Below are 57,671 nucleotides of genomic sequence, written 5' to 3'. Positions count from 1 at the left end.
GCGCGAAGGCGCGACGGTGATCCAGATGTACGTGCAGGACGTTACGGCCTCCATGAGCCGTCCGGTGAAACAGCTGCGCGGCTTCGAGAAGGTCAACCTGAAGCCCGGTGAAACCAAAACGGTCAGCTTCCCGATTGACGTGAATGCGCTGAAGTTCTGGAATCAGCAGATGAAATACGATGCCGAGCCGGGCAAATTTAACGTCTTCATCGGCGTGGATTCCGCCCGCGTGAACAAAGCCGAATTCGAACTGCAATAATCCTACCTTCCTTCCCATCCCCCGACCGGCGGGGGATGCCTCTCATCTTCTACTAAAAACGGTTAAATTCCCTGTTTTAAGCTACGCTTTTCTCTCAAGCCTATGAAAAAGGCCGCAAAATAATGAGGAAAGCAGAATGACGATGATTAAGGGGATAACAGGATCGGCGTTGCTTCTGGCGGCGCTGAGCCTGCCGCTACAGGCCGCAGAGCCGGTAAAAGTGGGTTCCAAAATTGATACCGAAGGCGCGTTGCTCGGCAATATCATTTTGCAGGTGCTCGACAGTCACGGCGTAAAAACGATCAATAAAGTTCAGCTTGGCACCACCCCGGTGGTGCGCGGTGCCATCACTTCCGGCGAGCTGGATATCTATCCGGAATACACCGGCAATGGGGCATTCTTCTTCAAGGATGAAAACGATCCGGCCTGGAAAAATGCCAAAGCCGGGTACGAAAAAGTCAAAAAGCTGGATGCGGAAAAAAACAGGCTGGTCTGGCTCACGCCGGCACCCGCTAACAACACCTGGACCATCGCGGTGCGCAAAGATATCGCCGAGAAAGGCAAGCTCACCTCGCTTGACGATCTCAGCCGCTACCTGAAAGAGAAGGGCGAGTTTAAGCTCGCGGCCTCGGCCGAGTTTATCGAGCGCGCGGATGCCCTGCCGGCGTTTGAAAAAGCCTATGATTTCAAGCTCGATCAGGCGCAGCTGCTCTCTCTGGCGGGTGGCGACACGGCGGTGACCATTAAGGCCGCGGCGCAGCAAACCTCCGGCGTCAACGCGGCGATGGCCTACGGCACCGACGGCCCGGTCGCGGCGCTTGGCCTGCAAACCTTAACCGACCCGAAAGGCGTTCAGCCGATTTACGCCCCAACCCCGGTTGTGCGTGAGGCGGTCCTGCAAGCCTACCCGGATATCGACAAATGGCTGAAACCGGTGTTTGAAAAACTGGATGCGAAAACGCTGCAACAGCTGAATGCCAGCATTGCCGTTGAGGGGCTGGATGCCAAAAAAGTGGCCGCCGACTTCCTGAAACAACAAGGGCTTGTGAAGTAACGGGATAAGGCTGTGCCAATAAAATGTCATAACCGCGTTCTGCTGCTGTTGGCCTGTGTGGCCATCGCGGCGGTCGCGTTACCTTTTGTCAATGTCGCACCAAACCGCCTGGTATCGGGCGAACCTCACGCGCTCTGGCAGATGTGGTCGTTTACGCCGCTGCTGCTGGGCGCGGCGCTGGCGAGCGCGCTGGTATTATCGTTCTCGCCAGGACGTGCCGCACTCTGGCTGACGCTGCTTCTCTGTGAAGCGTTGTTTATCGTGCTGTTCTGGAGCGCAGGGCAGGCGGCAACGCTGATGGCCTCGGTTGAAAGCCCGCTTTCGCGCACGTCGATTGGCAGCGGCCTGTGGCTGTGGCTGGCGCTCTGCCTGCTGGCCTGTAGCGATGCCATTCGCCGTCTGACGCCGCAGCCCGTCTGGCGCTGGCTGCTGAATGCGCAATTCTGGATTATTCCTCTGCTGATCCTCTTCAGCGGCGATCTGAATCAGCTCTCGCTGTTAAAAGAGTACGTCAACCGCCAGGAGGTGTTTGACAACGCGCTGGTGCAACATCTGACGATCCTGTTTGGGACGCTGATCCCGGCGCTGCTGCTGGGCGTGCCGTTGGGCATGTGGTGCTACCGGCATCCCAGCCGTCAGGGCGCTGTCTTTACCGTCCTCAACGTGATTCAGACCATCCCCTCCGTTGCCCTGTTTGGCCTGCTGATTGCTCCCCTTGCCGGTCTGGTGAAATCCTTCCCCGGGTTGTCCGCGGCGGGCATTGCCGGAACCGGGCTGACGCCGGCGCTCATCGCCCTTGTGCTGTATGCGCTATTGCCGCTGGTGCGCGGGGTGGTGGCGGGGTTAAGCCAGGTCCCGCCCGACGTGCTGGAAAGCGCGCATGCAATGGGGATGAGTGCGCGCCAGTGTTTCTGGAAAATTCAGCTGCCACTTGCGCTTCCGCTGCTGGTGCGCAGCCTGCGGGTAGTGACGGTGCAAACCGTGGGGATGGCGGTGATTGCCGCGCTGATCGGTGCGGGCGGATTTGGGGCACTGGTCTTCCAGGGGCTGCTCAGCAGCGCGCTGGATCTGGTGTTGCTGGGCGTCGTACCCACGATTGCGCTTGCGGTCGTGCTGGATGCCTTATTTGCCCTGTGGCTCGCGCTGCTCGGGAGAAGAGCCAATGATTGAATTTCATGATGTCAGTAAAACCTTTGCGGGCCGTCCGGCGGCAAGCCACCTTAATCTGCACTTTGCCGAAGGGGCGTTCTCGGTACTGATCGGGACGTCGGGGTCAGGAAAATCCACGACGTTGAAGATGATCAACCGGCTGGTGGAACACGACAGCGGGACGATTCGCTTTGCCGGAGAGGAGATCCGCAGCCTGCCGGTGCTGGAGCTGCGGCGTCGTATGGGCTACGCCATTCAGTCCATCGGCCTGTTTCCCCACTGGACGGTGGCGCAGAACATTGCCACCGTGCTACAGCTGGAAAAATGGTCCCGGGCGAAGATCAACGCGCGCGTCGACGAACTGATGGCGCTGCTGGGCCTGGACACGTCGCTTCGCGACCGTTATCCGCACCAGCTTTCCGGCGGGCAGCAGCAGCGGGTCGGGGTGGCGCGCGCGCTGGCCGCTAACCCGCAGGTGCTGCTGATGGATGAGCCCTTCGGCGCGCTGGATCCGGTCACCCGCGGCGCGCTTCAGGCCGAGATGAGCCGCATCCACCGTATACTTGGGCGCACGATCGTGCTGGTGACGCATGATATCGACGAGGCACTGCGGCTGGCCGATCGCCTGGTGCTGATGGATCATGGCGAAGTCGTCCAGCAGGGTACGCCCCTCGAACTGTTAACGTCGCCGGCAAACGATTTTGTGCGTGAGTTTTTTGGCCGCAGCGAGCTGGGCGTCAGGCTGCTCTCTCTGCGCACCGTCAGAGACTATATGCGCCCGCAGGATGGGCCGGTCAACGGCGACCCCCTGCACGATGGTATGAGCCTGCGCGATGCCCTGTCAGCGTTTGTCGCCCGGCAGTGCGAAGTATTACCCGTTGCGGACGGGCAGGGAACGCCATGCGGGACGATCCATTTTCGCGATCTGCTGGCGGGGGAGGTGACGCGTGAAGTGGGTTCGTGATCCGTTACTCTGGCTGACAGGGCTGTTTATCGCCTTACTCTACCTGATGCCGCACAGCGCGGCGCTGTTTAATACGCTCTTCCCCGGGTTACCGCGTCCGGTGTACCAGCAGGAGAGCTTTGTTAATCTCACCCTGGCACACTTCTGGCTGGTGGCGGTGTCAAGCGTGATTGCCATTGTGCTGGGTGTTGGCGCCGGTATTGCGGTTACGCGGCCAGCGGGCAGGGAGTTTCGCCCGCTGGTGGAGACCATCGCCGCAACGGGGCAGACCTTCCCGCCGGTGGCCGTGCTGGCGATTGCCGTGCCGGCGATCGGTTTTGGGCAGGAGCCTGCCATCATTGCGCTGATTTTGTACGGCGTGTTGCCCATTCTGCAAGGGACGCTGGCGGGCATTGCGGCGGTGCCGGCATCGGTGCTGAGCGTAGCGGAAGGGATGGGGATGAGTGCCTGGCAGCGGCTGGTTAAGGTAGAACTGCCGCTGGCCGCACCGGTGATTATCGCTGGCGTACGCACGTCCGTGATTATCAACATTGGTACGGCAACCATCGCCTCGACGGTTGGCGCGAATACGCTGGGGACGCCGATCATCATCGGATTAAGCGGGTTTAATACGGCTTACATTATTCAGGGGGCGGTGCTGGTTGCGCTGGCGGCGATTGTGGTGGATCGCCTGTTTGAACGCCTGGCTGGATACCTCAGCCAACACCGCCGCGAACAATAAAGGAATAACCTGCCAGCATAACGCCACCGATACCGCTGATGGCCATCAGTGCAAAAAGGGTAATTACGGCCAGTTTCGTTGCCTTCATCATGTGCTCCTCTTGTTAACGGAACAATTATACGGTGAAGCGCAGCTGTTAATGAACCATTAAATGCCTTTACGACGCATTTGGCCCCAGCGGGTAAACGGGATAACCGTGTTCGCGCCACTCCGTCAGGAGCTGCTGCTGCGAAGCGGAGGGAACTTCGCCGCACCAGACCAGCAGCGTCTGTCCCTCAAACAGCTCCGGCCTGAGCTGGGCCAGCGAGTGGGCAAGGACGTCAACCCGCCAGCCCTGCTGGGTGGCAATCCAGGCTTCGAGCCACAGCCGGGTGGTATCGTGCACGTTCCAGCCGATCACCAGCGCGTCTTTACCGTTTTTATTCCGCGCCGAGGAAAGACAGACGGAAATATAGTTAATCAGCACGCCGTCAAGCATGCTGAGCAGCGCCTGTAAGGTGGTTTGCTGACACTGGAGCCGACGCCGTAAGGGGATAAAAAGATGGGCGATCAGGGTTTGCGCGGGGTAGTCGCGACCCTGTTCTTTGATCCAGCCGCGCAGACGCTGCACATTGCCCGTCTGCAACAGCCTCAGCAGTGTTTCCTGCCGCTCGCGCCAGATATGCTGGGTGTCAGGATCGTCCTCGCACAGAAGCGATTTTACCTTGCCGACCTGCACGCCGTTGTCGATCCAGCTTTTGATCTCGCGGATCCGGTCAATGTCCGCATCGTTAAACAGGCGGTGCCCGCCGTCCGTTCTTTGCGGTTTAAGCAATCCGTACCGTCGCTGCCACGCCCGTAGCGTAACGGGATTGACATCACACAGGAGTGCCACTTCACCTATCGTGTAAAGCGCCATTTTCGCCCCCAGGCTTGCGCGTGCCCAGCTTAACTGTAGACCCACTTTGCTGAACCGGGAAAATTTGATTCTTTTTCGTACAGATTATGCGAGGAACAGCTTATCTCCGGCAAAAGGTGTGATGGCGGGCACGAATTATCGCTTTTATGGCACGTTTCAAAGAAAGTTAAACGCCATCAGTGTATGTTACGCGTTTTTAGAATATGCGGTTTGTGAGTATGTACGAGTTTAATCTGGTGCTGCTGTTGCTTCAGCAGATGTGCGTGTTCCTGGTCATCGCCTGGCTGATGAGCAAAACGCGCCTGTTTATTCCGCTGATGCAGGTCACCGTACGTTTACCGCACAAGCTGCTCTGCTACGTCACCTTCTCTATTTTCTGCATTATGGGCACCTATTTTGGTCTCCATATCGAAGACTCTATCGCCAATACCCGCGCCATCGGCGCGGTCATGGGCGGGCTGCTCGGTGGCCCGGTCGTGGGCGGTCTGGTGGGGTTAACTGGCGGCCTGCATCGCTATTCCATGGGCGGTATGACGGCGCTGAGCTGCATGATCTCCACCATCGTCGAAGGGCTGCTGGGTGGCCTTGTCCACAGCTATATGATTAAGCGCGGTCGCCCGGATAAAGTGTTCAGCCCCTTTACCGCCGGGGCGATCACCTTCGTGGCGGAAATGGCGCAGATGGCGATAATCCTGCTGATTGCGCGCCCGTTTGACGATGCGTTACACCTCGTCAGCAACATTGCCGCACCGATGATGGTCACCAATACCGTAGGCGCGGCGCTGTTTATGCGCATTCTGCTCGACAAGCGCGCCATGTTCGAAAAATACACCTCGGCTTTTTCTGCCACCGCCTTAAAAGTTGCGGCGTCGACGGAAGGGATCCTGCGCCAGGGATTCAACGAAGAGAACAGTATGAAGGTGGCGCAGGTGCTGTATAAAGAGCTGGATATCGGGGCCGTGGCGATTACCGATCGCGAAAAGCTGCTGGCGTTTACCGGCACCGGCGACGACCACCATCTGCCGGGTAAACCCATCTCCTCGGCCTATACCCTGCGCGCCATTGAAACGGGTGAAGTGGTGTATGCCGACGGGAATGAAGTGCCGTACCGCTGTTCCCTGCATCCGCAGTGTAAACTTGGCTCGACGCTGGTCATTCCCCTGCGGGGCGAAAACCAGCGCGTGATGGGCACCATTAAGCTTTACGAAGCCAAAAATCGCCTGTTCAGCTCCATCAACCGCACGCTGGGGGAGGGGATCGCCCAGCTGCTTTCGGCGCAAATCCTCGCGGGGCAGTATGAACGGCAAAAAGCGCTGCTGACGCAGTCAGAAATTAAGCTCCTGCACGCCCAGGTGAATCCGCATTTCCTGTTTAACGCGCTCAACACGCTGAAGGCGGTGATCCGCCGCGACAGCGATCAGGCCGCGCAGCTGGTGCAGTTTTTGTCGACGTTTTTCCGCAAAAACCTGAAGCGGCCGTCGGAGATCGTGACCCTTGCGGACGAGATTGAACACGTAAACGCCTATCTGCAAATTGAGAAAGCGCGCTTCCAGTCACGTTTGCAGGTGTCGTTATCCGTCCCGGACGAGCTGGCGTATCAGCATCTTCCCGCCTTTACCCTGCAACCGATTGTAGAGAACGCCATTAAGCATGGAACATCGCAGCTGCTGGGCACGGGAGAGATTGTGATTTCCGCGTCCCGTTTTAACCACCATCTGGTGCTGGATATTGAAGATAACGCGGGGCTGTATGAAGCCTCTGCGTCAGGCGGTCTGGGCATGAGCCTGGTGGATAAACGCCTGCGCGCGCATTTCGGGGACGACTGCGGAATAACCGTTGCCTGTGAGCCAGACCGCTTTACCCGAATTACCTTACGATTGCCGCTGGAGGAGAACGCATGTTAAGAGTGCTGATTGTTGACGATGAGCCGTTAGCACGGGAAAACCTGCGTGTCCTGTTGCAGGAGCAGAGTGACATTGAGGTCGTGGGTGAATGTGCCAATGCGATTGAAGGCATCGGCGCGGTGCATAAGCTGCGTCCGGACGTCGTATTTCTCGATATTCAGATGCCGCGCATCAGCGGGCTGGAGATGGTCGGCATGCTTGACCCGGAGCACCGCCCCTATATCGTCTTTCTGACCGCCTTTGACGAGTACGCCGTAAAGGCGTTTGAAGAGCACGCGTTCGATTATCTGCTGAAACCGATTGAGGAGAAACGGCTCGAAAAGACCCTGCTCCGTTTGCGGCAGGAACGTACCGTACAGGATGTGTCGCTCCTGCCGGACCATCAGCAGCCCCTGAAGTTTATCCCCTGCACCGGACACAGCCGGATTTACCTCCTGCAAATGGACGACGTTGCCTTTGTCAGCAGCCGTCTGAGCGGGGTGTACGTTACCAGTGCCGAAGGCAACGAAGGTTTTACCGAGCTGACGCTGCGCACGCTGGAAAGCCGCACGCCGCTGATCCGCTGCCACCGTCAGTATCTGGTGAACATGGCGCACCTGAAGGAGATCCGTCTGGAAGATAACGGCCAGGCCGAGCTGGTGCTGCGCGCCGGACAGACCGTGCCCGTCAGCCGTCGCTACCTGAAAAGTTTGAAAGAGGCGATTGGCCTGTAAAACTGGTACACTGCGCGCCATTGCATCATCGACATTCGAAGGCTCTATGCTAAGTAACGATATTCTTCGTAGCCTGCGCTACACCCTGAAGGCGAACAACAATGACATGGTGCGCATTCTTGCGCTTTCCGATATGGAATCCACGTCCGCCAGTTTCGACACCTGGATGACCAAAGAAGATGAAGAGGGCTTTGTTCGCTGCCCGGACATTATTCTGTCGGGCTTTCTGAATGGCCTGATCTACGACAGACGCGGCAAAGATGCGTCTGCGCCCGAGCTGGCGCTGGAGCGTCGGGTGAACAACAACACGGTGCTCAAAAAGCTGCGTATTGCGTTCTCCCTGAAAACTGACGACATCCTGGCGATCGTGACCGAGCAGAAATTTCGCGTGTCGATGCCGGAAATCACCGCCATGATGCGCGCGCCGGATCATAAGAATTACCGCGAGTGTGGGGATCAGTTTCTGCGCTATTTCCTGCGTGGGTTGACGCAGCGGATGCACAGCACGAAGGCGTGATTTTAGCCGGGTGGCGGCTTCGCCTTACCCGGCCTACATAACCCGTAGGCCTGAGCAAGCGTAGCGCCGCCGGGCAAAAAAAAGCCGGATTCTCATCCGGCTTTTTTATTATTTCACCTGCTGACCCGGCTTCGCGCCTTCGTCAGGGCTTAGCAGGAAGATGTCTTTCCCGCCCGGGCCTGCGGCCATCACCATCCCCTCAGAGATGCCGAAGCGCATTTTACGCGGCGCCAGGTTTGCCACCATCACGGTCTGACGACCAATCAGCACCTGCGGGTCAGGATAGGCGGAGCGAATGCCGGAGAAGACGTTACGCTTCTCGCCGCCCAGATCCAGCGTCAGACGCAGCAGTTTGTCAGAACCTTCCACGAACTCCGCGTTTTCGATCAGCGCCACGCGCAGGTCGACCTTGGCGAAATCATCAAAGGTGATGGTCTCCTGAATCGGATCGTCAGCCAGCGGGCCGGTCACCGGTGCGGCGGCCGCTTTCACCTCTTCCTTAGAGGCTTCCACCAGGGCGTCAACCTGCTTCATCTCGATGCGGTTGTACAGCGCCTTAAAGGTGTTCACCTTGTGGCCGAGCAGCGGCTGCTGGATGGCATCCCAGGTTAATTCGGTATTCAGGAACACTTCCGCGCGGGCTGCCAGCTGCGGCAGAACCGGCTTCAGCCAGGTCATCAGCACGCGGAACATGTTCAGACCCATGGTGCAGATTGCCTGCAAGTCCGCGTCACGGCCTTCCTGTTTCGCCACCACCCACGGTGCCTGCTCGTCCACATAGCGGTTGGCCACGTCTGCCAGCGCCATGATTTCGCGAATGGCTTTACCGAATTCACGGCTTTCCCAGGCTTCGCCAACCGCAGCGGCGGCGTCGGTGAAGGTTTTGTACAGTTCAGGATCGGCCAGTTCGGCAGAGAGCACGCCGTCAAAGCGTTTGGCAATAAAGCCCGCGTTACGTGACGCCAGGTTCACCACCTTGTTGACGATGTCCGCGTTCACGCGCTGGACGAAATCTTCCAGGTTCAGGTCGATATCGTCGATGCGGGAAGAGAGCTTCGCGGTGTAATAGTAGCGCAGGCTGTCCGCGTCAAAGTGGTTCAGCCAGGTGCTGGCCTTAATAAACGTCCCGCGAGATTTAGACATCTTCGCGCCGTTCACCGTGACGTAGCCATGTACGAACAGGTTAGTCGGCTTGCGGAAGTTGCTGCCTTCCAGCATCGCTGGCCAGAACAGGCTGTGGAAGTAAACGATGTCTTTGCCGATAAAGTGGTACAGTTCGGCATCGGAATCTTTCTTCCAGTATTCGTCGAAGCTTACGGTGTCGCCGCGCTTGTCACACAGGTTCTTGAACGAACCCATGTAGCCGATTGGCGCATCCAGCCAGACGTAGAAATATTTGCCCGGCGCGTTCGGGATTTCAAAGCCAAAGTAGGGCGCATCGCGGGAGATATCCCACTGTTGCAGACCGGACTCGAACCACTCCTGCATTTTGTTTGCAACCTGCTCCTGCAACGCACCGCTGCGGGTCCACGCCTTCAGCATTTCGCTGAAGGACGGCAGGTCGAAGAAGAAGTGCTCGGAGTCACGCATCACCGGCGTCGCGCCGGAAACCACGGATTTCGGTTCGATAAGCTCGGTCGGGCTGTAGGTCGCGCCGCATACTTCGCAGTTATCGCCGTACTGGTCCGGGGATTTACATTTCGGGCAGGTGCCTTTGACGAAACGGTCCGGCAGGAACATGCCTTTTTCCGGATCGTACAGCTGAGAAATGGTGCGGTTTTTAATGAAACCATTCTCTTTCAGACGGGTGTAGATCAGCTCCGACAGCTCGCGGTTTTCGTCGCTGTGCGTGGAGTGATAGTTGTCATAGCTGATGTCAAAGCCAGCAAAATCGGTCTGATGCTCCTGACTCATTTCGGCGATCATCTGTTCCGGGGAGATCCCCAGCTGCTGCGCTTTCAGCATGATCGGCGTGCCGTGGGCATCGTCCGCACAGATGAAGTTCACCTCGTGGCCGCGCATTCGCTGGTAACGGACCCAGACATCAGCCTGGATATGCTCCAGCATGTGGCCGAGGTGGATTGAGCCGTTGGCGTACGGCAGGGCGCACGTTACCAGAATTTTCTTCGCGACTTGAGTCATAGTAGGCATTACTTCTTTTAACTGTGAAAAGGGTTTTCGATATTACCAAAAGGGGCATTATTAAGTAAGCACAAACCACGGCCTTTCAGGTAAACTTGTTTACCTAAGGTCTTATTCACAAGAACAAAGGAGTCGGGATGAGTTCTCAATCCCAGGCCAAATCACCGGAAGCCTTACGAGCAATGGTCGCCGGGACGCTGGCTAATTTTCAGCACCCAACCCTGAAGCACAATCTCACGACGCTGAAAGCGCTTCACCACGTCGCATGGCTGGACGATACGCTGCACATCGAGCTACAGATGCCGTTCGTCTGGACCAGCGCTTTTGATGCCCTGAAAGAGCAAACCAGCTCTGAGCTGCTGCGCATTACCGGGGCAAAAGCGATTGACTGGAAGCTGAGCCACAGCATCGCCACGCTCAAGCGCGTGAAAAATCAGCCGGGCGTTAACGGGGTGAAGAACATCATCGCCGTCAGCTCTGGCAAGGGTGGGGTGGGTAAATCCTCAACCGCCGTTAACCTGGCGCTTGCGCTGGCGGCAGAGGGGGCGAAGGTCGGCATTCTGGATGCGGATATCTACGGTCCGTCCATTCCAAACATGCTGGGGGCGGAAAACCAGCGTCCAACCTCGCCGGACGGCACCCACATGGCGCCGATCGTGGCGCACGGGCTGGCGACCAACTCCATTGGTTACCTGGTGACGGACGATAACGCGATGGTCTGGCGTGGCCCGATGGCCAGCAAAGCGCTGCTGCAAATGTTGCAGGAGACAATGTGGCCTGACCTTGATTATCTGGTGCTGGACATGCCGCCGGGCACCGGGGATATCCAGCTGACGCTGGCGCAGAGCATTCCGGTCACCGGCGCCGTGGTGGTAACCACGCCGCAGGACATCGCCCTGATCGACGCCAAAAAAGGCATTGTCATGTTCGAGAAAGTGGAGGTGCCGGTCCTGGGCATCGTCGAGAACATGAGCATGCACATTTGCAGCAACTGCGGTCATCACGAGCCCATCTTTGGCACCGGCGGTGCGGAAAAGCTGGCGGCGCAGTACCATACGCAGCTGCTTGGGCAACTGCCGCTGCACATCACGCTGCGTGAAGATCTCGATAGCGGGAAACCGACGGTGGTCAGCCGTCCGGACAGCGAATTTACGGAAATCTATCGCCAGCTGGCAGGGCGCGTTGCGGCGCAGCTGTACTGGCAGGGTGAAGTGATCCCAAGCGAGATCGCCTTCCGCGCGGTGTAAATCCTTCGCGTCGAATTGCCGGGTGGCGCTTCGCTTACCCGGCCTACAAATGGCACCATCACGCAGGTCGGGTCCGGTGAAGCCGCCACCCGACGTTAACCCAACCGATAGTGCATCAAATAATACTCTCCATCCGGAGAATCCCCCGTCGCCTCAATGTGCCAGCCGTGGCGTTGGTAAAACGCAACCGCCCGCGCATTCTTCACCAGACACTTCAGCGCGCCTGTACTGGTAAACGTCTTCTGAACCTGTTCAAGGAGCCGGCTCCCGACCCCGAGATGTTGATACTGCGGGTCGACAAACAGGTTGTGCAAAAAATTATCGTTTACCCAGACGGAGGCGAAACCCACTCTGTGACCGTCGTGGATCGCAACCCAGATCTGCTCGTCACGCGTTGCGGCGTCAAAATCCTCAAGCTGCCATTCAGAACCGTCCAGCCATGGCCAGGCAGCGCGTCGTGCATGCAGGTACAGCGTGCGCAGAAACGGCCGATCGTCTTCCTGCCAGGGCCGGATCATCGTATCAGCGGTGATAGAAGATATCTCCGTTATAGGCTTTGTGGATTTTGCCATCCGCATCGCCAATCAGAACGTAGTTCTCGCCCATGTAGGTCCAGTGCGTACCGGCATCCGGCGCGGGAAGGTTACGCAACTGGTACTGTTTGATGGTGTACTCAGGCGTCTGATACTGCGCGGGTGCCGTATCGCCAATCTTAAATTTGGTGAAGTCGGCGATGAACTCCTGCTCTTCATAAGCCTTAATACCGGAAGGCGCGGCGGCCGTTTGCGGGGCTGCGAATGCGGAGCCCGCCAGAGACAGTAATACACCCAGAAGCACCAATTTACGCTTAGCCATTTTTTCTCCAGTGATATCGTTACGGATACGCTTGTCTGCGGGGAACAGTGCGGCAGACAGCCCATTTTAAGTATCAAAACAGGGTGTGTTTGAAAAAAAATGTAACAAAAGTGAACGGTTTTGTGTAGTGCCAGCAGTAGTGAGTATTATTGATATGAATGCATGCTGGTGGGAATAATTCATTGTAATTATCGTTTTGCTGAATTAATTCTGAAAATACATTGTTGCCGTAATTTTATAAACTGTAGATCGTGCATTTTTTTACAGCAGGCTTTAAGATTTTCAGGAAGATTATATTTTAATTAATTGCCCGTCACGGATCGGACAATTCGTTACTTCACTTTTAGATTACGTTTAAGTATTCCCTTGAAAAGACAGTTATTTCAAGCGTGGGTTAGCGCAGGGCTGCGCCCCGTCGGGCGTTCGCCACGAGCAGGGATGATAAGTATATATAAATGAAAAACACAACAGCATTATCTGTAATATTCTTAGCAATAAGTCAGTTGGCGGGATGCGTAATTTCTCCTGGCCAAACGTTAAGTTCCGCAGGCAAAAAAATAATCGCGCCGGCCGATCTTAATAATAGCTTAGATAAACAAATCGAAATTTATCCACTTACGCCCGGATTAATTGAGAAACTACGTCCAGCAGCGGCAAAATCTCAGGCAAATCCTAATCTTGATGAGCAGGTCAAAAATTGGGAATACCGTATTGGTATTGGAGACATCCTGACGGTCACCGTCTGGGATCACCCGGAGCTGACTACGCCCGCGGGACAGTATCGCAGCGCAAGCGATACGGGAAACTGGGTCAATGCCGACGGCACGCTCTTTTATCCTTACGTGGGTAAACTGCACGTGGCGGGAAAAACGGTTTCCGAAGTGCGCGAGGAGATCACCGCGCGGCTGGATAACGTCATTGAAAGCCCTCAGGTGGACGTCAGCGTTGCCGCTTTCCGCTCGCAAAAAGCCTACGTTACGGGAGAAGTGGCGAAATCTGGCCAGCAGGCCATCACCAACATTCCGCTGACGGTAATGGACGCCGTTAATGCCGCCGGTGGGCTTACTGCCGATGCGGACTGGCGGAACGTGGTGCTGACTCACAACGGTCAGGATTCCCGAATTTCCCTGTACGCCCTGATGCAGCATGGCGATTTAACCCAGAATAAGCTGCTCAACCCTGGCGACATCCTGTTTATTCCCCGCAACGATGCGCTGAAAGTATTCGTGATGGGCGAGGTTGTTAAACAGAGCACGCTGAAGATGGATCGCAGCGGCATGACGCTGGCCGAAGCGCTCGGCAATGCCGGTGGCCTGGACCAGAATATGGCCGATGCAACGGGTATTTTTGTTATTCGCTCGGTACGCGAGTCCGGGAAAATTGCGAATATCTATCAGCTGAATGCAAAAGACGCGTCGGCCATGGTGCTGGGCACAGAGTTTCAGCTTGAGCCTTATGACATTGTGTATGTCACCACCGCACCACTGTCCCGCTGGAATCGCGTGATAACGCAGCTTGTACCAACGATTAGCGGGGTGCATGACCTCACCGAAACGGTTCGTTACATCAGATCGTGGCCGCAATAATGTTCAAATCAATATTGGTGGTTTGCACCGGAAATATCTGCCGTTCCCCAATTGGAGAACGGCTTTTACGCCAGTACTTGCCTGACAGAGACATCACCTCGGCGGGAATATTTGGCCTTGAGGGTTGCCCGGCGGATGACTGTGCTCAGGACGTAGCCTGGCGACACGGAATTTCCCTGGACGGCCATGTGGCACGCAGGTTGACGCCCGGTCTGATGCAGGGATCCGATCTCATTCTGGTTATGGAGCCGAAACACCTTCACTTTATTTCCGCCATGGCTCCGGAGATCAGGGGCAAGTCGCTGTTATTCGGGCAATGGCTAGAGCCGCAGGATATCCCCGATCCCTACCGTAAAAGCCGTGAAGCGTTTGAATATGTGTTCGGACTCTTGGGTAAAGCCAGCCAGGAATGGGCACGTCGATTGGGTCAGAAAGGAATGAAGCATTAATGTCGTCTTACACAACAGACAATTATGGTGCAGCGGCACCGCAACAAAGTGAAATCGATCTTGTCCGGTTGCTCGGCGAAATGATCGACCACCGCGCGATGATTATGTGCGTGACTTTCATTTCTGTCTTATGCGCGGGCCTCTATGCCTGGGTTACGCCGCCTGTTTATCAGGCGGATGCCATGGTGCAAATAGAAAGCAAACAGGATAACAGCCTGCTCAAAGGGTTAAGCCAGCTGGGCTCCACAGTTTCAACGGATGTAGCCCCTGAGATTTTATTGCTGAAATCACGCATGATCCTCGGCGAGACCGTCGACGACTTAGGTTTGACGTTTCAGGCGAAGCAGCGCGTTTTGCCTGTGGTGGGGCGTCTCTGGCAACGCCTGCAAGGGCGAGGGCAGGGCAAAATAACCCTAGGCGAACTCCAGATCCCGCAGGTGGAGGGCAATGCGCAGGAACTTATACTGACCGTACAGGAAGCGGGAAGGTATCACCTGACGGGCGAAAACATTGAGGCTGACGGTTCGGTCGGGAAAATGCTTGTTACGCAAGGGATCGCTTTGCTGGTGACCTCGATTGACGCTGAGCCAGGCACGCAGTTTTCGCTTAAGACGCTGACGCGCCTGGAGACAATCAACGCTCTGAAGAAGAGCCTCACGGTTGCGGAGTCGGTGAAACAGAGCGGTATCGTGACCTTGACCCTGACGGGCGAAGATCCTGACAAAATTGCCAGGGTGCTGAATACGATTGCCGAGAATTATCTCCAACAGAATATCGCGCGTCAGGAGGCTCAGGATTCTCGTAGTCTGGCTTTTTTACAAAAGCAGTTGCCCAAGATCAGAACGGAACTGGATCAGGCTGAAGCGCGGCTGAATGCCTACCGGGCGCAGCGCGACTCGGTGGACCTCTCTTTAGAGGCAAAATCCATACTGGATCAGGTTGTTAACGTCGAGAATCAGCTAAATGAGCTGACGTTCCGTGAGGCAGAGATCTCTCAGCTCTTCAAAAAGAATCACCCCACCTACCGTGCATTGCGTGAAAAGAGACAAACCCTTGAGCGGGAACGCGAGCGTCTGAATCAGCGGGTATCAGCAATGCCCTCCACGCAGCAGGAGATTTTACGCCTGAGCCGGGACGTTGAGTCAGGCCGCACGATCTATTTACAGCTACTGACGCGTCAGCAGGAGCTGAATATTTCCCGCTCCAGCGCTATCGGGAACGTGAGGATTATTGATAAGGCGGTTACGCTCCCGGATCCAATAAAGCCGCGAAAAGCGTTAATCATCGTCCTTGGCGCGCTGTTCGGGCTCATGCTCTCAATGGGCGGCGTGCTGGTACACATGGCGTTTAAACGTGGGATTATGCTCTCCGAACAGCTGGAAATGCATGGAATTCCGGTTCTGGCTACGCTGCCTCGTTCCCAGTGGCTGTGGAAAAAAACGCATCTGCGCAGAAAAATTCCGTTTACCCGTCACTGGAAGCACAAAACGCTGGACGTGCCGTTCCTGCCTGTCGATCGGCCTGCTGATATGTTTGTCGAAGCGGTTCGGGGGCTGCGCACCAGCCTGCATTTCTCCATGATGGAGGCTGAGAATCGTATCGTGATGATTTCTGGCCCTACTCAGGACTGCGGAAAAACGCTGGTGGGGACGAACCTGGCGGCCATTGCCGGACAGAGCGGCCAGCGGGTGCTGTTTATCGATGCGGATATGCGTCAGGGCTATGTTCATAACATTTTTGGCCTGGATAACCGCCATGGGCTGTCCAGCGTGCTTGAAGGTAAATGCGACTGTACAGAGGTAATTCAGCGCTTCGAGAAGGGGGGAATCGACGTCATTACCTGCGGCCCGGAACCGCTGCGACCGCTGGAGATGTTGTTAAGCGAAAGATTCCAGGCCGTTATGTCATGGGTTAACGAGCATTATGACATCGTCATCATCGATACCCCGCCAGTGCTGGCCGTCACCGATGCGGCGCTGGTTGCCAGAGCAGCCGGAACGACGCTGATGGTGGCCCGTTTCGATAAAACCAGCGTGAAAGAGATGGAGAATACCATTAAACGTTTGCACCGCGTTGGCGTAAAGGTTAGCGGAACCATTCTTAACGATATCGTTAAGTCCGCAGCGCTGTTATACGGTTCTGAGTGTAGCCAGTATGAATATGGTTATGGTTCGAAGAAAAAGCGGGGCGAGCACTAAGGCGGGGAAAATAATCCCTCTCCCGGGCGGGAGAGGGATAGGCATTACTTCGCCAGGACTTCCTCTGCGGTACGCTCAACCAGAGACAGCAGGACTTTGATGTCCTCCAGCGTCACGGTTGGGTTCAGCAGGGTCAGCTTCAGGCAGGTGACGCCGTTATGCTCGGTCACACCGACGTTTGCACGGCCAGACTCCAGCAGCGCGTCACCAATTTTCTGGTTCAGCAGGGCGATACCCGCGTCGTCCATCTGCACCTGTCCACGGAAGCGGAACAGCACGCTTGCCAGCTGAGGCTGCATCACCAGTTCCAGAGCAGACTGCTCTTTCACATAAGCCGCAACCTGCTGTGCCAGCGTCACGCCGTGGTCGATGATGGCTGCGTATTGCTCCTGACCCAGCGCTTCCAGGCTCATCCACAGTTTCAGTGCGTCGAAACGGCGCGTGGTTTGCAGAGACTTGGAGACCAGGTTAGGCACGCCCGCTTCTTCATCGAACTCAGAGTTCAGATAAGCCGCCTGATAGCGCATCAGCTCATAATGACGCGCTTCTTTCAGCAGGAACGCGCCGCAGCTGATGGTCTGGAAGAACTGCTTGTGGAAGTCCAGGGTTACGGAATCCACCAGTTCAATGCCGTCCAGGTAGTGGCGATACTGCTCAGACATCAGCAGCGCGCCGCCCCAGGCCGCATCAACGTGCACCCAGATATTCTGCTTCGCAGCCAGCTCAGCAATGGCGCGCAGCGGATCGATAGCACCCGCATCGGTCGTGCCGGCGGTGGCTACAATCGCCAGGATCTGCTCGCCGTTCGCGTTGCACTGCTCAATTTTCGCCGCCAGATCGGTGAGATCCATGCGGGAGAATTCGTCCGTTTTCACCTGCACCACGGACTGGTAGCCCAGCCCCATCAGCGCCATGTTTTTCTGCACGGAGAAGTGTGCGTTTTCCGAGCACAGCACGCGAATTTTACGCAGGTCGCCTACCAGACCGTCCTGCTGAACCGAGTGGCCCTGACGGGCGAAGAACGCGTCGCGCGCCAGCATCAGGCCCATCAGGTTGCTCTGGGTGCCGCCGCTGGTGAAGACGCCCGCATCACCAGCCTGATAACCCACGCGGGTACGCAGCCATTCGATCAGTTTGATCTCAATAATGGTTGCGGACGGGCTTTGATCCCAGGAGTCCATACTCTGGTTGGTGGCGTTAATCAGCACTTCCGCCGCCTGGCTAACCACCAGGCTTGGGCAGTGCAGGTGCGCCACGCATTGCGGGTGATGAACGGACAAACTGTCTTTCAGGAAGAACTCCACGGCGCGTTCAATCGCCGCTTCGTTGCCCAGCCCTTTCGGGTTGAAATCCAGCTTAATACGGTCGCGCAGCTCCGCGACCGTTTTGCCCTGATACATCTCAGGCTGTTTCAGCCACTGCATCACAGCCTGAGTGCTTTGTTCAATCGCCTGCTGGTAAGCTTCAATGCTCTGCGCAGAGGAGAACAAAATTGGGTTTGAATCAGACATCGTATTCAACAACTCCGGTTACGCCGTGCGAACGCCCGCAGCAAGCAGCGCCTGCTCGAATTTATCCAGGAAGATTTTCAGCTCTTCGTCGCTGATCAGCAGAGAAGGCAGCAGACGCAGAACGATACCGTTACGGCCACCACGCTCCAGAATCAGACCGGCTTCGAAGCACTTCTTCTGGATCAGCGCAGACAGCTCGCCGTCGCCAGGGAAGCAGCCCATGTGGTCAGCGGCTTCGTGCGGCTTAACGATCTCGATACCGATCATCATGCCCAGACCGCGAACGTGGCCGATGACCGGATAACGTTTCGCCATCTCTTTCAGCTGGCCCTTCAGCCATTCGCCCTGTGCGGCCACTTTGCCCGCGATGTTCTGGTCTTTCAGGATCTTCAGCGTCGTCAGGCCAGTTGCCATTGCCAGCTGGTTACCGCGGAAGGTGCCGGTGTGGTGACCAGGCGCCCATGCATCGAACTGCTTCTTGATGCCGAGTACAGCCAGTGGCAGACCGCCGCCAACCGCTTTAGACATCACGATGATGTCTGGCTCGATGCCTGCGTGTTCGAAGGCGAAGAATTTACCGGTACGGGCAAAGCCAGCCTGAACTTCGTCGAGGATCAGCAGAATGCCGTGTTCCTGAGTCACTTTACGAATGCGCTGCAACCACTCAGCCGGAGCCGGGTTCACGCCGCCTTCACCCTGAACGGCTTCCAGGATCACCGCAGCAGGTTTACGCACGCCGCTTTCGACGTCGTTAATCAGGTTATCGAAGTAGTAGGTCAGCGCCTTCACGCCCGCTTCACCACCGATACCCAGCGGGCAGCGGTACTCGTGCGGGTAAGGCATGAATTGCACTTCAGGCATCATGCCGTCAACCGCTTCCTTCGGAGACAGGTTACCGGTGACGGACAGTGCGCCGTGGGTCATACCGTGGTAACCACCAGAGAAACTGATAATACCGCTACGACCGGTCACTTTTTTCGCCAGCTTCAGCGCCGCTTCAACGGCGTCAGCGCCGGATGGGCCAGTGAATTGCAGGCAGTACTCTTTGCCCTGACCAGGCAACAGAGAGAGAAGATATTCTGAAAACGCGTCTTTCAACGGCGTGGTCAGATCCAGGGTATGTAACGGCAAGCCGCTGGTAATGACATTTTGGATGCTTTTCAGCACATCAGGATGATTGTGGCCAAGCGCGAGGGTGCCTGCGCCTGCTAAACAGTCAAGGTATTCTTTATTATCTGCATCGGTGATCCACACGCCTTCTGCTTTCGTGATGGCTAAAGGCAGTTTGCGCGGATAACTCCTGACGTTAGATTCAAACTCGGCCTGACGGGCCAGATAGGTTTCGTTGCTTTTGTGGGCATCTACGGTGTCAATACGGACTTTATCCGTCATCATATCACTCCTACAACCGCCGCTTCGTTATGAGCAACGATTGAATAAAAAGTTAAAAAACAGATGGGGCCTGAAAAAAACGCCGCCAATATAGAGCCTTTTGTCACCAGGCTCAATGGTTAATTTGTTTACTGTTTTGTGACACAGGGCACAGGGGAGGGGGTAACCTCATTTTCTGGCAAAAACTTGCAGTTTATGGCGAGTAAAAACAGTGACTTAGATATGAATTGTCAGCATTGTAAAATCAGACAAAAGAGTGTGGCAAATTGTGCGACTGGCAGGCTAAAAGGAGGCGGGGAGCCTCCTTACGCTGTTTATTTCTGGGTAATGCTTAAAATGCCGTGTTCGCGTCCGTTCGTTTTATTCCACGACGCGTCCGTAATGCCGTTCTCATCCAGGCTTAGCGATATCACAAAACCATTACCGTGAATCTCATAAAAATTGGCGTTCAGGCGTTTAACGCTGGCTTTTGTGCCGCATTTTCCGCTTTGGTTTGCTGATATCACACGAGCCATTGCCAGCGCTCATTTGCGTGCACCCCGAGCGCTCTAACTGAGCGCGATAGTGTGCGTTAATGGCGTATGTAGGCGAAACTGCTTTAAAGACTTATGCATAGTTAGGAAGTTGTTATATGAAGTATAGAGTTTAGAAGAGGGGCCATGATAGCCCCTAAGACTTAGAATTGTCGTGAGAGAATGATGTAACCGTTAAATCTAATGCTACATTCATCCTTGTTCATTAAACTGGATGCAATGAATACATCCTTTTTAGCATCCTTATTGATATATGTGTATTTTGCTGTAATTGTTTTCACGTCGTTTTCAAAATAACTGGATAAGTAAATTTTTTATATATAGCTAATGTTTTATCCTTGCTCTGATCTTTAGCATAATCAATTTTTGCTAAAGATTCTGCATAAATTTTTGAGACTGGGGAAACGTCTATCAGTTCTACCTTTGCTTTGGTTTCATCTATAGTACTCGTATCAATTTTTAACTCATTTGATAGAGCATCAAACAAGGTTGATTCCATAAACAAGCCAATTGCAGCACAACCAGGAGATTTGGCATGGACTAAAATAGGTAGTAACATTAATAAAAATATTAACTGTTTTTTGAACATAGTTAATCTTCCACTACTAATATTTTATATTTGCTTGCTGCAATAATTTTTCTGTACGGAAGATTTAAAACGATACAACCATCTGAGGCTTCTCCCGGATGCGCTGAGCTATCGCCGTGTATCATGAACCCATCACGCCCACACATCTGATTTTCTACATAGGGTGTAAGTCTCATTGTCCAGCCTTTGGTTTTGCGGTGATAGAAAGCCGATCCGAATGCATAAGTTCTATGATTTCAATCGAACCCTCCCGACCTTTTACATCAACAGAGCCTTTAATCTTATTTCCAGCATCGTCTGTTAACCACAGATAAACAGGTACAGCCATTTAAAATCCCTCTTGTTATTTATTGATATTGAACGCCAATCGTACAGCGCGTGACAGAAGGGAGGAAGTAATTTATTCAGAAAAGCATTTATAGTCAAAAGAATGGCTAAATATATCAAGCTTCGATTTAGAACATAAATTGAATAGGCCGAGAAGTAAGGTTAAGTGAATAAGTGAACGATAAAGTACATGCATTAAATACTTTCAACAATATTTTAGTACATTGTTATATGTTTTATTTATCTATCGCATCCTAACTGCCTTGCGTAAATCATTTCAAAAAATCTTGCACCCTACCTGCGGCCCCGGTTACACTAAACACCTAAAATTATTTATGATTAAATAATTGTTTTATAAGTAATTTGACTCGGGGTGCCCTTCTTTGTGAAGGCTGAGAAATACCCGTATTACCTGATCTGGATAATGCCAGCGTAGGGAAGTCAGATGCCTACCCGGTCATCGCTTCTTCACGTACGGCAGGAGCGAAACCATGCAGCCTGACCTGCTCGATTCACACGTTTTATATCAATTCCGAACCCGTTCCCCGCTCACGCACTGTATGACTAACGATGTCGTGCAGGCCTTCACCGCCAACGTTCTGCTTGCGCTCGGTGCTTCCCCGGCAATGGTGATCGAAGCCGAGGAAGCGGAACAGTTCGCCGCCCTTGCCGATGCTCTGCTCATCAACGTTGGCACGCTCACCACGCCGCGCGCCCAGTCGATGCGTCGGGCCATTGAGAGTGCGGTTGCCGCGGGCACCCCCTGGGTTCTGGACCCGGTCGCGGCTGGCGCGCTGGCGTTCCGCACCCGTTTTTGCCAGCAAATCATATCGCTTAAACCTGCTGCCATTCGCGGCAATGCCTCCGAAATCCTGGCCCTTGCCGGGATGAGTGCGGGCGGTCGCGGGGTAGACACCACCGATACGGCTGTAAGCGCCTTGCCCGCCGCGCAGGCGCTCGCCCGCCAGACCCACGCCGTTGTGGTGGTCACAGGGGAAGTGGATTACATCACCGACGGGCAGCGAACCCGTACGGTCGCGGGCGGCGACCCGCTGATGACCCGCGTGGTCGGAACAGGCTGCGCGCTCTCGGCGGTCGTCGCCGCCTGCTGCTCATTGCCTGGCGACAGGCTTGATAACGTGACGGCAGCCTGCGGTTTTATGAAGCGTGCAGGAGCGGCTGCTCTGTCTCAAAGCCAGGGGCCCGGCAGCTTTGCCTCTGCGTTTCTGGATGCGCTTTACGCGCTGGAGGCACAGGCATGAAACGCATCAATGCCCTGACTATTGCGGGAACCGATCCAAGCGGCGGAGCGGGGATCCAGGCAGACCTGAAAACTTTCTCTGCGCTCGGCGCTTACGGCTGCTCGGTTATCACCGCGCTGGTGGCGCAAAACACGCGCGGCGTACAGTCGGTGTATCGCATTGAGCCGGATTTTGTCGGCGCGCAGCTGGATTCGGTATTCAGCGACGTACGTATCGACACCACCAAAATCGGCATGCTGGCAGAAGCAGACATTGTTGAAGCGGTTGCTGAACGTCTTAAACATTACCGGATAAAAAACGTAGTGCTCGATACCGTAATGTTAGCCAAAAGCGGCGATCCGCTGCTCTCCGCCTCTGCTGTCGACACGCTGCGTAAAAAGCTGCTGCCGCAGGTGGCGCTGATCACGCCAAACCTGCCTGAAGCCGCCGCGCTTCTGGAAGCGCCGCACGCGCAAAACGAACGTGAAATGAAAGAGCAGGGGAATGCGCTGCTGGCGATGGGGTGTAGCGCGGTGCTGATGAAAGGCGGTCATCTTGATGATGCAGAAAGCCCGGACTGGCTCTTCACCCGCGATGGCGCGCAACGTTTCACCGCGCCGCGCGTACAGACTAAAAACACACACGGCACGGGCTGTACGCTCTCTGCCGCGCTGGCGGCGCTGCGTCCCCGTCACGCGAACTGGGCGGATACGGTGCAGGAAGCGAAGGTCTGGCTCTCGGGCGCGCTGGCAAAAGCCGATTCTCTGGAAGTGGGTCACGGTATTGGGCCGGTTCACCATTTTCATGCATGGTGGTAAGCCGTATACTGGCATGAAACCTCATGCCAGAGAAAAACAGAGATGGAACAAGCGCATACCCGGTTAATTGCCCAGCTCAAGGAACGAATTGCCGCACCGGACAACACGCCGCTGTATCTGAAATTCGCCGAAACGGTCAAAAACGCGGTGCGCAGCGGCGTGCTCGCTCACGGGAATATTTTGCCCGGCGAACGTGACCTGAGCCAGCTTGCCGGCGTATCGCGCATTACGGTGCGTAAAGCGATGCAGGCGCTGGAGGAGGCCGGGGTCGTCACCCGGGCGCGCGGCTACGGCACGCAAATCAACAATATCTTTGAATATTCGCTGAAAGAGGCTCGGGGGTTTTCCCAGCAGGTGGTGCTGCGGGGCAAAACGCCCAACACGCTGTGGGTGAATAAACGCGTGGTGAAGTGCCCGGAAGAGATCGCCCGCCATCTTTCCCTTGCGCCGGAAAGCGACGTGTTTCTGCTTAAGCGCATCCGCTATGTGGACGACGATGCGGTATCCATTGAGGAGTCCTGGGTACCGGTAGGGTTAATTCCCAACCCGGACGATATTGGCGTCTCGCTTTATGATTACTTTCGCAGCCAGAATATCTTTCCGCAGCGCACCCGTTCCCGCGTCAGCGCCCGGATGCCGGACAGCGAGTTTCAGACGCATATAAAGATGGACGATAAGATACCGGTGCTGGTGATCAAGCAGGTCGCGCTCGATCAACAGCACCGTCCCATTGAGTACAGCATCAGCTATTGCCGCAGCGACCTATACGTCTTTGTGTGCGAGGAGTAGTGCGTCGCGCGTGGGGGCGCAGTCTCCACCGCGATGGCTGACGACCCAGGCGGCTACGGCATTGCCAAGCTGCACCGACTCCGGCAGTGACCATCCCGCTGCCAGCCCGGCAAGGGTGCCTCCCGCATGGCTGTCACCCGCGCCGATGGTATCGACCACGTCAGCAGGAAACGCCGGAACGTGTCCGGAGGCGTCACCGTCATACCAGATCGCCCCGTCTTTATCCTGGCGCACGATCAGCGCAGCGCTAAAACGCTGCTGCCACTGTTTGCCGAGCTGCTCCACGTTCACGCCAAGCCATTCGGCGGCAAGCTCTGCCTCCTGACGATTAAGCGAGACAATCGGTTTGCAGGCCATCATCCGCGCCATCAGTGGGTCGGGGATATCCGCAATACGCGGACCGAAATCAATAAAGAGCGTCACATCCTGAAGACTTTCCACCCAGGCCGTCAGCAGCTCGCCGCTGGGCGACGCCAGCTGGTAGCCGGACAAATAGATCAGGCTTTTCTCCGGCACGCTTAACCCGTCCAGCCAGCGCTGCTGCCACTGATTCTCCACGCCGCTGAACGACATAAAGGTGCGTTCACCGTCAGGCTCCACCAGCGCCAGACACCAGCCGTTATCGCCCGCTTCCGCTTCCACGGTGCTGTGCAGATCCTGCTTCGCCATGGCGTTACGGATAATATCGGCCCACACGCCGTGGCCCACGGGAAGCGCGTTTTGCGCAGCAATGCCGAGCCGCTTGAGGGCGATGGCGATATTCAGCGCGCAGCCGCCAATATTCACGCCCTGTTGCTTCAGCTCGATATCACACCCGCGCCAGGGCAGGGCGTAGGCGTCGGCAATCACGTCGATCACCGCCGCGCCCAGCACCGTTACCGGACGCGTGGCGTGAAGCGTTTCGAGACGGCGGGCAAAAGCACTCATACACCCTCCCTTTGCTCCCGGAAGTGCAGCAGCTTGTCGCAGTAGTGGCCGAAATCAAGCCGGTTGACGGCATCCAGTTCGCGCCTGAGCGCCGGATCAATGGCCTGTATACCGTGCAGCGCGCCGCAGATGGCGGTTGCCATCGCGCCGATAGTGTCGGTGTCACCCCCCAGGTTGGCGCATAAAAACGCGCAGCGGTTCGGGTCGGTTCCCGCCAGTTCGACCATCGCAATGGCCGCCGGAACGGACTCCAGGGTACTCGTGCCCGCGCCAATAAGCTGATAGATCTGCTCGCTGGCGGATTCCGTACCGTTGGCTTCGCGCACGGTTTTCAGGGCCAGCTCAATGCGTGCCGAAAGCGATGCGCTGAAGGTGGTCGTGTTGGCCTCCTGGGCCGCGCGAGCAATACCCGGCAGGGCATCAGCGATGTTCTGCCAGCACTCGCCGTCGATAGCGCGCGAAACCGCCCACGCGATGACCACCGCACCAGCGATGGCGAGATCCGATTTATGGGTCGGGCTGGAGGCTAACGCAACCTGTTCCACAAAATGCGTCAGACGCGTGGCCGGCAGCAGGCAGCCCAGCGGGGAGGCGCGCATCGCGGCCCCGTTGGTGACGCCGTTATTTTCCAGCTCGCTCACCGGCCTGCCGTCGCGTATGGCGTTCAGGGCAATTTTGGAGGTCGGGCCAAGCACATTCTTATTGAACGCGTCGAAATCCAGCGCCCAGTTCAGAATATACTTACCGATAACGTCAGGATTAATGTCCCCGTCGCATTCGATAATCGCATCGGCCAGGCACAGCGCCATGGATGTATCATCGGTAAACTCCGCCTGCCTGAAGTAGCAGGCGGCATTATTCTCGGCCGGGCCGGGTAAGAAACGGTCGATCCAGCCGAAGTGTGCTTTTACCCGCTTGCGCGGCCACAGCTCCGACGGCATTCCCATCGCATCCCCTAACGCCTGCCCGTAAAGGGCACCGAGAATACGGTCTTGTTTCATTTAACTTCCCCTCGTGTCAGCGCGGTATCGCCATCAACCACCTCAATTGCGGTGATCTCTTTATCCGATTCGCGGAAAAACAGCATAAACAGCACGGCAATCACCACAATCATGATTGCCCCAAACGTCCACATTCCGGCCCAGTTGAAGGTCAGCCCATTCACCGGCTCTTTATATGCGAACATTTTTTCCATCATCACGCCGCCGAGACGGTAACCCAGCAGGCTACCAAAGCCCTGACAGCACAGCGTGATCAAGCCCTGCGCCGCATTGCGCATATGCACGGGCGCTTTTTTATCCACGTAGATGTACGCGGTGACGTAATAGAAGTCATAGCTCACGCCGTGCAGCAGAATGCCGAGGAACAGCAGGGCGTAGGTGAAGTACTGCTCGGCGCCACCGTAAACAAAGAAGCCGTAGCGAATGGCGGCGGTGATCAGGCCCAGCAGCAAGACCTTCTTAATACCAAAGCGTTTGGTAAAGAACGGCAGGGCGAGCATGAAGAAGATTTCAGAGAACTGGCCGAGGGTCATCCAGCCGGTGGCGTTTTTCATCCCCACTTCGGTGAGATAGCCGTTGGCAAAGATGTAGTAGAAGGCCAGCGGCATGGCGAACAGGAACGAGCAGAAGAAGAACACCAGGAAGTTTTTGTCGCGCAGCAGGATCAGCGCGTCCAGCCCCAGCATGACTTTGAAGTCCAGCTTGCCGGTGCTCTTCGGCGGGGTATTCGGCAGGAACAGCGCGAAGACGCCGAGCAGAAGGGAGCTGGCTGCGGTCATCAGCAGGGGAATATTGGTGTCGGAGATGTCGCTATAGCCCATCATCTGCGGCAGGAAGCCGCACGCCAGGCCCGAGGCAATCCAGCCGATGGTGCCCATCACGCGGATGCGCGGGAAATCGGCCTCCACGTCATCGACGTTCGCAAAGGCGATACTGTTGGTCAGCGCGATGGTCGGCATATAGGTCAGGGAGTAGGCCAGCAGCAGCGGGAAGAAGGTGCTGAACTGGGTTTGCTGTGCGGCGAAGTACATCAGGATCGCGCCGGCGAACATCAGCACCGCCAGCACCTTCTGGGCGGCGAAGAAGCGGTCCGTCAGCGAGCCGACCAGGATGGGGGAGAGGATCGCGGCGATGGCGGTACAGGCATACGACCAGCCGATTTCGCCGGCAGTAAACCCGCTCTTGCTCAACCACAGCCACAATGGCACAAACCACGCGCCCCAGATAAACCATTCAACGAACATCATGAATGACAGTTGGACTTTCGTTTTCATTTTTTAATCCTGCATGTCAGAGGTACGCGGTTAACATACCATGTGATAATACCTTTTAAATACCTTTAAGGCGATTGTTTGATCAGTGTAACAAAAATGTTGTACACGAAACGAGCCAGCAGATTGTGCTTAAAAAAGTTGCAAATGGTGGAAAATAGAGTAAGTCGGTACCAGGCTTAGTCTGCCTGCAAAAACGTGGGTTTGGATCACACGCTCCGACATCACGTCGGACTTACGGGAGCATCACTATGACTGATATTGCGCAGTTGCTTGGCAAAGACGCCGACAGCCTTTTACAGCATCGTTGTATGACCATTCCAGCCGACCAGCTTTACCTGCCTGGCCATGACTACGTTGACCGCGTCATGGTCGACAACAACCGTCCGCCTGCCGTACTGCGAAACATGCAGACGCTTTATAATACCGGACGCCTGGGCGGAACCGGGTACCTCTCTATTCTGCCCGTTGACCAGGGCGTTGAACACTCTGCGGGGGCGTCGTTTGCCGCGAACCCGCTCTACTTCGATCCGAAAAACATCGTCGAGCTGGCGATTGAGGCGGGCTGTAACTGCGTGGCCTCCACCTATGGCGTACTGGCCTCCGTGTCGCGTCGCTATGCCCACCGCATTCCGTTCCTCGTCAAGCTGAACCATAACGAAACCCTGAGCTACCCAACCGAATACGACCAGACGCTGTACGCCAGCGTCGAGCAGGCGTTCAATATGGGCGCGGTGGCGGTCGGGGCGACGATCTATTTCGGCTCTGAACAGTCGCGTCGTCAGATAGAGGAGATCTCCGCTGCGTTCGAGCGCGCCCACGGGCTGGGCATGGTGACCGTGCTGTGGGCCTATCTGCGCAACGGGTCGTTCAAGAAAGACGGCGTGGATTACCACGTGTCTGCGGATCTGACCGGTCAGGCAAACCACCTGGCGGCGACCATCGGCGCGGACATCGTGAAGCAGAAAATGGCCGAGAATAACGGCGGCTATAAGGCGGTGAATTTTGGCTATACCGACGACCGGGTCTACAGCAAGCTGACCAGCGACAACCCGATCGATCTGGTGCGTTACCAGCTGGCGAACTGCTACATGGGCCGCGCCGGGCTGATTAACTCCGGCGGTGCGGCAGGCGGTGAAACCGACCTGACCGATGCGGTGCGTACGGCGGTGATAAACAAACGCGCGGGCGGCATGGGGCTGATCCTCGGCCGTAAGGCGTTCAAAAAATCCATGGCCGACGGTGTGAAGCTGATCAACGCGGTTCAGGACGTCTATCTGGACAGTAAGGTCACAATCGCTTAAGTCTTTTTCCTCTCACCCTAACCCTCTCCCCAACGGGGAGAGGGGACTGTTCCGCGCATACGGGAAGAGGGCCGCCACCCGGCAACACATCAGCGCAAAAGCTGACAGTCCGGCGGCAATCGGCACTGCAACGCGCCGGGCAAAACTTCGATGCGGAATCGCTCACCGCTGAGCGGCTCTCCGTCAAGGTTAAAGGTCATGCCGTGGGGGGCGATCACCTCAAACCACGCGGATGTGCCGTCGATGATGTTGGGGCTCTCCTCCGGCTGCGTCAGCGTCGTAAACAGCGCGGGCAGCAGTCCGTCGCCGGTAAAAATGCGCAGCTGTAGCTGACCATCATTAATCAATGCTTCCGGGCAAAGCTGCTGTCCGCCGCCCGCCTGCCGCCCGTTGCCGATGCCAATCACCAGCGCGTTGCCCTGCCAGTGGAAGTTCTCACCGTGGATTTCACAGCTGTCCGGCTTGAGCGTGTCCATGCGCATCAGGCCGTGAATGAGATACGAGACGCCGCCCAGCGCGGCCTTCAGCTTTTCCGGCGTTTCGCTGGTGATTCGCGTGCCGAAACCGCCTGTGGCCATATTGATAAAGCAGGTTTTTTCATTTACCTGAGCGATATCGACGGGGGTCGCTTTACCGAGGATGGCCAGTTGCAGCGCTTTTCCTAAATCCTCAGGTATGCCGGCGCTGGTGGCAAAATCATTGGCGGTACCGAGCGGTAAAATGCCCATCACCGGGCGATCTGCTGTGTTGAGATCAATCAGCGCGCCGGCGATTTCGTTGATCGTTCCGTCGCCGCCGCCGGAAATAATGGTTTCAGCGCCTAATCTGATGCCCTCGTCGATATAGCGTGCCGCATCGCCTTTTTCAAAGGTCACCCGCACGTGAATGCGCGCGCCATCTTCACGCAATTCGGTAATCGTCTGGCGCAACAGATCGTTGCCTGCACTTTTGCCGTTGAGAATTAATAAACTGTCTGGATAGGTTGCCATCCGGTTTGCTCCCTTTTTTAACTATAGAAAGAGTGTATCCCAGAGAAGAACAAAGCGGGTAAGAACAGGATGAAAGGCAAAAAATAAGCCCGCGTAAGGGAGATTACGCAGGCTAAGGAGGTGGTTCCTGGTACAGCTAGCATTTATGGGTTATGTTTTTCAGCGGGGGGATAATACCCGTATTGAACGAAGCGGTATGTGATCCGATTCTAAGAATTATCCCAGCGTGAAAAAATCCCGTTGATTGACTATTTGCCGTGTGGATTTCGGGTATTTTCACCTTCAAAATTACGCATCAGCAGCGCAAACTCCAGCTCTACCTCTTCGGGAACCGGCAGCCAGACCACATGGCCATCGCCCGGTGCGACCTCAATCGCCTCACCTTTTTTGTTTTCCAGGTGCTCCAGGCGGAAGTTCATGTTGCCCTGCGGCGTCATCAGCTCCAGGCTGTCGCCTTTGGTGAATTTGTTTTTTACGGCGACGGCAGCCAGCGGGCCTTTACGCTCGCCGGTGAAGTCACCGACAAACTGCTGGCGTTCAGAAATCGAGTAGCCATGCTCGTAGTTCTGGTAGTCGTCGTGGGTGTGACGACGCAGGAAACCTTCGGTATAGCCGCGATGCGCCAGACCTTCCAGCGTTTCCAGCAGGCTGGTGTCGAACGGTTTACCGGCGGCGGCATCGTCGATGGCTTTGCGATATACCTGCGCGGTGCGGGCGCAGTAGTAGTAGGACTTGGTGCGGCCTTCGATTTTCAGGGAGTGCACGCCCATCTGGGTTAAACGCTCCACGTGTGCGATGGCGCGCAGATCCTTCGAGTTCATGATGTAGGTGCCGTGCTCGTCTTCAAAGGCGGTCATGTACTCGCCCGGACGTTTGGCTTCTTCAATCATAAACACGCTGTCGGTCGGCGCGCCGATACCCAGCGTTGGCTCAACGTTGGTGACCGGGATCGGCTCGTGTTTATGCACGATGTTCCCGATCTCATCCTCTTTGCCTTCCTGAACGTTATATTCCCAGCGGCAGGCGTTGGTGCAGGTGCCCTGGTTCGGGTCACGCTTGTTGATATAGCCAGAGAGCAGGCAGCGGCCGGAGTAGGCCATGCACAGCGCGCCGTGAACGAAGATTTCGATCTCCATATCCGGCACCTGGGTGCGGATCTCTTCGATCTCTTCGAGAGACAGCTCGCGAGACAGAATGACGCGGGTCAGCCCCATCTGCTTCCAGAATTTCACCGTCGCCCAGTTGACGGCGTTAGCCTGCACCGAAAGGTGAATGTCCATCTCCGGGAAGTTCTCCCGAACCAGCATGATTAAACCCGGGTCCGACATGATCAGCGCGTCCGGCCCCATCTCCACGACCGGCTTCAGGTCGCGAATGAACGTTTTCAGCTTGGCGTTGTGCGGCGCGATGTTCACCACCACGTAGAATTTTTTGCCCAAGGCATGCGCTTCGTTAATGCCGAGCTGAAGATTCTCGTGGTTGAATTCGTTGTTACGCACGCGCAGCGAGTAGCGCGGCTGGCCCGCGTAGACGGCGTCGGCACCATAGGCGAAAGCGTAACGCATATTTTGCAGCGTTCCCGCCGGGGAAAGGAGTTCCGGTTTAAACATGTTTGTTCTCGTTCTGATGACAGGTCAGATCCGCATACACCTGGTGCAGCGGTAAGGGGAGATCCCCCACTTTAAGGGCGGGCATTGTAGCGCTGCGGGGCGGGGAGGTAAAGTTCTTGTGCCGGGTGACGGCTTCGCCTTACCCGGCCTGGATTGTCCCGCAGCTGACTAGGCAATCCTGCACGCGTCCGCTTCCCATCGATACCCCACGCCGTACACCGCACGAATAAACGACTGGTCGGCATCCAGCGACTCCAGCTTGCGGCGCAGGTTTTTGATGTGGCTGTCGATGGTGCGGTCCGTCACCACGCGGTAATCGTCATACAGATGATTAAGCAGCTGTTCGCGGGAAAACACTTTCCCCGGCTCGTGGGAGAGCGTTTTCAGCAGGCGGAACTCCGCAGGGGTGAGGTCCAGCAGCTTGTTGCGCCAGCTCGCCTGGAAGCGGCTTTCGTCGACAATCAGCGGGCTTTGCGCATCCAGCACCTGCAATTCACGCTGCGGCTTGCAGCGACGAAGGATCGTTTTCACGCGAGCAACCACTTCGCGCGGGCTGTAAGGCTTGCAGATATAATCGTCGGCGCCGATTTCAAGCCCCAGCAGGCGGTCGATCTCTTCGATTTTGGCCGTCACCATCACGATGGGTACGTCGGAGAAACGACGAATTTCACGGCACAGGGTCAGGCCGTCAGTACCCGGGAGCATCAGATCCAGCAGGATCAGATCCGGCGGCGTCTGGCGCACGTAGGGCAGCACCTGGTCGCCGTGGCTGATAAGCGTTGGCGCGTAGCTGGCGGTACGCAAATAGTCGATCAGCAGTTGCCCCAGTTTAGGCTCGTCTTCCACGATCAAAATGCGCGGTGTGTTGTCGTCAATCGGTAACTCGGTCATGCTTCCCTCGATAAATCCCGTTCCAGAGGTAACTCTACTGTAATGCTAACCCCGCCAAAAGGCGAATGGGCGGCGCGGATGGTGCCGCCGTGGGCTTCTACAATGTTAACGCAAATCGCCAGCCCAAGGCCGGAACCGCCGCTGGCGCGGTTGCGGGAACCTTCGGTGCGATAGAAGCGCTCGAACAGTTTTTCCAGCTGCGCATCCTTTACGCCAGGGGCGGAGTCCGCGAAGGTCAGGGCAAAGCGCCCGTTTTCCTGCTTGCCGGAGATATGCAGCGCGCCGCCGCCGTCGGTATAGCGAAGGCTGTTCTCCAGCAGATTATTGAATAATTGCATCAGGCGATCTTTGTCGCCAAACACCACCGCGCTGTCCGGCAGCGAGAGGTTGATTTTCAGGTCACGGCTGGCGAAGCGTTCGCGGAACGCGCCGGTCACGACTTCAAGAATATTGATCACGTCGATTGCGGCTTTCTGGTAGGCCAGGGCGCCTTCGTCGGACATGGAAAGCTGATGCAGATCGTCCACCAGTTTGGTCAGCGTACCGACTTCCGCCTGTAGCGAGGCCACGGACTCGGGAGTGAACTGCCGCACGCCGTCCTGAATCGCCTCCAGCTCGCCGCGCAGCACCGCCAGCGGGGTGCGCAGCTCGTGCGAAATGTCGGCCATAAAGTCGCGGCGCATCTGCTGGTTTTTCTCCAGCGTGCTGGCGAGCTGGTTAAAGTCCTGCGCCAGCTTGCCCAGCTCGTCCTGGCTGCGGGTGTCCACGCGGGTCGAGAAATCACCCGCCGCCAGCTTGTGTGTACCCTCCACCAGACGCTTAACCGGCGCCAGCAGGCCGCGCGCCAGCGGGAAGGTGGCGAGCGCGGCAAGCAGGGTTGAGAGCGCGACAATCAGCCAGCTGGTCTGACGCTGCTGGCGGTCAAAGTTGATGTCGGTGTTGCGCGTCAGCCGCTCGACCGGCGAGGCGATGACCCAGCCCACCGTGGCACCGTTCGAGGTGATGGCGCGCTTTGTGCCGTCTGGCGGTACCGGCGAGCGCGGGCCAACGAGCACGCGCATCTCCTGATCAATCACCCAGAACTGGGTGCGCCAGCCGTGCGGCGGCATACCCGGCCCCGGGCGGTCGTCGTCATTATCGTGCTCCAGCGAGCGCAGAATTTGAAATATAAAGCGGTCATTATTGCGCAGAAAACGCCAGTTACCGTGCAGGCTGTACTGTTCGCCCAGCGCGTCGCTTAAGCCCTGTAAGCGCTGTTCGTTACCGTGCTTGATGTAGTCAATAAAACCGCGCTCAAAACTGACCCGCACCGCCCAGTGCATGGTAATCAGCAGGACAATACAGGTGGCGAAAATCGCCACAAAAAGCTTACCGGTGATCCCCGGACGCCAGAATTTCATGGTGCACTCCTTTTGCCGCGTCGGAGCACGACATTTTTGGTCGTGTCATTCGGTACTCTGGCAAAGATAAAAGCGGGCAGGGCGACGATCGCCGCCATGCTGAGGTAGGTGTATAAAAAGACCTGATGCGCGACGGGGGTGTCGACGCTGAGGTGGTGCTGGCCGTACATGCCGAGCAGCAAGCCGGCCACCGTGACCCCCACGCTCATGGAGAGCTGCATGATCATCGACAGCAGGCTGTTACCGCTGCTCGCCAGCTCGTCCGGCAGATCTTTCAGCGTGAGGGTGTTCATGGACGAGAAGCGCATGGAGTTGACGATCCCCTGGCAGAACAGCACCAGCGGCAGGACGTAGTACCAGCCCATCAGCGCCACGGCCATAAACAGCAGGGTGACCAGCGCCAGCCCGAGCGTGGCGGCCACCAGCACGCGGCGGTAGCCAAAGCGGTTTACCACCTGCACCACTATACGCTTCATCCCCATGCTGCCGAGTACCATCGGGATCATCATCAACCCCGCGTGGAACGGCGAAAAGCCCATCCCAATCTGTAAAAATACCGGCGTCATAAACGGCAGCATGCCGCTGCCGATACGTCCGGCGAAGCTGCCCAAAAGCCCCAGGCGGTAGGTTGGGGTGTTAAACAAGTTCAGGCTGAACAGCGCCCTGTCGTTGCCTCTGGCATGCCACAGATACCAGAGAATAGCGGTGACACCCAGCGCCACCAGCAGGGCGAGCGACAGGGACGAAATCCCCAGCCCTTTTTGCCCGTCCAGCGCCAGGGTGAGCGTCGCCATGCCGGCGGCCAGCAGGATGAAGCCAAAGAAATCAAAGCGCCGGGTCTGCATTTTATAGTTCGGCATCAGCGTCAGGGTGGCAATCGCGCCGATGATACCGACCGGCAGGTTAATCAGGAAGATCCAGTGCCAGGAAGCGTACTCCACCAGAATACCACCCAGCGCCGGGCCAAGCAGCGGGCCGACCTGACCGGGCAGGGTGACAAAGGTCATCGCCGCCATATACTGCGCGCGCGGAACAATTTTCATCACCGTTAGCCGCCCGACGGGCACCATCATTGCGCCGCCGACGCCCTGTAGTACGCGCGCCATCACCAGCTGATCGAGGGTATTGGCCTGAGCGCAAAACAGAGACCCGGTGGTAAACAGCACGATGGCGGTGAAGAAGATGTTCCGCACGCCGACCTTATCCGCCAGCCAGCCGCTGGCGGGCAGCATCACGGCGACCGTCAGCACGTAGGCGACAATCACCATATGCATGTGCAATGGGCTCTCCCCCAGGCTTTTTGCCATCGAGGGGAGGGCGGTGTTCACGATAGTCGTGTCCAGCGACTGCATAAAGAAGCCGAACGCGACTATCCACAACTGCCAGCGAACGTTACCGGGAAGGTCGGTCATTTACTCGGTCACCGTGGTTCTCTTTTTACGCGAAAAACGCAGCCGCAGCCGGTCGAAGAACAGATAGACCACCGGCGTGGTGTAGAGCGTCAGGAGCTGGCTCATTACCAGACCACCGACAATCGTGATCCCCAGCGGCTGACGCAGTTCAGAGCCGTCGCCGCCGGAAATGACCAGCGGCAGCGCGCCGAAGAGTGCCGCCAGCGTGGTCATCATGATCGGGCGAAAACGCAGCAGACAGGCCTGGAATATCGCCTCGTCCGGCGTCAGGTTGCCGTTGCGCTGGGCGTCCAGCGCAAAGTCGACCATCATTATCGCGTTTTTCTTGACGATGCCAATCAATAGCATGATCCCGATGAGCGCGATAAGACTGAATGGGGCACCGAACAGCTCCAGCGCCAGCAGCGCCCCCACGCCCGCAGAGGGAAGCGTGGAGAGAATGGTCAACGGATGCACGTAGCTTTCATACAGCACGCCCAGCACGATATACACCGTGGCAATGGCCGCCAGAATCAAAATGACCTGCGAATTCATGGTGTCCTGGAACACCTGTGCCGTACCGGCAAAACTGCCGCGCACGGAGGAGGGTACCCCGAGCTGGGTCATAGCGCGATTAATGGCATCGCTGGCCTCAGACAGCGACGAGCCGGTTGGCAGGTTAAACGAGACGGTCGAGGCGGCGGAAAGCCCCTGGTGGTTCACCGACAGCGGCGCGTTCGAGGGCTGCCAGCTGGCGAAGTACGACAGCGGAATCGCCTTACCGTCATCATTGATCACAAACATCTTGTCCAGCGCGCTGATGTCCTGGGTGTAGCGTGGATCCACCTCCATCACCACCTTGTACTGGTTCATCGGCTGGTAGATGGTGGAGACTTCACGCTGCCCGAAGGCGTTGTTCAGCAGGCTGTTGGCCGCCTCCACGTTAATGCCCAGGCGGGCCATGGTTTCACGATCGTAGGTGAGCGCCATCTCCGCGCCGTTGTTCTGGCTGTCGGAGTTCACGTCCGCCAGCTGCGGCAGAGCGGCCAGCGCTTTTCGGATCTTCGGCTCCCACTCGCGAAGGGCAGCTAAATCGTCCGAGAGCAGGGTGTACTGATAGCTGGCATTGGCCTGTCGTCCGCCGACGCGGATATCCTGAACGGCCATCAAAAACAGGTTTGCCCCCGGCTCTTTGGCGAGCTTCACCCGCAGGCGGTCAATGATCTGCTGCGCCGTTTCTTGACGTTCACCGCGCGGCTTAAGGGTAATAAACATCATCCCGCTGTTAACGCGCGAGCCGCCGGTAAAGCCGGTGACGTTGTCTACGGCCGGATCCTCACGGATGATCTTCATAAAGTCCTGAAGCTTGCCTCGCATCGCCTGGAACGAAATGCTCTGGTCTGCCTGAATACCGCCCATCAGCACGCCGGTATCCTGCTCCGGGAAAAAGGTTTTCGGGATGGTAATGTACATCCAGACGTTGAGCACGATGGTGCCCATCAGCACCAGCCCGACAATACGCGTGTGGTTCAGCACCCATTTCAGCGATTTGCCATAGCCTGACTGCATTGCCATCAGGACGCGGCCAAAGCCTTTCCGGCGCGGCTGCGAGTGCGGTTGGCTGCGCTTGAGCATCCAGCCGCACATCATTGGCGTCAGCGTTAGCGAAATCACCAGTGAGATACCGATGGCGACGGAAAGCGTGACGGCAAATTCGCGCAGCAGTCGTCCCGGCAGGCCGCCCATCAGCAGCAGCGGCAGGAACACCGCCACCAGCGACAGGCTCATGGACAGTACCGTAAAGCCCACTTCACGCGTACCCTGAAGCGCCGCCTGGAGCGGCTTCATGCCCGCTTCCAGATGACGCGAGATATTTTCCAGCACCACGATGGCGTCATCCACCACAAACCCGGTGGCAATCGTCAGCGCCATCAGCGACAGGTTGTTAAGGCTGAAGCCGCACAGGTACATGGCGGCAAAGGTGCCAATCAGCGACACCGGAACCGCCACCGCCGGGATCAGCGTGGCGCGACCCGATCGCAGGAACAGGAACACCACCAGGATCACCAGCGCGACGGAAATAATCAGCGTCTGCTCCACCTCTTCGAGCGAGGCGCGGATGGTAGGGGAGCGGTCCTGCGCAATCTGGAGATCGATCGCCGCCGGAATGGTTTCCTGAAGCTCCGGCAGCCGCTCGCGGATGCTGTTCACCGTCTGGATGATGTTGGCTTCCGGCAGCTTGCGGATCATCAGCAAAATGGCCGGTTTGGCGTTAGTCATCCCGGCGTTGCGCACGTCCTGCACCGAATCGGTAACGCTGGCGACGTCGCTCAGGCGCACCGCCGCGCCGTTGTTGTAATGAATAATCAGCGGCTGATACTCGGCGGCGGTTTTCAGCTCGTCGTTGGTCTGGATCTGCCAGCGGTGGCTGCTGTCCTCAATCGCCCCCTGCGGTTTACGCACGTTGGCGTTGCTGATGGCGGAACGCACGTCGTCCAGCGACACGCCCTGGTTAAACAGCGCCTGCGGATTCAGGCCCACGCGCACGGCGGGCAGGGAGCTGCCGCCGACGTCCACGTCGCCCACGCCGTCAATCTGGGCGATGGTCTGCGCCAGCTGCGTGGAGGCAAAATCGTACAGCTCGCCCTGGGAGTAGGTCTCCGACGTGAGCGTCAGGATCATGATCGGCGCATCGGACGGGTTGGCCTTGCGGTAGGTCGGACGGCTCGGCATGCCGCTCGGCAGCAGGCTTTGGGCGGCGTTAATCGCGGCCTGCACGTCACGCGCCGCGCCGTTGATGTCCCGGTCGAAGTTAAATTCCAGAATGATGCGCGTGCTGCCCAGCGAACTGCTGGAGGTCATCTCGTTAACCCCGGCAATTCGCCCAAGCGATCGCTCAAGCGGCGTCGCCACGGATGAGGCCATGGTTTCCGGCGATGCGCCCGGCAGCGAGGCGCTGACCATGATCACCGGGAAATCCACCTGCGGCAGCGGCGCCACCGGCAGCAGGCGGAAGCCCAGCACGCCGCACAGGGTGATGGCGACGGAGAGTAAAATCGTCGCCACCGGACGGTAAATGAAGAGGGCGAAAAACTTCACTTACGCCTCCTCTTCACGTTTCGGGAAGCGGCTTTTCGTCCACAGCGCCAGACGGTCGAACAGCAGGTAGATGACCGGCGTGGTAAACAGCGTCAGCACCTGGCTGACCAGCAGGCCGCCCACCATGCCGATACCCAGCGGACGGCGCAGCTCTGCCCCCACGCCGGTGCTCAGCATCAGCGGCAGGGCGCCCAACAGGGCCGCCAGGGTGGTCATCAGGATCGGACGAAAACGCAGCAGACAGGCCTGGTAAATGGCCTCGCGCGGCGCCATACCCTGCTCGCGCTCGGCGGCCAGCGCAAAGTCGATCATCATGATGGCGTTTTTCTTCACGATCCCGATAAGCAGGATGATGCCAATGATCGCAATCACGTCCAGCTCGCTTCCCGCCAGCATCAGCGCCAGCAGCGCCCCCACGCCCGCCGTCGGCAGGGTGGAGAGGATGGTGATCGGGTGGATAAAGCTTTCATACAGCACGCCAAGCACGATATACATCGCCACCACCGCCGCGACGATCAGCCAGACGGTGCTGCCCAGCGCGGCCTGGAACGCCAGCGTACTGCCCTGGAACTGGGTCTGAATATCGGACGGGAAGCTCAGTTCCTTCTCCGCGCCCAGAATGGCCTCCACCGCTTCGCCCAGGGAATAGCCGTCCGGCACGTTGAACGAAATGGTGGTAGACGGAAACTGATCGAGATGGTTAATCGACAGCGGGGCGTGACGCTCTTCCACCGTGGCAATCGCGCTGAGTGGCACAATACCGCCATCTTTGCTGGTCAGGCGCACCGAGTCCAGGGCGGCCAGCCCCGGCGTGTTCTCGGTGTTGTGTTCCAGCACCACGCGATACTGATTCGCCTGGGTGTAAATGGTGGAGATCAGACGCTGGCCAAAAGCGTTATACAGCGCGTTATCCACGTCGGACATGGTAATGCCCAGACGGCTGGCGGTGTCGCGGTTGACGTTCACGTACGCCGCCAGCCCTTTGTCCTGCCAGTCGCTGCTGACGTCAGAAACCTGCGGCAGCGCTTTCAGCTTGTCCACCAGCTGCGGCACCCAGGTGCTGAGCGCATCAAGCGAGGTGGCCTGAAGCGTGAACTGGTACTGCGTGCGGCTCACCTGCGTATCAATGGTTAAATCCTGAATCGGTTGCAGGTACAGCTGAATGCCCGGCACGCGCGCCACGGCGCGTTGCAGGCGCTCGATCACCGCGTTGACGCGATCGTCGCGGTCATCAAGCGGTTTGAGGTTAATTTGCAGGCGGGCGCTGTTAAGTGATGGGTTGGTGCCGTCCACGCCCACGTAGGCGGTCAGGCTTTCCACCGCCGGATCTTTCATGATGATTTCCGACACCTGCTGCTGGCGCTGCGCCATATTCGCGAAGGAGACCGACTGCGGGGCCTGGAGCGTGCCCTGAATAATGCCGTTGTCCTGAATCGGGAAGAAGCCTTTCGGAATGAAAATCCACAGCATGACGCTGAGCGCCAGCGTGCCGAGGGCCACGCCGAGCGTCGCCCACGGATGGTTCAGCACTTTTGCCAGCACGCGACCGTAGGCGGCAATGATGCGCTCGAACATCCGCTCGGAGGCGCGGGAGAAGCGGTTTTGCTTGCGCAAAGAGTCATGGCTCAGCATGCGGGCGCACATCATCGGCGTCAGCGTCAGCGACACCACGGCAGAGATCAGAATGGCGACGGCCAGCGTCACGGCAAACTCGCGGAACAGGCGCCCGACGATATCCCCCATAAACAGCAGCGGGATCAGCACTGCAATCAGCGAGAAGGTCAGCGAGATGATGGTAAAGCCAATTTCTCCCGCGCCCTTCAGCGCGGCGGCTAACGGCTTTTCACCTTTTTCGATATAGCGCGAGATGTTCTCGATAACGACGATGGCATCGTCCACCACGAACCCGGTGGCGATGGTGAGCGCCATCAGCGTCAGGTTGTTAATCGAAAAGTCGAGAAATACCATTACCGCGAACGTTCCCACCAGCGAGAGCGGCACGGCAACGGCGGGAATAATGGTTGCCGGAACGTTGCGCAGGAACAGGTAGATGATCATGACCACCAGCGCAATCGCCAGCATCAGCTCGAACTGCGTGTCCGATACCGAGGCGCGAATGTTGGTGGTGCGATCCGACAGCACCTTCACGCTGACCGATTTCGGCAGGCTTTCCACTAGCTGCGGCAGCATGGTGCGAATGCTGTCGGCGGTATCAATAATGTTCGCGCCCGGCTGGCGCTGAACGTTCATGACGATCGCCTGCTGCTTATTGGCCCACGCCCCGAGCCAGCTGTTTTCAGCCCCTTGCTCAACGGTGGCAACGTCCCCGAGGCGGATTGGCGCGCCGTTTTGATAGGCCACAATCAGCTGGCGGTATTCATCGGCGGACTGCATCTGGTCGTTGGCGGAGAGCGTGACCGCGCGGGTTGGGCCGTCCAGCGAGCCCTTCGCTGAGTTAACGTTGGCGCTGCTGATGGCGGTGCGAATGGTTTCGCTGGTTAACCCCAGCGCGGCAATGGCCTGGGCATTAAGCTTAACGCGCACGGCGGGGCGTTGTCCCCCTGCGAGCGTCACCAGCCCGACGCCGGTCACCTGCGAAATCTTTTGCGCCACGCGGGTTTCGACCATGTCTTCCACCTGCGTCATCGGCATGGCGGAGGAGGTGACGGCAAGGGTCATGATCGGCGGGTCTGCCGGGTTCACCTTGCTGTAAACCGGCGGGTTCGGCAGGTCAGACGGCAGCAGGTTGGTGGCGGCGTTAATGGCGGCCTGCACCTCCTGTTCCGCGACGTCCAGCGACAGCGCGAGCTGGAACTGAAGTGTGACGACCGAGGCGCCGCCGGAGCTCTGGGAGGACATCTGCTTCAGGCCAGACATCTGGCCGAACTGACGCTCCAGCGGGGCGGTGATTGCGGACGTCACCACGTCCGGACTGGCGCCCGGATAGAGGGTGACAACCTGAATCGTCGGGTAGTCTACTTCCGGGAGCGCCGACACGGGCAGAAAACGGTAGCCAATGATCCCGGCCAGCAGGATCGCCACCATCAACAGGGTCGTCGCAACCGGACGTAAAATGAACAGGCGTGATGGCCCACCTGTAGAGCTCGGCGGCATCACCTGCATCAGGCTTTTGCTCCTGTAGTCTGAGCTTCCACCACCTCGACCTGCGCCCCTTCGGTCAGACGGTCAATACCGTCGGTCACGACGCGGTCGCCTGCGGACAGCCCGGCCTCGATTACCACCGTCTGGCTGTCCTGGATGCCGGTTTTCACCAGGTGTTTGCTGACCTTGTTTTCACTGTTCAGCACCCAGACAAAGTTGCCTTCACTGCCCATTTGCAGAGCCGCCGTCGGGATCACTACCGCATTTTCTTCGGTCGCGACCAGCATACGCGCGTTGACGAACTGATTCGGGAACAGGGCATCGTCCTGATTGTTGAAGCGCGCCTTCAGCTTGATGGTGCCGGTGGTGGTGTCGATCTGGTTATCCAGGCTCAGCAGCGAACCTTCGCTCAGCTTCTGCTTGTTGGTGCGATCCCAGGCCTCCACGACCAGCCCTTTACCGGCTTTCTGCGCCTGGACTACCGTCGCAATATCGCTTTCCGGCAGGGTAAAGACGAGATCGATAGGGTGCGTCTGGGTGATCACCACAATGCCCGTGGTGTCGCCGCTCGAGATTTGGTTGCCGATGTCCACCTGCCTGAGGCCGACGCGCCCGTCGATGGGGGCAACGATCCGGCTCCAGTCCAGCTGGAGCTGGGCGCTGGCGACCGCGGCTTCGTCGGCTTTAATGGTGCCCTGCGATTCGCTGACCAGCGACTGCTGGGTATCCAGCTCCTGGCGCGACACGAGGTTGGTTTTTACCAGCTGCTGATAGCGGGCTAAATCGCGGCGGGCGTTGGCGAGGGTGGCTTTGTCTTTCGCGAGCTGCCCCTGCGCCTGCGCCAGGGCCACCTTAAACTGGCTTGGGTCGATTTCTGCCAGCAGATCGCCGGCTTTGACCTGCTGCCCTTCCTGGAAATGAATGGCCAACAGCTGACCGTCCACGCGGCTGCGCACCGTCACGGTGTTGGCGGCGGTGATGGTTCCCAGCCCGGAGAGATAACGAGGCACCGCTTTCGTCACCGCCGTTGCCGCCTGCACCGGCGCCAACGCGCCGCTGCGCATGCCGTGGCGACCACTGCCCGCAGGGCGCTGTGAGGGGCTACTGGCGCCAGCCGGTGCCGGGGAATTCGCGGACTGGCTGTGCCAGTACCAGGCGGCGGCAAGGACCACCACAATCAGACCAGCGGCGATCGCCCAGCGGGATTTGTTACTGCCTTTCATCGTTATACGTTCTCATCCTGAAACTCTTTCGGGGAATGATACTAGTTTAGTCAGCTAACACAGCGGAAAAATGAAGGAAATATGGAAGACTGTCAGGAATGGTCTGAGTGTGGCGCGCTGTTTCGCCGGGTGGCGGCTTCGCCTTACCCGGCCTACAAGATCCTCGAAACGTAGGCTGGGTAAGCGCAGCGCCACCCGGCACAACCGCATTAGCTAAACACCACCTGCGCCCAGCGCGCCAGCCCTGCCGTAACGGAGCCAAAGTCATCGCCGCCGGCAATGGGGATCCCCGGCAGCTGTTCCGCCAGCGCCTTCTTGATCAGCGGTGAACTGGCGCTACCGCCGGTCAGGTAAATCACGTCCGGTTTCTCTTTGCCGTTCTCCAGCGCCAGCTGTACCTGCTCCAGAATACGCTGTAGCGGCTGGGCCAGCGCCAGTTCCAGCCCTTCCCGGGTAATGGTCGTTGCCAGATTGTCGCTAATAAACGGCAATGAAACGGCCTGCTCCGGACGATCGGAAAGGGCAATTTTGCTCTCTTCGGCGGTGCGCACCACCCTGTAGCTCAGGCGCTGGCGCCACACTTTATAGAGCAGGGCGACCTTCCCGGCATCCTGTGCGTCGCGCACCAGATCGTTGAGGAAACGGCCATTCGCGGTGCTGTAAAAATCACTCTGCGCAGGGACGTCGTTGATGGCAATCGCGTTCCACCACGGCAGGATCGGCAGGGCGATGCCTTTCTCGGTTTGTCCGCCCATGCCGAGCAGCGGCATCAGGCTCTTGAACGCCAGGGCGATATCCAGATCGTTACCGCCGACGCGGCAGCCGCTGTGCCCCAGCAGGCTGTTTTCACGATCGCGACGGTGATGCCATTGCGGCCCCATCAGCAGCAACGAACAGTCTGTCGTACCGCCGCCGATGTCCACTACCAGCACCCGCTTCTCTTCCGTCAGCGTGGCTTCAAAATCCAGCCCCGCCGCAACCGGCTCATACTGGAACACCACGTCGCTAAAGCCCGCCCGGTGCGCCGCACGCTCGAGGATCCCCTGCGCCTGCTGGTTGGCTTCATCACCGCCCAGCCCCTGGAAGTTGATCGGGCGACCAATCACCGCCTGGGTGATGGTCTCCGGCACCTGCGACTGCGCCTGATTGCGGATATGCAGCATCATCGCGCAGACCAGATCTTCAAACATCGCCACCTGCTGCGGCTTCAGGCCGCTGGCGCCGAGGAAGGATTTAGGCGATTTAACGAAGTAAACCTCTTCCGGATCGTCAATGTACTGCCTGAGCGAAGAGAGGCCGAACTGCACGCTGGAAGGGGTAACGTCGATATCTTCCTCGCGGTTAAAACTGACCGCACGGCGCAGCAGCGCCTGCGATTCTGCCGCCGTGGCCGGAACCTGATGATGGCGGAACAGCCACTCGCTCACCGCTTCACGCGTGGGCGCGCAGAGCATTGACGGCAACAGCGTACTGCCGTTTTCCATTTTCAGGAGCTGCGGTTGTCCGTTTTGCATTATCGCAACCGAGCAGTTTGCGGTCCCGTAGTCGAATCCAATAAACACAATAAATCCCCATGCCGGTGAGAAGGGGCGAGACTTTAGCGAAATGTCTGCCAGGCGACAACAGGAATATGAAAGCAAGGCGCAACGCTATCTTTCGGTTTATGCTGAGATAAATAAAAAAGGAGAGACGATGTACACCCTGAACTGGCAACCGCCCTACGACTGGCAGTGGATGTTTGGCTTTCTTGCCGCGCGTGCGGTCACCGGGGTGGAGACCGTCACGGAGGCTTACTACGAGCGCAGTTTTGGCTATGCGGGGCAGCAGGGCGTTTTTCGGGTTACGCCGGACAGCGCAACCCATACGCTGGCGGTGTCGCTCAGCCCTGGCCTGATCCCGGTGGCGGACATCTGCCTCGACCGTATCGCCCGCCTGTTCGATCTTGATTGCGATCCGCAGCAAATTGCGCAGGCGCTGGGCGATCTCGGCGAGGCGCGTCCGGGGTTACGTTTGCCGGGGGCGATGGATGCATACGAACAGGGCGTGCGCGCCATTCTCGGGCAGCTGGTGAGCGTGGCGATGGCGGCAAAACTGGCGTCGCGGGTGGTGGCGCTGTGCGGTGAACCCATCGAGGATGCGCCGGGCTACCTGTGCTTTCCTCCGCCAGACGTGCTGGCCGCGGCGGATCCGCTGGCGTTAAAAGCCCTCGGGATGCCGCTCAGGCGTGCGGAGTCGCTGATTCATCTGGCGCAGTCGGTGGTGGACGGGGAATTCCCGCTGTTCCCGCCTGCGGACGTGGAGGCCGGGATGAAGGCGCTACAGCAGCGGCCCGGCATCGGACGCTGGACCGCTAACTATCTGGCCCTGCGCGGCTGGCAGGCAAAGGACGTTTTCCTGCCGGATGATTATCTGATTAAGCAGCGTTTTGCCGGCATGACGCCCGCGCAGATCCGTCGCTATGCCGAGCGCTGGCAGCCGTGGCGCTCGTACGCGCTATTACATATCTGGTACACCGACGGCTGGTCGCCGTCAGTTGATGGCGAAATAGCTGGTATTCAGCAGTAAATCGAGCGGCTGCGCTTCCCCGATGGTATCGCCGTAAATAAAGTCAACGCCGATGCCCGACAGCGTATCCATCATGATCGACTGATGGCACGGCCCGGCAATGGTTTTTAGTCCCAGACGCCGGGCGTGGCCCTGAATGATGGTCACCATCATCTCGTCCATCAGATTGCCGTGGACGTTGGTCACCACGTCTGCATCCAGCAGCAGATAATCAGCGGTGGTGGCGCTGAGCTGACTGAAGACGTTCATGTCGCGTCCGACGCGGGTTAGCACCACGCGGCAGCCGGCATGACGAAGCTTTTGCAGACCCTGCTGCACGTTTTCATCCGTGTTGTTCAGCACATCGACGGCGATTGCCAGATGCAGCAGCCGCGCCGGCAGCGGGCCTTTGGTAATCAGGTCGAGCAGTTCATTTACCAGCGTGACGCTGGCTAACCCCGCCTCTGAGAGCGGCAGCGCGACGCCCATACCTTTGGCCGCCACCTGTGCGGCATAGGTACGGAAAAACTCGCTGAATATCCGTCGGTCAAGGGCGTGCAGCAGCTCCGCCTCTCCGAGCCCGGCGCGGAAGGCATGCTCTTCCAGCACTTCTCCCTGGCTGGTCCACAGCCGCAGGGAAATCAGCCAGAAGCTGCTGCTCTCGGGAATGCGCGGCGAGGCGACGCTGCGGGCGATCATCAGCAGATGATTATCTTTAATCATGTGCCACTGCTCATCCAGCGACATCATGCTGCGCGTGCTGTGGATCCGCTCCTGCTGGGGTTCATAGACGGTGACCACGCCGCGCCCGCTGTTTTTCGAGGCGTAACAGGCAATGTCGGCCTGAGACATCACTTCCGCAGCCTGATAATTGCTGTCGTCAATCAGCGTGATCCCCGCGCTGGCGCCAATACGGTGCAGGCGTCCTTCCCAGGAAAAATGGTAGCTGTTGATGGCGTCAATCAGCCGGCCCGCAATGTAGCGTGCGCTTTCGACGTTGCAGTCCGGCAGCAGCAGGCCAAACTCGTCGCCGCCCAGACGCGCCAGCACGTCGCTGGAGCGCAGCATGGTCAGCATTAGCGAAGAAAGCTCGCGCAGGAGGGCGTCGCCCGCCGCGTGGCCTGCCGTATCGTTCACCGCCTTAAAGCGGTCAAGGTCGATAAAGACCAGCGCGTGACGCTGATGGGTCTCCTGGACCGTCTGCAACAGGCGCTTCAGGTGATTTTCGAAGCTGACGCGGTTCGCCAGGTGGGTGAGGGCATCATGGGAGGCGCTGTAGCTCAGCTGGCGCAGCATTTTGCGCGATTCGGTTACGTCCTGAATCACCAGCACCGAGCCGATAGTATGGCCGTCCAGGGTGCTGAGCGGGGTAATGCTGTAGTGAATGTCGAAACTGCCGCCGTTCCGGCAGTTAAGCACCACGTCCTGTTCGATATCGGTACGGGACATGTCGCCGCTGTGGATGTTTTCCATTAACGGTCCCTTCTCGCCGAAGGTAATGTGCAGCACCTCCAGAACGGGCTGACCCAGCGCTTCGCTTTGCGACCAGCCGCTCATCTTTTCGGCGATCGGGTTCATAAAGGTGATGTTCATGTCGACGTCGGTACACAGCACCGCTTCGCCGATGGAGTCGAGGGTGATATGCAGGCGCTCTTTTTCCTGGAACAGCGCCTCGTTCAGCTGCTTCACCTCGGTCATATCCATGTTGATGCCTAACAGCCGCTCCACTTCGCCCTGTTTGTTCAGCACCCGGTTTGCCAGGGAACGAATGTGGCGAATGCCATCCTTGACGCGAATGCGAAATTCCAGCTTGAAGGGGACCCTGGCCTGGAGTGATTCACGCAGCACCCGTTCGGCGTTCGCGCGATCTTCAGGCACGATGGCGTCATGCCAGAGCTGCCAGGAGGGCTTTATGTGCGCAGGGATCTCGTACAGCTCAAACATACGCTTATCCCAGCTAATCACGTCTGGCTCAAGATCCCACTCCCAGATGCCAATCCCACCGGCTTCGTTAGCGAGGGTGATGCGTTCCATCAGGCGCTTATTCACCCACTCGGTCTGTTTCAGGTCGTTGATGTCTTCAATCTGAGCAATAAAGTAGAGCGGCGTACCGTCGGCATGTCGCACGACGGAGACGGCCAGCAGCGCCCAGACCACCTCGCCGTTGCGGGTGTAGTAGCGTTTTTCGAGGCTGTAGGTGTTGATCTCGCCGTGGATCAGCTGTTCGAGCTGTTCCAGGTCGGTATTTAAATCTTCCGGCCAGGTTAACTGCTGGAACGTGAGCGACTGGAGCTCCGACTGGCTGTAACCGAGGAAATTGCACAGCGCCTTGTTGGCCTGGAGCCACTGGCCCTCAATGCTCACCAGCGCCATGCCTATCGCGGAATATTCCATCGCATTACGAAAACGCTCTTCGCTTTCCGTGATGTGTTTACGCTCGGCCCGGAAGGCATACATCACCATCGTCATAATGTTAGCGGGGAGCAGCATCATCAGGAAGGGGAGCCACGGCGCGTTGAAGGTGACGATCATGCTGGAGGGCGTCATGGAGAGCGGGTTTCGCGCCATCATCAGGGATACCATCATGATGGTGAATAAAAAGATCAGGAACGCTTCCATACGCGGCAGGCGCACCGCGCTCCACATCAAAAGAACGATGATGCAGGTGAACGGCCACGGCAGCCAGGTAATTGCCGTCCAGCTCAGAACCAGCGTAACGACCAGGGTGACCAGCGTTTCCAGCAGCAGTTTTGGGTTGCGATGGCGCAGCAGATAATGCGGCTTAAACAGCAGACCTAACGGCACCAGCGCCAGTGCGCCAATGGATTCTGACAGAACCCAGAAAAGAAAATTACGCAGCGGCTCCGCGCTCGGCACCAGAAAATGCACCAGAATGCCGCCTACCAGCGGCGGCACAACGGCACTGCCGAGGGCGAGTCGGACCCAGTCGTTGAGGTTTTGCAGCGGGTTATACCACGGGAGAAGCTTACGCAGTAACAGCGCGCCGATGGTGGCCTCAATGATATTGATCGCCGTGTAGGTGATGCTGATCGATTCCCATGAGAACAGCATCCACGAGGCAAAAATATTGCCAAAGGAGCAGGCGAGCGCAATGCCGGGCCACATTTTTCCCGCGTGGCGGTAAAACGCCACCATCATGATTGAGGTCGGAAACCACAATGGCGCCAGCAGCGTACCGAAGCGAGTCAGTTCAAGGGAAAATAAGGTGAAGATGAACGTGACCAGACCCAGACAGACAAGCCGCAGTAAAGGATGTGGGGTAGTGACCAAAACCCGCTGGTATTGTTTATTCATTACCGCTCTATCCAGGGACGCCGTGTTGTCAGGAGCCAGGTCCGGACGCGTAAAAGTAATAATTTGGTTTATGCTAGTACAAACATTTTACAATTCATATGCTGAGTGCTCAGATTTTGACTTCATAGACTTATAAAATAGTGACTCTGCGAAGAAGGGTGTGGAAATGGCGATTAAACGCGCGTAAAAATTTCGCTAAAGGCGAGAAGGGGCGCTTTTCAGCCCGCCTCGCATAACCTGCGCATTCGACTGGTATCACGCCCCCGAAATCCCTATAATTGCCGCGTTTGACGCTCCGGCGTCGTCCTTCCTTACATCCAGGTTAATCAGGTCGCTAAATTTATGACTGATAAGTCTCATCAGTGCGTCATCATAGGCATCGCCGGCGCATCGGCTTCAGGTAAAAGTCTTATTGCCAGTACGCTTTATCGCGAACTGCGTGAACAAGTGGGTGATGAGCATATCGGTGTTATTCCCGAAGACAGCTATTACAAAGATCAATCCCATCTTTCGATGGAAGAGCGCGTAAAAACCAACTACGACCATCCCAGTGCGATGGATCACAGCCTGCTGTTCCAGCATCTGGAAGCGCTGAAGCGCGGCGAGGCGATTGAACTGCCCGTCTACAGCTACGTGGAACATACCCGCACTCAGGAAACGATCCGCATCGAGCCCAAGAAAGTCATTATCCTTGAAGGGATTTTGCTGCTCACCGACGCCCGTCTGCGCGAATCAATGAACTTCTCGATTTTCGTCGACACCCCGCTGGATATCTGCCTGATGCGGCGTATCAAACGCGACGTTAACGAACGCGGCCGCTCCATGGACTCGGTGATGGCGCAGTATCAGAAAACCGTTCGCCCGATGTTCCTGCAATTTATTGAGCCTTCAAAACAATACGCCGATATTATTGTTCCTCGCGGCGGTAAAAACCGTATTGCTATTGACATCTTAAAAGCGAAAATCAGTCAGTTTTTTGAATAAGCCGCGTGAATTGTGTACCGTTCAGAGATAACCTGGTTTTGCCCTGACGCCGTAAAGCTTCAGGGCGCGATGCACGAAAGGAGAAAGTGCCATGCGTCTTTGTGACCGCGATATAGAAGCCTGGCTGGATGAAGGCCGCCTGTCTATCACCCCGCGTCCGCCGGTTGAGCGTATTAACGGCGTGACCGTCGATGTGCGTCTGGGGAATAAATTCCGCACCTTCAGCGGCCACACGGCACCGTTTATCGACCTCAGCGGGCCGAAAGACGAAGTCAGTGCGGCGCTGGATCGCGTCATGAGTGACGAAATCGTCATTGAAGAAGGCGAAGCGTTTTATCTCCATCCTGGCGAACTGGCGCTGGCGGTGACCTTTGAGTCCGTCACGCTGCCGGCGGATCTGGTGGGCTGGCTTGACGGACGCTCTTCCCTGGCACGTCTGGGCCTGATGGTGCACGTTACCGCGCACCGTATCGATCCGGGCTGGTCTGGCCGTATCGTGCTGGAGTTCTTTAACGCCGGTAAACTGCCGCTGGCGCTTCGCCCGGGAATGATGATTGGTGCGTTGAGCTTCGAACCGCTGACCGGCCCGGCAGACCGTCCTTATAACCGCCGTCAGGACGCAAAATATCGCGACCAGCAGGGTGCGGTTGCCAGTCGTATCGATAAAGACTGATCTGTGAGTTCACTGAGGAAGCCATGAGAAGAGTTCTGACAACGCTGATGATTTTGCTGGTGGTGCTGGTGGCTGGCCTTTCAGCGTTGGTGCTGCTGGTTAACCCGAACGACTTCCGGGCCTATATGGTGCGACAGGTTGAAGCGCGCAGCGGGTATGAACTCAAGCTGGACGGGCCGCTGCGCTGGCACGTCTGGCCTCAGCTCAGCATTCTCTCCGGGCGCATGTCACTTACCGCGCCGGGCGCCGCGCAGCCGCTGGTGACCGCGGATAACATGCGTCTTGATGTCGCGCTCATCCCGCTCTTGTCCCATCAGCTCCAGGTCGAACAGGTGATGCTGAAGGGCGCGGTGATCCAGCTTACGCCACAAACCGAAGCCGTTCGTCAGGCGGATGCCCCGGTCGAACCGCATGAAAACACCTTGCCTGACGTCCCGTCTGACGCTGGCTGGTCGTTCGATATTGGTAGTCTGAAGGTCGCTGACAGCGTGCTGGTTTTCCAGCACGAGGACGACGAGCAGATCACCGTACGCAATATCAACCTCAGGATGGAGCAGGACGCCAGCCATCACGCCACCGTGGAGTTCTCCGGGCGGATCAACCGCAATCAGCGCGATCTCAACCTGTCGATGAACGCGAATGTAAACGCTTCGGACTACCCGCATCAGCTGACGGCGGATATTCAGCAGCTCAACTGGCAGCTGACCGGCGCGGATTTACCCACAAAAGGGATCGCTGGCCAGGGTACGATGCAGGCGGTCTGGCATGAAGAGCGCAAACAGCTGGAACTGAACGCGCTAAACCTCCAGGCGAACGACAGTACTCTTAAAGGACAGGCGAGCGTCACGCTTGATGAAAAACCTAAGTGGGTGCTGGATCTGCAATTCGACAGGCTGAACCTTGAGAATCTGCTTCCTTCGCAACCGGTGAACGCAGCCGATGAGGGGGTCACGCAGGTAGGGCAAAGCCAGGTCACGCAAACGCGTCCGGTGATCTCCTCCAATCTCGATCGGCCTGAATACAACGGCCTGCGGGGCTTTACCGCCGACATCCTGCTGAAAGCGAACAGCGTGCGCTGGCGTGGGATTGATTTTACCGACGTCAGCAGCCAGATGTTCAACCACAATGGCCTGCTGGTTATCTCTGAGCTCAGCGGAAAAATGGGGGCCGGGAATCTCTCCCTGCCGGGCACGCTGGACGTACGCAAAGACGTTGCCAGCGCCGCGTTCCAGCCGCGTCTGGAAAACGTTGAGATTGGCACCATCCTGAAAGCCTTTAACTATCCGATTGCCCTGACGGGGCAGCTGTCGCTGGCGGGGGATTTCTCCGGCACGAAGATTGATGCGGACGCCTTCCGCCGGAGCTGGCAGGGGCGGGCGCACGTTGAGCTGAAAGATTCGCGCATGGAAGGGCTGAACTTCCAGCAGCTGGTGCAGCAGGCGGTAGAGCGCAGCAGCAATGTGAAGGCAAATGAAAACTACGACAGCGCCACCCGTCTCGACAGCTTTACCAGCGAGCTTGCCCTCGACAACGGTCAGCTCTCGCTCGACGAGATGCAGGGAACCTCGTCTCTGCTGGCGCTGACCGGAAACGGTGCGCTGGATCTGGTGAAAGAGACGGCTGACACCCGCTTCAACGTCCGCGTGAAGGCCGGCTGGGAAGGTGAAGGCCAGCTTGTTGAGTTCCTGAAAGAGACGCCAATACCGCTGCGCGTCTACGGAAAGTGGCAGGCGCTGAACTACAATTTGCAGGTCGATCAGATCCTGCGTAAGCATCTTCAGGATGAAGCGAAACGTCGGCTGAATGACTGGGCGGATCGCAATAAAGAGTCCCAGTCAGGTAAGGACGTGAAAAAACTGCTCGATAAGCTCTGATGCCTGTTGTGCCGGGTGGCGGCTTCGCCTTACCCGGCCTACAAAAGCCAGACACCGTGGGCCGGGTAAGCGAAGCGCCACCCGGCTTTTTTACACCTCAAAATCCCTCTCATCGTCACCGCGCAGCGGGATCAGCTGCACCTTCTGCACGCGATGGCTTTCCACCTGCAAGGTTTTAATCATGTAATCCCCCACCTGAACCTCTTCGCCCGGCTGCGGAATACGTTGCAGATATTCCATCAGCAAACCGGCGATGGTGTGGTATTCGCGCTTCTCGTCGAGCGGAAGCGGAACGAACTGCACCAGATCTTCAAGCGGCATGTGGCCGTTAGCGGTCCAGCTGCCGTCGGCGTTTTTCTGGATATCGTGGCGCGCGTCGATCTCATCCACCTCATTTGGCAGATTACCGGCGATGGTTTCCATAACGTCGCTGAGCGTCACCAGCCCTTCCACAGAGCCAAATTCATCCACGACAAACGCGAAGTGGGTACGCGCGTTACGGAACTGCTCCAGCGCGGAGAGCAGCGGCAGCGCTTCCGGGAAGACCAGCGGCTGGCGCACCAGCGCGCGCAGGTTGAGCGGCTCACCGTGCAGCTGCTGTTGCAGCAGGTCGATCACGTGCACCACGCCCAGCAGCTCTTCTTCCTCGTCCCCGCCGGTGACGACCACGCGGGTGTGCTGGTTTTTATCCAGCAGGGCGCGGATCTGCTCTTCCGGCGCCGTCAGATCTATATGCTCAATGTCGTGACGGGAGGTCATGATGCTGCTGACGGAGCGCTGGTTGAGATTGAGCACGCGCTCTATCATCCGGCGCTCCTGCGGGTTGAAGATCTGCCCGTCGCTGTGGTCGGCAAGCATCGCCGCGGACTCGGCATCCAGCTCGGCATCCTCTTTTCTACCGCTCAGCAGGCGCATTACCGTATCGGCGGTGCGCTGTCGCAGCGTCTGGTTCGCGGAGAGAAAGCGGCGGCGGTTGAAGATGGCCAGCTGGTTCAAGAACTCAATCAGCACCGAGAAGCCAATTGCGGCGTACAGGTAGCCTTTCGGGATATGGAAGCCGAAGCCATCCGCAACGAGGCTAAAGCCAATCATCAGCAGGAAGCTGAGGCACAGGATCACGATGGTCGGGTGGCTGTTTACAAATCGCGTCAGGGCCTTGCTGGCGAGCACCATCAGGGTGATGGCGATGATCACGGCGGCCATCATCACGGCCAGGTGGTCAACCATCCCGACGGCGGTGATCACCGAGTCGAGAGAGAAGACGGCGTCCAGCACCACGATTTGTGCGACCACCGGCCAGAATTTAGCGCCACGTCGCTGGGTGGGGTTTTCGCTGTCTTTCCCCTCCAGCCGCTCGTTAAGCTCAACGGTGGCCTTGAACAGCAGGAACAGCCCGCCGAAAAGCATGATCAGATCGCGGGCGCTAAAGCTCAGGCTCTGAACGGTGAAGAGGGGTTTGGTCAGCGTGACCAGCCAGGAGATAGAGGCCAGCAGCAGCAGACGCATCACCATGGCGAGCAGAAGTCCCGTCACGCGGGCGCGGTCGCGCTGCGAGGGAGGCAATTTATCCGCAAGGATGGCGATAAACACCAGGTTATCAATCCCGAGCACTAATTCAATGACGACGAGCGTCACCAGCCCGGCCCAGATTGATGGATCGGCAATCCATTCCATAGTAAACGCAATACCTTCTGTTATATGACGAATGTCACACTTCGATCATGGATAAAGCCGACCAAAATTGCAATGCCGGGGTGAGATTTCTCTTAATGCTACAATGAGGTAAAACCGATTTAGGGCGCGCTGTAAATAAGTTAATTGCGAAGATTTAATTACAATGAACGATATTTAGGATATATCGCAGTAAATGGTTTGGCGCGCAATTTTGTCAATATAAAGAAAATCCGAAAACATCAAAACTTTGCTCTTAATATTAATCTTAAAAACGAATATTAGGACGGTTGTCTCCTTGCCTGCTATTAGGTTAGCTGCAACAATTCTCCCAGCATCAAATGTTAAATTTCCTTGTTGCTATTTTTGTTTCGGTCTTTAGTGAAGGTAATTCATTATCAACCGTGCCTTTGACGTGGTTGATATATTCTACAAAAGGCCAAGTTCAGAAGGGTGTCTATCCATAACGCATTGTTTAGTCAGTGTATTGGTAACTGAAAGCCAAGGGCGGTAGCGTGCCTGAAAGCGTGTGAATCAGCCTCAATTATTCTGTCAATAGCCAACAGATGAATAAGCTTACTTTAGGACTGATGCCAGTTATATTGCTAAATGATTAACTGCATTCTGATTGTCACCACGACCCGCGCTTATTTAAATTGCACAGGATAATTACTCTGCCAAAGTGATAAATAATCAATGATGAAATCCAAAATGAAATTGATGCCATTATTGGTGTCTGTGACCTTGATGAGTGGTTGCACGGTCTTTCCCGGCAGCAATATGTCAACAATGGGCAAGGATGTGATTAAGCAGCAGGACGCTGACTTTGATCTCGACAAAATGGTGAATGTTTATCCATTAACCCCACGTCTGGTAGAACAATTGCGCCCGCGTCCAAACGTTGCTCAGCCAAATATGTCGCTGGACCAGGAAATTGCCTCTTACCAGTATCGCGTGGGGCCGGGTGACGTTATTAACGTGACCGTCTGGGATCACCCGGAACTGACCACGCCTGCGGGCCAGTACCGCAGCTCAAGCGACACCGGTAACTGGGTCCAGTCCGATGGCACCATGTTCTATCCGTACATTGGTAAAGTGCACGTTGCGGGCAAAACGCTTGCTGAGATCCGTAGTGATATTACCGGCCGCCTGGCGCAGTACATTGCTGACCCGCAGGTGGACGTTAATATCGCCGCGTTCCGCTCCCAGAAAGCGTATATCTCCGGCCAGGTTAACAAATCCGGCCAGCAGGCTATCACCAACGTACCGCTCACCGTTCTGGACGCGATCAACGCCGCGGGCGGTTTAACCGACGGCGCCGACTGGCGCAACGTGGTGCTGACCCACAACGGCAAAGAGCAGCGCATTTCGCTTCAGGCGCTGATGCAGAACGGCGACCTGACCCAGAACCGCCTGCTTTATCCGGGCGATATTCTTTACGTGCCGCGCAATGACGATCTGAAAGTGTTCGTGATGGGCGAAGTGAAGAAACAGAGCACCCTCAAGATGGACTTCAGCGGTATGACCCTGACCGAAGCGCTGGGCAATGCGGAAGGCATCGATCTGACCGCCTCCAACGCCAGCGGCATCTTCGTGATCCGTCCAATCAAAGGCGAGAACGCGAAGGGCAAGATTGCCAATATCTACCAGCTGGATATGTCCGACGCGACGTCTCTGGTCATGGCAACGTCGTTCCGTCTCCAGCCATACGATGTGGTCTACGTCACCACCGCGCCGGTTGCCCGCTGGAACCGTCTGATCAACCAGTTGCTGCCTACCATCAGTGGCGTTCGCTACATGACGGATACGGCGAGCGACATTCATACCTGGTAAGCCGCGATGTTTAACAAAATTCTGGTGGTGTGCGTGGGGAACATTTGCCGTTCCCCCACGGCTGAAAGGCTGCTGAAGAATTACCAGCCTGCGTTAACGGTCGACTCCGCAGGGCTTGGCGCGCTGGTTGGAAAAGGTGCCGACGAGCGTGCATCAAGCGTAGCCCTTGAACATAACCTCTCACTCGACGGGCACGTTGCCCGTCAGGTCTCTGGCCGGATGTGCCGGGAATATGACCTGATCCTCGCGATGGAAAAACGCCACATTCACGCGCTGTGCGATATCGCACCGGAGATGCGCGGCAAGGTGATGCTGTTTGGTCACTGGGATGGTGAGCGCGAAATTCCCGATCCGTATCGCAAGAGCCGCGAGGCCTTTGAGGCGGTATACACCTTACTAGACCAGTCTGCCCGCCAGTGGGCGCAGGCACTGAAAGCTCAGCAGGGATAACAATGACAGAAAAAACAAAACCTTCTGCCGCCCCGACGTCGGGCAGTGATGAAATCGATATCGGTCGTCTTGTCGGGACTGTTATTGAAGCGAAATGGTGGGTGCTGGGTATTACCGCCGTTTTTGCCGTGGCGGCGATCGTTTATACGCTGTTCGCGACGCCGATTTACAGCGCCGATGCGCTGGTGCAGATCGAACAAAATACCGGTAACTCACTGGTTCAGGATATCGGCTCGGCGCTGGCCAATAAGCCACCGGCGTCGGAAGCTGAAATTCAGCTGATCCAGTCGCGCCTGGTTCTGGGCAAAACGGTTCACGATTTGGGGCTGGATATTGCGGTCACCAAAAATACCTTCCCGGTATTTGGCGCAGGCTGGGATCGCCTGATGGGACGCAGTAACGATACGGTAAAAGTCACCGACTTCGTGATTCCAAAAGGGGCAGGGGACCAAACCTTTACCCTGACCGTGCTGGGACCGAAACAGTATCAGCTGACCAGCGACGCGGGCTTGAGCGTGCGCGGTGAGGTGGGGCAGATGCTGACCAAAGACGGCGTGAGCATCCGGGTTGGCGCCATCCACGCGCACGAGGGCGGTGAGTTTACGGTCACCAAGTTCTCCACGCTCGGGATGATCAACAATCTGCAAAACAACCTGACCGTTACCGAAAACGGCAAGGACACCGGCGTTCTGAGCATGACCTTCACCGGTGAAGATAAAGATCAAATTCGCGACATCCTGAACAGCATCACCCGCAACTATCTTGAGCAGAATATCGAGCGCAAGTCTGCGGAAGCCGCGAAAAGCCTGGCGTTCCTCAGTAAACAGCTGCCGGAAGTGCGCAACCGCCTGGACGACGCCGAGAACAAGCTGAACGCGTACCGTCAGGATAAAGACTCCGTCGACCTGCCGCTGGAGGCGAAATCGGTTCTCGACTCCATGGTCAATATCGACGCGCAGCTGAACGAGCTGACCTTCAAAGAGGCGGAAATTTCCAAGCTCTATACCAAGCGTCACCCGGCGTACCGCACGCTGCTGGAGAAACGCCGCACGCTGGAAGAAGAGAAGGCGAAGCTGAACGACCGCGTGACCGCGATGCCGAAGACGCAGCAGGAAATCGTGCGTCTGACGCGTGACGTGGAATCTGGCCAGCAGGTGTATATGCAGCTGCTGAACAAACAGCAGGAGCTGAAAATCACCGAAGCCAGCACCGTCGGCGACGTGCGTATCGTTGACCCGGCGATTACCCAGCCGGGCGTGCTGAAGCCGAAGAAGGCGCTGATTATCTTCGGCAGCATTATTCTCGGCCTGATGCTCTCCATCGTCGGCGTGCTGCTGCGCTCCCTGTTCAACCGCGGTATCGAAAGCCCGCAGGTGCTGGAAGAGCACGGTATCAGCGTTTACGCCAGCATCCCGCTTTCCGAGTGGCAGAAGTCGCGTGACAACGTCAAAACCGTTAAGGGCGTGAAGCGTTACAAACAGAGCCAGCTGCTGGCCGTGGGTAACCCGACCGACCTGGCGATTGAAGCGGTGCGCAGCCTGCGTACCAGCCTCCACTTCGCCATGATGCAGGCCAAAAACAACGTCCTGATGATGACCGGTGTGAGCCCGTCAATCGGTAAAACCTTCGTCTGCGCCAACCTGGCGGCGGTGGTGAGCCAGACCAACAAGCGCGTGCTGCTGATCGACTGCGATATGCGTAAGGGCTACACCCATGAGCTGCTGGGGACCAACAACGTTAACGGCCTGTCCGAAATCCTGCTCGGGAAAGGGGAAATCAGCGAGAGCGCCAAGCCGACGTCGATTCCGAAATTTGACCTGATCCCGCGCGGTCAGGTGCCGCCGAACCCGTCTGAACTGCTGATGAGCGAGCGCTTCACGCAGCTGATCGAGTGGGCGAGCAAAAACTATGACCTGGTGCTGATCGATACCCCGCCAATTCTGGCCGTCACTGACGCCGCCGTCGTGGGGCGTCATGCGGGCACCACGCTGATGGTTGCACGCTATGCGGTGAACACCCTGAAGGAAGTGGAAACCAGCCTGAGCCGCTTCGAGCAGAACGGCATTGAGGTGAAAGGGGTCATCCTGAACTCCATCTTCCGCCGCGCGACCGGGTATCAGGATTACGGCTATTACGAGTACGAATACAAGTCTGACTCTAAATAACAAAACACACCCCACACCCCACACCCCCTGTGACTTATACACATCATAAACTAGCGACCAAAAATAAATTCTATATGTAGGAGGTACCCGTTAAATTA

The 57,671-nt window shown here is 57.3% G+C and carries 45 protein-coding genes, 2 pseudogenes and 1 riboswitch (1 of these 48 running past the window's edge); of the genes and pseudogenes, 23 read left to right on the top strand and 24 right to left on the bottom strand.

From position 1 onward, the window contains the following. The 5 genes from bglX to IM267_RS10390 all read left to right on the top strand — a co-directional run. A protein-coding gene (gene bglX, locus IM267_RS10410) for a beta-glucosidase BglX (RefSeq protein ID WP_107533382.1) crosses the window boundary here: on the top strand, positions 1-259 show its 3' end. Its footprint begins 2,039 nt before the window's first position; the window shows 259 of its 2,298 coding nt (coding positions 2,040-2,298); the start codon falls outside the window, past its left edge; its stop codon occupies positions 257-259. Between the two features lie 136 nt (positions 260-395). Next, on the top strand, positions 396-1,313 hold the full coding sequence (locus IM267_RS10405) for an ABC transporter substrate-binding protein (protein ID WP_193033352.1): 918 nt from the start codon (positions 396-398) through the stop codon (positions 1,311-1,313). A 12-nt stretch (positions 1,314-1,325) separates the two neighbouring features. After that, positions 1,326-2,483 (top strand): ABC transporter permease, encoded by a 1,158-nt coding sequence (locus IM267_RS10400; RefSeq protein WP_193033351.1) that lies wholly within the window; start codon positions 1,326-1,328, stop codon positions 2,481-2,483. Then, the gene (locus tag IM267_RS10395; RefSeq protein ID WP_107533380.1) at positions 2,476-3,426 is read left to right on the top strand and encodes an ABC transporter ATP-binding protein; all 951 of its coding nucleotides are present in this window, start codon (positions 2,476-2,478) and stop codon (positions 3,424-3,426) included. The genes IM267_RS10400 and IM267_RS10395 overlap by 8 nt, the downstream gene beginning before the upstream one ends. Beyond that, positions 3,410-4,147: an ABC transporter permease gene (locus IM267_RS10390; protein WP_063450299.1), complete on the top strand. Its 738-nt coding sequence runs from the start codon at positions 3,410-3,412 to the stop codon at positions 4,145-4,147. Before IM267_RS10395 ends, IM267_RS10390 begins: the two co-directional genes overlap by 17 nt. Here the strand turns inward: IM267_RS10390 and IM267_RS10385 are convergent. Further along, on the bottom strand, positions 4,122-4,235 hold the full coding sequence (locus tag IM267_RS10385) for a protein YohO (RefSeq protein ID WP_017383372.1): 114 nt from the start codon (positions 4,233-4,235) through the stop codon (positions 4,122-4,124). The two genes, IM267_RS10390 and IM267_RS10385, sit on opposite strands and share 26 nt — an antisense overlap. A 69-nt stretch (positions 4,236-4,304) precedes the next feature. Beyond that, a complete protein-coding gene (mlrA, locus tag IM267_RS10380) occupies positions 4,305-5,045 on the bottom strand; it encodes an HTH-type transcriptional regulator MlrA (RefSeq protein WP_193033429.1) in 741 nt (246 codons plus the stop codon). A 218-nt stretch (positions 5,046-5,263) separates the two neighbouring features. On the opposite strand from mlrA, the gene IM267_RS10375 reads away from it, so the two are divergent. The 3 genes from IM267_RS10375 to IM267_RS10365 are packed head-to-tail and all read left to right on the top strand — an operon-like array spanning position 5,264 to position 8,179. Next, positions 5,264-6,949 carry a sensor histidine kinase gene (locus tag IM267_RS10375; RefSeq protein ID WP_063868324.1) on the top strand — a complete coding sequence of 562 codons (1,686 nt, stop codon included), beginning with the start codon at positions 5,264-5,266 and terminating at the stop codon, positions 6,947-6,949. Continuing rightward, positions 6,943-7,662, top strand: a complete 720-nt coding sequence (gene btsR, locus IM267_RS10370) for a two-component system response regulator BtsR (protein ID WP_063450296.1) — start codon at positions 6,943-6,945, stop codon at positions 7,660-7,662. The genes IM267_RS10375 and btsR overlap by 7 nt, the downstream gene beginning before the upstream one ends. Positions 7,663-7,708: 46 nt before the next feature. Next, positions 7,709-8,179 carry a DUF1456 family protein gene (locus IM267_RS10365; protein WP_063450295.1) on the top strand — a complete coding sequence of 157 codons (471 nt, stop codon included), beginning with the start codon at positions 7,709-7,711 and terminating at the stop codon, positions 8,177-8,179. 108 nt (positions 8,180-8,287) lie between these two features. Here the strand turns inward: IM267_RS10365 and metG are convergent, their stop codons facing one another. After that, the gene (gene metG / locus IM267_RS10360) at positions 8,288-10,321 is read right to left on the bottom strand and encodes a methionine--tRNA ligase (protein WP_193033350.1); all 2,034 of its coding nucleotides are present in this window, start codon (positions 10,319-10,321) and stop codon (positions 8,288-8,290) included. Between the two features lie 137 nt (positions 10,322-10,458). Between metG and apbC the strand changes: the two genes are divergently transcribed. After that, entirely contained in the window at positions 10,459-11,568 is a 1,110-nt protein-coding gene (gene apbC, locus IM267_RS10355) for an iron-sulfur cluster carrier protein ApbC (protein ID WP_193033349.1), read from the top strand. A gap of 95 nt (positions 11,569-11,663) precedes the next feature. On the opposite strand, the gene IM267_RS10350 is transcribed toward apbC, so the two are convergent. Both IM267_RS10350 and IM267_RS10345 read right to left on the bottom strand, forming a co-directional pair. Then, complete coding sequence (locus IM267_RS10350; RefSeq protein WP_193033348.1) at positions 11,664-12,140, bottom strand: GNAT family N-acetyltransferase; 477 nt, start codon at positions 12,138-12,140, stop codon at positions 11,664-11,666. After that, a complete protein-coding gene (locus tag IM267_RS10345) occupies positions 12,091-12,423 on the bottom strand; it encodes an RcnB family protein (protein ID WP_063868328.1) in 333 nt (110 codons plus the stop codon). The genes IM267_RS10350 and IM267_RS10345 overlap by 50 nt, the downstream gene beginning before the upstream one ends. A gap of 455 nt (positions 12,424-12,878) precedes the next feature. Here IM267_RS10345 and IM267_RS10340 point away from each other — a divergent pair, with 455 nt between their 5' ends. From IM267_RS10340 to IM267_RS10330, 3 genes are read left to right on the top strand one after another with little or no spacing between them, the layout of a single operon-like run. Then, positions 12,879-14,009 carry a polysaccharide export protein gene (locus tag IM267_RS10340; protein WP_063868329.1) on the top strand — a complete coding sequence of 377 codons (1,131 nt, stop codon included), beginning with the start codon at positions 12,879-12,881 and terminating at the stop codon, positions 14,007-14,009. Beyond that, positions 14,009-14,458, top strand: coding sequence for a protein tyrosine phosphatase (locus IM267_RS10335; protein WP_226848031.1), 450 nt, complete (start codon positions 14,009-14,011; stop codon positions 14,456-14,458). Before IM267_RS10340 ends, IM267_RS10335 begins: the two co-directional genes overlap by 1 nt. Then, positions 14,458-16,656: a polysaccharide biosynthesis tyrosine autokinase gene (locus IM267_RS10330; protein ID WP_193033346.1), complete on the top strand. Its 2,199-nt coding sequence runs from the start codon at positions 14,458-14,460 to the stop codon at positions 16,654-16,656. Before IM267_RS10335 ends, IM267_RS10330 begins: the two co-directional genes overlap by 1 nt. Positions 16,657-16,700: 44 nt before the next feature. Here the strand turns inward: IM267_RS10330 and IM267_RS10325 are convergent, their stop codons facing one another. The 5 genes and pseudogenes from IM267_RS10325 to IM267_RS21240 form a co-directional block, all read right to left on the bottom strand. Further along, positions 16,701-18,167: an aspartate aminotransferase family protein gene (locus IM267_RS10325; RefSeq protein WP_107533373.1), complete on the bottom strand. Its 1,467-nt coding sequence runs from the start codon at positions 18,165-18,167 to the stop codon at positions 16,701-16,703. 18 nt (positions 18,168-18,185) lie between these two features. Beyond that, positions 18,186-19,562 carry a diaminobutyrate--2-oxoglutarate transaminase gene (locus IM267_RS10320; protein ID WP_193033345.1) on the bottom strand — a complete coding sequence of 459 codons (1,377 nt, stop codon included), beginning with the start codon at positions 19,560-19,562 and terminating at the stop codon, positions 18,186-18,188. A 311-nt stretch (positions 19,563-19,873) separates the two neighbouring features. Further along, entirely contained in the window at positions 19,874-20,074 is a 201-nt protein-coding gene (locus IM267_RS10315) for a hypothetical protein (protein WP_226848029.1), read from the bottom strand. 161 nt (positions 20,075-20,235) lie between these two features. Next, positions 20,236-20,651: pseudogene (locus IM267_RS10310) on the bottom strand (Shiga toxin A subunit). Between the two features lie 247 nt (positions 20,652-20,898). Next, positions 20,899-21,009, bottom strand: a pseudogene (locus IM267_RS21240) (type VI secretion system tube protein Hcp); the annotation flags it as partial. A gap of 358 nt (positions 21,010-21,367) precedes the next feature. Further along, positions 21,368-21,464: riboswitch (TPP riboswitch) on the top strand. A 35-nt stretch (positions 21,465-21,499) separates the two neighbouring features. Between IM267_RS21240 and thiM the strand changes: the two are divergent. The 3 genes from thiM to IM267_RS10290 are packed head-to-tail and all read left to right on the top strand — an operon-like array spanning position 21,500 to position 23,856. Then, positions 21,500-22,270 carry a hydroxyethylthiazole kinase gene (gene thiM, locus IM267_RS10300; RefSeq protein WP_193033344.1) on the top strand — a complete coding sequence of 257 codons (771 nt, stop codon included), beginning with the start codon at positions 21,500-21,502 and terminating at the stop codon, positions 22,268-22,270. Next, on the top strand, positions 22,267-23,067 hold the full coding sequence (gene thiD / locus IM267_RS10295; protein ID WP_193033343.1) for a bifunctional hydroxymethylpyrimidine kinase/phosphomethylpyrimidine kinase: 801 nt from the start codon (positions 22,267-22,269) through the stop codon (positions 23,065-23,067). Before thiM ends, thiD begins: the two co-directional genes overlap by 4 nt. Positions 23,068-23,109: 42 nt before the next feature. Beyond that, positions 23,110-23,856 (top strand): GntR family transcriptional regulator, encoded by a 747-nt coding sequence (locus IM267_RS10290; protein WP_112792434.1) that lies wholly within the window; start codon positions 23,110-23,112, stop codon positions 23,854-23,856. Here IM267_RS10290 and IM267_RS10285 read toward each other — a convergent pair. Genes IM267_RS10285 through IM267_RS10275 form a run of 3 tightly spaced genes read right to left on the bottom strand, consistent with a single transcriptional unit; the run spans position 23,830 to position 27,058 of the window. Beyond that, a complete protein-coding gene (locus tag IM267_RS10285) occupies positions 23,830-24,783 on the bottom strand; it encodes a PfkB family carbohydrate kinase (protein WP_193033342.1) in 954 nt (317 codons plus the stop codon). The genes IM267_RS10290 and IM267_RS10285 overlap by 27 nt on opposite strands. Continuing rightward, a complete protein-coding gene (locus IM267_RS10280) occupies positions 24,780-25,784 on the bottom strand; it encodes an ADP-ribosylglycohydrolase family protein (RefSeq protein WP_193033341.1) in 1,005 nt (334 codons plus the stop codon). Before IM267_RS10280 ends, IM267_RS10285 begins: the two co-directional genes overlap by 4 nt. Next, a complete protein-coding gene (locus tag IM267_RS10275) occupies positions 25,781-27,058 on the bottom strand; it encodes a nucleoside permease (protein WP_003859236.1) in 1,278 nt (425 codons plus the stop codon). The genes IM267_RS10280 and IM267_RS10275 overlap by 4 nt, the downstream gene beginning before the upstream one ends. A 248-nt stretch (positions 27,059-27,306) precedes the next feature. On the opposite strand from IM267_RS10275, the gene fbaB reads away from it, so the two are divergent. Continuing rightward, positions 27,307-28,359, top strand: coding sequence for a class I fructose-bisphosphate aldolase (fbaB, locus tag IM267_RS10270; RefSeq protein WP_193033340.1), 1,053 nt, complete (start codon positions 27,307-27,309; stop codon positions 28,357-28,359). An 89-nt stretch (positions 28,360-28,448) separates the two neighbouring features. Here the strand turns inward: fbaB and yegS are convergent, their stop codons facing one another. From yegS to yegD, 9 genes are all read right to left on the bottom strand, one after another. Beyond that, a complete protein-coding gene (gene yegS, locus IM267_RS10265; RefSeq protein ID WP_193033339.1) occupies positions 28,449-29,348 on the bottom strand; it encodes a lipid kinase YegS in 900 nt (299 codons plus the stop codon). Positions 29,349-29,596: 248 nt separating this feature from the next. Continuing rightward, positions 29,597-30,958 carry a tRNA 5-hydroxyuridine modification protein YegQ gene (gene yegQ, locus IM267_RS10260; protein WP_063868340.1) on the bottom strand — a complete coding sequence of 454 codons (1,362 nt, stop codon included), beginning with the start codon at positions 30,956-30,958 and terminating at the stop codon, positions 29,597-29,599. A 168-nt stretch (positions 30,959-31,126) separates the two neighbouring features. Then, positions 31,127-31,849, bottom strand: a complete 723-nt coding sequence (gene baeR, locus IM267_RS10255; protein ID WP_063450271.1) for a two-component system response regulator BaeR — start codon at positions 31,847-31,849, stop codon at positions 31,127-31,129. Then, positions 31,846-33,249, bottom strand: a complete 1,404-nt coding sequence (gene baeS / locus IM267_RS10250; RefSeq protein WP_193033338.1) for a two-component system sensor histidine kinase BaeS — start codon at positions 33,247-33,249, stop codon at positions 31,846-31,848. The genes baeR and baeS overlap by 4 nt, the downstream gene beginning before the upstream one ends. Beyond that, the gene (locus IM267_RS10245; RefSeq protein WP_112792432.1) at positions 33,246-34,661 is read right to left on the bottom strand and encodes an MFS transporter; all 1,416 of its coding nucleotides are present in this window, start codon (positions 34,659-34,661) and stop codon (positions 33,246-33,248) included. Before IM267_RS10245 ends, baeS begins: the two co-directional genes overlap by 4 nt. After that, positions 34,662-37,739, bottom strand: a complete 3,078-nt coding sequence (mdtC, locus tag IM267_RS10240; RefSeq protein ID WP_193033337.1) for a multidrug efflux RND transporter permease subunit MdtC — start codon at positions 37,737-37,739, stop codon at positions 34,662-34,664. It lies immediately after the preceding gene. After that, the gene (locus IM267_RS10235) at positions 37,740-40,862 is read right to left on the bottom strand and encodes an MdtB/MuxB family multidrug efflux RND transporter permease subunit (protein WP_193033336.1); all 3,123 of its coding nucleotides are present in this window, start codon (positions 40,860-40,862) and stop codon (positions 37,740-37,742) included. Further along, positions 40,862-42,064, bottom strand: coding sequence for an MdtA/MuxA family multidrug efflux RND transporter periplasmic adaptor subunit (locus tag IM267_RS10230; protein WP_193033335.1), 1,203 nt, complete (start codon positions 42,062-42,064; stop codon positions 40,862-40,864). The genes IM267_RS10235 and IM267_RS10230 overlap by 1 nt, the downstream gene beginning before the upstream one ends. A 209-nt stretch (positions 42,065-42,273) precedes the next feature. Further along, positions 42,274-43,626, bottom strand: coding sequence for a molecular chaperone (gene yegD / locus IM267_RS10225; protein WP_193033334.1), 1,353 nt, complete (start codon positions 43,624-43,626; stop codon positions 42,274-42,276). Between the two features lie 130 nt (positions 43,627-43,756). Between yegD and alkA the strand changes: the two genes are divergently transcribed. Then, positions 43,757-44,629 carry a DNA-3-methyladenine glycosylase 2 gene (gene alkA / locus IM267_RS10220; protein WP_193033333.1) on the top strand — a complete coding sequence of 291 codons (873 nt, stop codon included), beginning with the start codon at positions 43,757-43,759 and terminating at the stop codon, positions 44,627-44,629. Here the strand turns inward: alkA and IM267_RS10215 are convergent. After that, positions 44,594-47,923, bottom strand: a complete 3,330-nt coding sequence (locus tag IM267_RS10215) for a diguanylate cyclase (RefSeq protein ID WP_193033332.1) — start codon at positions 47,921-47,923, stop codon at positions 44,594-44,596. The two genes, alkA and IM267_RS10215, sit on opposite strands and share 36 nt — an antisense overlap. Before the next feature lie 342 nt (positions 47,924-48,265). Between IM267_RS10215 and udk the strand changes: the two genes are divergently transcribed. The 3 genes from udk to asmA all read left to right on the top strand — a co-directional run bounded on the left by udk (position 48,266) and on the right by asmA (position 51,454). Then, a complete protein-coding gene (gene udk / locus IM267_RS10210) occupies positions 48,266-48,907 on the top strand; it encodes a uridine kinase (RefSeq protein WP_000130320.1) in 642 nt (213 codons plus the stop codon). Between the two features lie 91 nt (positions 48,908-48,998). Next, complete coding sequence (dcd, locus tag IM267_RS10205; protein ID WP_006811250.1) at positions 48,999-49,580, top strand: dCTP deaminase; 582 nt, start codon at positions 48,999-49,001, stop codon at positions 49,578-49,580. A gap of 23 nt (positions 49,581-49,603) precedes the next feature. Continuing rightward, a complete protein-coding gene (asmA, locus tag IM267_RS10200) occupies positions 49,604-51,454 on the top strand; it encodes an outer membrane assembly protein AsmA (RefSeq protein WP_193033331.1) in 1,851 nt (616 codons plus the stop codon). Between the two features lie 90 nt (positions 51,455-51,544). Here asmA and IM267_RS10195 read toward each other — a convergent pair whose 3' ends face one another. After that, a complete protein-coding gene (locus tag IM267_RS10195) occupies positions 51,545-53,128 on the bottom strand; it encodes a TerC family protein (protein ID WP_063868350.1) in 1,584 nt (527 codons plus the stop codon). Positions 53,129-53,821: 693 nt separating this feature from the next. On the opposite strand from IM267_RS10195, the gene IM267_RS10190 reads away from it, so the two are divergent. Genes IM267_RS10190 through wzc form a run of 3 tightly spaced genes read left to right on the top strand, consistent with a single transcriptional unit; the run spans position 53,822 to position 57,573 of the window. Then, positions 53,822-54,958 carry a polysaccharide export protein gene (locus tag IM267_RS10190; RefSeq protein WP_022648641.1) on the top strand — a complete coding sequence of 379 codons (1,137 nt, stop codon included), beginning with the start codon at positions 53,822-53,824 and terminating at the stop codon, positions 54,956-54,958. A 6-nt stretch (positions 54,959-54,964) separates the two neighbouring features. Continuing rightward, a complete protein-coding gene (wzb, locus tag IM267_RS10185; RefSeq protein WP_063450260.1) occupies positions 54,965-55,408 on the top strand; it encodes a low molecular weight protein-tyrosine-phosphatase Wzb in 444 nt (147 codons plus the stop codon). 2 nt (positions 55,409-55,410) lie between these two features. Beyond that, the gene (gene wzc / locus IM267_RS10180; protein ID WP_193033330.1) at positions 55,411-57,573 is read left to right on the top strand and encodes a tyrosine-protein kinase Wzc; all 2,163 of its coding nucleotides are present in this window, start codon (positions 55,411-55,413) and stop codon (positions 57,571-57,573) included. The last annotated feature ends 98 nt before the right edge of the window (positions 57,574-57,671 follow it).

The sequence above is a fragment of the Enterobacter cloacae complex sp. P15RS genome (genome assembly GCF_014895905.1).
GTDB classification, from domain to species: Bacteria; Pseudomonadota; Gammaproteobacteria; order Enterobacterales; family Enterobacteriaceae; genus Enterobacter; species Enterobacter quasihormaechei.
The sequence above is the reverse complement of the archived record's forward strand: the minus strand, read 5'-3'. Positions and strand labels throughout refer to the sequence as shown.

Coding starts and splice junctions, on each gene's coding strand:
- IM267_RS10405 (WP_193033352.1), top strand. CDS start 396: ATGACGATGATTAAGGGGATAACAGGATCGGCGTTGCTTCTGGCGGCG.
- IM267_RS10395 (WP_107533380.1), top strand. CDS start 2,476: ATGATTGAATTTCATGATGTCAGTAAAACCTTTGCGGGCCGTCCGGCG.
- IM267_RS10385 (WP_017383372.1), bottom strand. CDS start 4,235: ATGAAGGCAACGAAACTGGCCGTAATTACCCTTTTTGCACTGATGGCC.
- mlrA (WP_193033429.1), bottom strand. CDS start 5,045: ATGGCGCTTTACACGATAGGTGAAGTGGCACTCCTGTGTGATGTCAAT.
- IM267_RS10375 (WP_063868324.1), top strand. CDS start 5,264: ATGTACGAGTTTAATCTGGTGCTGCTGTTGCTTCAGCAGATGTGCGTG.
- btsR (WP_063450296.1), top strand. CDS start 6,943: ATGTTAAGAGTGCTGATTGTTGACGATGAGCCGTTAGCACGGGAAAAC.
- IM267_RS10365 (WP_063450295.1), top strand. CDS start 7,709: ATGCTAAGTAACGATATTCTTCGTAGCCTGCGCTACACCCTGAAGGCG.
- metG (WP_193033350.1), bottom strand. CDS start 10,321: ATGACTCAAGTCGCGAAGAAAATTCTGGTAACGTGCGCCCTGCCGTAC.
- apbC (WP_193033349.1), top strand. CDS start 10,459: ATGAGTTCTCAATCCCAGGCCAAATCACCGGAAGCCTTACGAGCAATG.
- IM267_RS10350 (WP_193033348.1), bottom strand. CDS start 12,140: ATGGCAAAATCCACAAAGCCTATAACGGAGATATCTTCTATCACCGCT.
- IM267_RS10345 (WP_063868328.1), bottom strand. CDS start 12,423: ATGGCTAAGCGTAAATTGGTGCTTCTGGGTGTATTACTGTCTCTGGCG.
- IM267_RS10340 (WP_063868329.1), top strand. CDS start 12,879: ATGAAAAACACAACAGCATTATCTGTAATATTCTTAGCAATAAGTCAG.
- IM267_RS10335 (WP_226848031.1), top strand. CDS start 14,009: ATGTTCAAATCAATATTGGTGGTTTGCACCGGAAATATCTGCCGTTCC.
- IM267_RS10330 (WP_193033346.1), top strand. CDS start 14,458: ATGTCGTCTTACACAACAGACAATTATGGTGCAGCGGCACCGCAACAA.
- IM267_RS10325 (WP_107533373.1), bottom strand. CDS start 18,167: ATGTCTGATTCAAACCCAATTTTGTTCTCCTCTGCGCAGAGCATTGAA.
- IM267_RS10320 (WP_193033345.1), bottom strand. CDS start 19,562: ATGATGACGGATAAAGTCCGTATTGACACCGTAGATGCCCACAAAAGC.
- IM267_RS10315 (WP_226848029.1), bottom strand. CDS start 20,074: ATGGCTCGTGTGATATCAGCAAACCAAAGCGGAAAATGCGGCACAAAA.
- thiM (WP_193033344.1), top strand. CDS start 21,500: ATGCAGCCTGACCTGCTCGATTCACACGTTTTATATCAATTCCGAACC.
- thiD (WP_193033343.1), top strand. CDS start 22,267: ATGAAACGCATCAATGCCCTGACTATTGCGGGAACCGATCCAAGCGGC.
- IM267_RS10290 (WP_112792434.1), top strand. CDS start 23,110: ATGGAACAAGCGCATACCCGGTTAATTGCCCAGCTCAAGGAACGAATT.
- IM267_RS10285 (WP_193033342.1), bottom strand. CDS start 24,783: ATGAGTGCTTTTGCCCGCCGTCTCGAAACGCTTCACGCCACGCGTCCG.
- IM267_RS10280 (WP_193033341.1), bottom strand. CDS start 25,784: ATGAAACAAGACCGTATTCTCGGTGCCCTTTACGGGCAGGCGTTAGGG.
- IM267_RS10275 (WP_003859236.1), bottom strand. CDS start 27,058: ATGAAAACGAAAGTCCAACTGTCATTCATGATGTTCGTTGAATGGTTT.
- fbaB (WP_193033340.1), top strand. CDS start 27,307: ATGACTGATATTGCGCAGTTGCTTGGCAAAGACGCCGACAGCCTTTTA.
- yegS (WP_193033339.1), bottom strand. CDS start 29,348: ATGGCAACCTATCCAGACAGTTTATTAATTCTCAACGGCAAAAGTGCA.
- yegQ (WP_063868340.1), bottom strand. CDS start 30,958: ATGTTTAAACCGGAACTCCTTTCCCCGGCGGGAACGCTGCAAAATATG.
- baeR (WP_063450271.1), bottom strand. CDS start 31,849: ATGACCGAGTTACCGATTGACGACAACACACCGCGCATTTTGATCGTG.
- baeS (WP_193033338.1), bottom strand. CDS start 33,249: ATGAAATTCTGGCGTCCGGGGATCACCGGTAAGCTTTTTGTGGCGATT.
- IM267_RS10245 (WP_112792432.1), bottom strand. CDS start 34,661: ATGACCGACCTTCCCGGTAACGTTCGCTGGCAGTTGTGGATAGTCGCG.
- IM267_RS10235 (WP_193033336.1), bottom strand. CDS start 40,862: ATGCAGGTGATGCCGCCGAGCTCTACAGGTGGGCCATCACGCCTGTTC.
- IM267_RS10230 (WP_193033335.1), bottom strand. CDS start 42,064: ATGAAAGGCAGTAACAAATCCCGCTGGGCGATCGCCGCTGGTCTGATT.
- alkA (WP_193033333.1), top strand. CDS start 43,757: ATGTACACCCTGAACTGGCAACCGCCCTACGACTGGCAGTGGATGTTT.
- IM267_RS10215 (WP_193033332.1), bottom strand. CDS start 47,923: ATGAATAAACAATACCAGCGGGTTTTGGTCACTACCCCACATCCTTTA.
- udk (WP_000130320.1), top strand. CDS start 48,266: ATGACTGATAAGTCTCATCAGTGCGTCATCATAGGCATCGCCGGCGCA.
- dcd (WP_006811250.1), top strand. CDS start 48,999: ATGCGTCTTTGTGACCGCGATATAGAAGCCTGGCTGGATGAAGGCCGC.
- asmA (WP_193033331.1), top strand. CDS start 49,604: ATGAGAAGAGTTCTGACAACGCTGATGATTTTGCTGGTGGTGCTGGTG.
- IM267_RS10195 (WP_063868350.1), bottom strand. CDS start 53,128: ATGGAATGGATTGCCGATCCATCAATCTGGGCCGGGCTGGTGACGCTC.
- IM267_RS10190 (WP_022648641.1), top strand. CDS start 53,822: ATGATGAAATCCAAAATGAAATTGATGCCATTATTGGTGTCTGTGACC.
- wzb (WP_063450260.1), top strand. CDS start 54,965: ATGTTTAACAAAATTCTGGTGGTGTGCGTGGGGAACATTTGCCGTTCC.
- wzc (WP_193033330.1), top strand. CDS start 55,411: ATGACAGAAAAAACAAAACCTTCTGCCGCCCCGACGTCGGGCAGTGAT.